Origin of the sequence: Pseudomonas parakoreensis, from assembly GCF_021602155.1 — a bacterium.
In the GTDB taxonomy this organism is placed as follows: Bacteria; Pseudomonadota; Gammaproteobacteria; order Pseudomonadales; family Pseudomonadaceae; genus Aquipseudomonas; species Aquipseudomonas parakoreensis.
The window spans coordinates 1-57,671 of record NZ_BQHY01000022.1 but is presented as its reverse complement, the minus strand read 5'-3'; the positions used below and the strand labels follow the sequence as shown (position 1 = coordinate 57,671).

45 protein-coding genes (1 of these 45 running past the window's edge) are annotated in these 57,671 nt (G+C 60.3%); 21 read left to right on the top strand and 24 right to left on the bottom strand.

Going from position 1 to position 57,671, the window contains the following annotated elements:
* Window positions 1-923: the 3' portion of an aspartyl/asparaginyl beta-hydroxylase domain-containing protein gene (locus L6D63_RS25205; RefSeq protein ID WP_047292347.1), read on the top strand. It extends 16 nt beyond the left edge of the window; 923 of the gene's 939 nt are visible here — the last part of the coding sequence; the start codon falls outside the window, past its left edge; the stop codon is at window positions 921-923.
* Window positions 924-1,183: 260 nt separating this feature from the next.
* Here L6D63_RS25205 and L6D63_RS25200 read toward each other — a convergent pair whose 3' ends face one another.
* Window positions 1,184-1,708, bottom strand: a complete 525-nt coding sequence (locus tag L6D63_RS25200) for a hypothetical protein (protein WP_306453279.1) — start codon at window positions 1,706-1,708, stop codon at window positions 1,184-1,186.
* Between the two features lie 472 nt (window positions 1,709-2,180).
* On the opposite strand from L6D63_RS25200, the gene L6D63_RS25195 reads away from it, so the two are divergent.
* A complete protein-coding gene (locus tag L6D63_RS25195; protein WP_131669962.1) occupies window positions 2,181-3,044 on the top strand; it encodes a DMT family transporter in 864 nt (287 codons plus the stop codon).
* Window positions 3,045-3,157: 113 nt separating this feature from the next.
* On the opposite strand, the gene L6D63_RS25190 is transcribed toward L6D63_RS25195, so the two are convergent.
* Window positions 3,158-4,051: a DMT family transporter gene (locus L6D63_RS25190; RefSeq protein ID WP_047292355.1), complete on the bottom strand. Its 894-nt coding sequence runs from the start codon at window positions 4,049-4,051 to the stop codon at window positions 3,158-3,160.
* A gap of 219 nt (window positions 4,052-4,270) precedes the next feature.
* Here L6D63_RS25190 and aceK point away from each other — a divergent pair, with 219 nt between their 5' ends.
* From aceK to L6D63_RS25165, 5 genes are all read left to right on the top strand, one after another.
* On the top strand, window positions 4,271-5,992 hold the full coding sequence (aceK, locus tag L6D63_RS25185) for a bifunctional isocitrate dehydrogenase kinase/phosphatase (RefSeq protein WP_047292357.1): 1,722 nt from the start codon (window positions 4,271-4,273) through the stop codon (window positions 5,990-5,992).
* A 169-nt stretch (window positions 5,993-6,161) separates the two neighbouring features.
* On the top strand, window positions 6,162-10,073 hold the full coding sequence (gene hrpA, locus L6D63_RS25180; RefSeq protein ID WP_095667231.1) for an ATP-dependent RNA helicase HrpA: 3,912 nt from the start codon (window positions 6,162-6,164) through the stop codon (window positions 10,071-10,073).
* A 322-nt stretch (window positions 10,074-10,395) separates the two neighbouring features.
* Window positions 10,396-11,517, top strand: coding sequence for a beta-ketoacyl-ACP synthase III (locus L6D63_RS25175; protein ID WP_047292361.1), 1,122 nt, complete (start codon window positions 10,396-10,398; stop codon window positions 11,515-11,517).
* Window positions 11,518-11,623: 106 nt separating this feature from the next.
* Complete coding sequence (locus L6D63_RS25170) at window positions 11,624-12,238, top strand: RNA polymerase sigma factor (RefSeq protein WP_003222662.1); 615 nt, start codon at window positions 11,624-11,626, stop codon at window positions 12,236-12,238.
* The gene (locus L6D63_RS25165; protein ID WP_047292363.1) at window positions 12,232-12,465 is read left to right on the top strand and encodes an anti-sigma factor family protein; all 234 of its coding nucleotides are present in this window, start codon (window positions 12,232-12,234) and stop codon (window positions 12,463-12,465) included. The genes L6D63_RS25170 and L6D63_RS25165 overlap by 7 nt, the downstream gene beginning before the upstream one ends.
* 179 nt (window positions 12,466-12,644) lie before the next feature.
* Here the strand turns inward: L6D63_RS25165 and L6D63_RS25160 are convergent, their stop codons facing one another.
* Window positions 12,645-13,967, bottom strand: a complete 1,323-nt coding sequence (locus tag L6D63_RS25160; protein WP_007966005.1) for a putative porin — start codon at window positions 13,965-13,967, stop codon at window positions 12,645-12,647.
* A gap of 278 nt (window positions 13,968-14,245) precedes the next feature.
* Between L6D63_RS25160 and L6D63_RS25155 the strand changes: the two genes are divergently transcribed.
* On the top strand, window positions 14,246-15,370 hold the full coding sequence (locus L6D63_RS25155) for a GNAT family N-acetyltransferase (RefSeq protein ID WP_131669963.1): 1,125 nt from the start codon (window positions 14,246-14,248) through the stop codon (window positions 15,368-15,370).
* 98 nt (window positions 15,371-15,468) lie between these two features.
* Here the strand turns inward: L6D63_RS25155 and aqpZ are convergent, their stop codons facing one another.
* From aqpZ to L6D63_RS25130, 5 genes are all read right to left on the bottom strand, one after another.
* Complete coding sequence (gene aqpZ, locus L6D63_RS25150) at window positions 15,469-16,164, bottom strand: aquaporin Z (RefSeq protein ID WP_047292367.1); 696 nt, start codon at window positions 16,162-16,164, stop codon at window positions 15,469-15,471.
* 350 nt (window positions 16,165-16,514) lie between these two features.
* Window positions 16,515-18,347 carry an ABC transporter ATP-binding protein gene (locus tag L6D63_RS25145; protein WP_047292369.1) on the bottom strand — a complete coding sequence of 611 codons (1,833 nt, stop codon included), beginning with the start codon at window positions 18,345-18,347 and terminating at the stop codon, window positions 16,515-16,517.
* An 88-nt stretch (window positions 18,348-18,435) separates the two neighbouring features.
* Window positions 18,436-18,999, bottom strand: coding sequence for a peptidylprolyl isomerase (locus L6D63_RS25140; protein ID WP_047292371.1), 564 nt, complete (start codon window positions 18,997-18,999; stop codon window positions 18,436-18,438).
* A gap of 3 nt (window positions 19,000-19,002) precedes the next feature.
* The gene (locus L6D63_RS25135; RefSeq protein ID WP_131669964.1) at window positions 19,003-19,806 is read right to left on the bottom strand and encodes an alpha/beta fold hydrolase; all 804 of its coding nucleotides are present in this window, start codon (window positions 19,804-19,806) and stop codon (window positions 19,003-19,005) included.
* 14 nt (window positions 19,807-19,820) lie between these two features.
* Entirely contained in the window at window positions 19,821-20,744 is a 924-nt protein-coding gene (locus L6D63_RS25130) for a PA3225 family LysR-type transcriptional regulator (protein WP_041070257.1), read from the bottom strand.
* Between the two features lie 49 nt (window positions 20,745-20,793).
* Between L6D63_RS25130 and L6D63_RS25125 the strand changes: the two genes are divergently transcribed.
* The 3 genes from L6D63_RS25125 (at window position 20,794) to L6D63_RS25115 (ending at window position 23,119) form a co-directional block, all read left to right on the top strand.
* Window positions 20,794-21,108, top strand: a complete 315-nt coding sequence (locus tag L6D63_RS25125; protein ID WP_047292375.1) for a hypothetical protein — start codon at window positions 20,794-20,796, stop codon at window positions 21,106-21,108.
* 228 nt (window positions 21,109-21,336) lie between these two features.
* On the top strand, window positions 21,337-21,936 hold the full coding sequence (locus tag L6D63_RS25120; RefSeq protein WP_047292378.1) for an FMN-dependent NADH-azoreductase: 600 nt from the start codon (window positions 21,337-21,339) through the stop codon (window positions 21,934-21,936).
* Window positions 21,937-22,261: 325 nt separating this feature from the next.
* A complete protein-coding gene (locus L6D63_RS25115; protein ID WP_095667226.1) occupies window positions 22,262-23,119 on the top strand; it encodes a carboxylate/amino acid/amine transporter in 858 nt (285 codons plus the stop codon).
* Window positions 23,120-23,210: 91 nt separating this feature from the next.
* On the opposite strand, the gene L6D63_RS25110 is transcribed toward L6D63_RS25115, so the two are convergent.
* Complete coding sequence (locus L6D63_RS25110) at window positions 23,211-24,509, bottom strand: mechanosensitive ion channel family protein (protein ID WP_131669965.1); 1,299 nt, start codon at window positions 24,507-24,509, stop codon at window positions 23,211-23,213.
* A gap of 191 nt (window positions 24,510-24,700) precedes the next feature.
* Here L6D63_RS25110 and L6D63_RS25105 point away from each other — a divergent pair, with 191 nt between their 5' ends.
* The gene (locus L6D63_RS25105) at window positions 24,701-26,041 is read left to right on the top strand and encodes a DEAD/DEAH box helicase (RefSeq protein WP_041070247.1); all 1,341 of its coding nucleotides are present in this window, start codon (window positions 24,701-24,703) and stop codon (window positions 26,039-26,041) included.
* Between the two features lie 63 nt (window positions 26,042-26,104).
* On the opposite strand, the gene L6D63_RS25100 is transcribed toward L6D63_RS25105, so the two are convergent.
* The 3 genes from L6D63_RS25100 to L6D63_RS25090 all read right to left on the bottom strand — a co-directional run bounded on the left by L6D63_RS25100 (window position 26,105) and on the right by L6D63_RS25090 (window position 27,839).
* Window positions 26,105-26,704, bottom strand: a complete 600-nt coding sequence (locus L6D63_RS25100) for a hypothetical protein (protein WP_095667224.1) — start codon at window positions 26,702-26,704, stop codon at window positions 26,105-26,107.
* Between the two features lie 12 nt (window positions 26,705-26,716).
* Entirely contained in the window at window positions 26,717-27,301 is a 585-nt protein-coding gene (locus L6D63_RS25095; RefSeq protein ID WP_047292384.1) for a C39 family peptidase, read from the bottom strand.
* Window positions 27,302-27,563: 262 nt separating this feature from the next.
* The gene (locus tag L6D63_RS25090; protein WP_095667223.1) at window positions 27,564-27,839 is read right to left on the bottom strand and encodes a hypothetical protein; all 276 of its coding nucleotides are present in this window, start codon (window positions 27,837-27,839) and stop codon (window positions 27,564-27,566) included.
* A 184-nt stretch (window positions 27,840-28,023) separates the two neighbouring features.
* Here L6D63_RS25090 and L6D63_RS25085 point away from each other — a divergent pair, with 184 nt between their 5' ends.
* Window positions 28,024-28,416, top strand: coding sequence for a hypothetical protein (locus L6D63_RS25085; RefSeq protein WP_047292388.1), 393 nt, complete (start codon window positions 28,024-28,026; stop codon window positions 28,414-28,416).
* Between the two features lie 78 nt (window positions 28,417-28,494).
* On the opposite strand, the gene L6D63_RS25080 is transcribed toward L6D63_RS25085, so the two are convergent.
* From L6D63_RS25080 to L6D63_RS25070, 3 genes are all read right to left on the bottom strand, one after another.
* Entirely contained in the window at window positions 28,495-29,364 is an 870-nt protein-coding gene (locus L6D63_RS25080; protein ID WP_131669966.1) for a DUF6279 family lipoprotein, read from the bottom strand.
* Window positions 29,365-29,434: 70 nt separating this feature from the next.
* A complete protein-coding gene (locus L6D63_RS25075; protein ID WP_047292392.1) occupies window positions 29,435-30,154 on the bottom strand; it encodes a TorF family putative porin in 720 nt (239 codons plus the stop codon).
* Window positions 30,155-30,360: 206 nt separating this feature from the next.
* Window positions 30,361-30,549, bottom strand: coding sequence for a hypothetical protein (locus L6D63_RS25070; RefSeq protein ID WP_016985943.1), 189 nt, complete (start codon window positions 30,547-30,549; stop codon window positions 30,361-30,363).
* Window positions 30,550-30,899: 350 nt separating this feature from the next.
* On the opposite strand from L6D63_RS25070, the gene L6D63_RS25065 reads away from it, so the two are divergent.
* From L6D63_RS25065 to L6D63_RS25055, 3 genes are all read left to right on the top strand, one after another.
* On the top strand, window positions 30,900-31,736 hold the full coding sequence (locus L6D63_RS25065) for a CvfB family protein (protein WP_041070234.1): 837 nt from the start codon (window positions 30,900-30,902) through the stop codon (window positions 31,734-31,736).
* A gap of 102 nt (window positions 31,737-31,838) precedes the next feature.
* Window positions 31,839-32,243 (top strand): DUF2177 family protein, encoded by a 405-nt coding sequence (locus tag L6D63_RS25060; RefSeq protein ID WP_095667221.1) that lies wholly within the window; start codon window positions 31,839-31,841, stop codon window positions 32,241-32,243.
* A gap of 267 nt (window positions 32,244-32,510) precedes the next feature.
* Entirely contained in the window at window positions 32,511-33,443 is a 933-nt protein-coding gene (locus tag L6D63_RS25055) for a DMT family transporter (protein ID WP_095667220.1), read from the top strand.
* On the opposite strand, the gene L6D63_RS25050 is transcribed toward L6D63_RS25055, so the two are convergent.
* A complete protein-coding gene (locus tag L6D63_RS25050; RefSeq protein WP_131669967.1) occupies window positions 33,388-34,569 on the bottom strand; it encodes an MFS transporter in 1,182 nt (393 codons plus the stop codon). The genes L6D63_RS25055 and L6D63_RS25050 overlap by 56 nt on opposite strands.
* 104 nt (window positions 34,570-34,673) lie before the next feature.
* Between L6D63_RS25050 and ptrR the strand changes: the two genes are divergently transcribed.
* Window positions 34,674-35,567, top strand: a complete 894-nt coding sequence (ptrR, locus tag L6D63_RS25045) for a putrescine utilization regulator PtrR (protein ID WP_131669968.1) — start codon at window positions 34,674-34,676, stop codon at window positions 35,565-35,567.
* A gap of 142 nt (window positions 35,568-35,709) precedes the next feature.
* The gene (locus tag L6D63_RS28650; RefSeq protein WP_003184145.1) at window positions 35,710-35,838 is read left to right on the top strand and encodes a PA1414 family protein; all 129 of its coding nucleotides are present in this window, start codon (window positions 35,710-35,712) and stop codon (window positions 35,836-35,838) included.
* A gap of 107 nt (window positions 35,839-35,945) precedes the next feature.
* Here the strand turns inward: L6D63_RS28650 and L6D63_RS25040 are convergent, their stop codons facing one another.
* The 5 genes from L6D63_RS25040 to speB form a co-directional block, all read right to left on the bottom strand.
* Window positions 35,946-36,671 (bottom strand): MBL fold metallo-hydrolase, encoded by a 726-nt coding sequence (locus tag L6D63_RS25040; RefSeq protein ID WP_131669969.1) that lies wholly within the window; start codon window positions 36,669-36,671, stop codon window positions 35,946-35,948.
* A 349-nt stretch (window positions 36,672-37,020) separates the two neighbouring features.
* Complete coding sequence (locus L6D63_RS25035; protein WP_041070225.1) at window positions 37,021-38,400, bottom strand: sodium:solute symporter family protein; 1,380 nt, start codon at window positions 38,398-38,400, stop codon at window positions 37,021-37,023.
* A gap of 162 nt (window positions 38,401-38,562) precedes the next feature.
* A complete protein-coding gene (locus L6D63_RS25030) occupies window positions 38,563-40,065 on the bottom strand; it encodes a purine-cytosine permease family protein (RefSeq protein ID WP_095667217.1) in 1,503 nt (500 codons plus the stop codon).
* Window positions 40,066-40,120: 55 nt separating this feature from the next.
* A complete protein-coding gene (locus L6D63_RS25025; protein ID WP_027614575.1) occupies window positions 40,121-40,543 on the bottom strand; it encodes a YybH family protein in 423 nt (140 codons plus the stop codon).
* 10 nt (window positions 40,544-40,553) lie between these two features.
* The gene (gene speB, locus L6D63_RS25020; protein WP_003222717.1) at window positions 40,554-41,504 is read right to left on the bottom strand and encodes an agmatinase; all 951 of its coding nucleotides are present in this window, start codon (window positions 41,502-41,504) and stop codon (window positions 40,554-40,556) included.
* 323 nt (window positions 41,505-41,827) lie between these two features.
* On the opposite strand from speB, the gene L6D63_RS25015 reads away from it, so the two are divergent.
* Entirely contained in the window at window positions 41,828-42,721 is an 894-nt protein-coding gene (locus tag L6D63_RS25015; RefSeq protein ID WP_007956593.1) for a LysR family transcriptional regulator, read from the top strand.
* Between the two features lie 5 nt (window positions 42,722-42,726).
* Window positions 42,727-43,323: a tRNA-uridine aminocarboxypropyltransferase gene (locus tag L6D63_RS25010; RefSeq protein WP_131669971.1), complete on the top strand. Its 597-nt coding sequence runs from the start codon at window positions 42,727-42,729 to the stop codon at window positions 43,321-43,323.
* 144 nt (window positions 43,324-43,467) lie between these two features.
* On the opposite strand, the gene L6D63_RS25005 is transcribed toward L6D63_RS25010, so the two are convergent.
* The 3 genes from L6D63_RS25005 to L6D63_RS24995 form a co-directional block, all read right to left on the bottom strand.
* On the bottom strand, window positions 43,468-44,829 hold the full coding sequence (locus L6D63_RS25005) for an HlyD family type I secretion periplasmic adaptor subunit (RefSeq protein WP_095667215.1): 1,362 nt from the start codon (window positions 44,827-44,829) through the stop codon (window positions 43,468-43,470).
* A 197-nt stretch (window positions 44,830-45,026) separates the two neighbouring features.
* Complete coding sequence (locus L6D63_RS25000) at window positions 45,027-47,189, bottom strand: type I secretion system permease/ATPase (RefSeq protein ID WP_095667214.1); 2,163 nt, start codon at window positions 47,187-47,189, stop codon at window positions 45,027-45,029.
* A gap of 140 nt (window positions 47,190-47,329) precedes the next feature.
* A complete protein-coding gene (locus L6D63_RS24995; protein ID WP_047292413.1) occupies window positions 47,330-48,688 on the bottom strand; it encodes a TolC family outer membrane protein in 1,359 nt (452 codons plus the stop codon).
* Between the two features lie 531 nt (window positions 48,689-49,219).
* On the opposite strand from L6D63_RS24995, the gene L6D63_RS24990 reads away from it, so the two are divergent.
* The coding region (locus tag L6D63_RS24990) for a retention module-containing protein (RefSeq protein WP_236170450.1) at window positions 49,220-57,671 on the top strand (8,452 nt) is incomplete at its 3' end.

Genomic DNA, 57,671 nt, shown 5'->3' with positions numbered 1-57,671 from the left:
CCGCCAAGGTGTTGGTGTTGCTGCTGTTTGTGGGCAGCATCCTCTATGTGCATTTGCGCGGCAAGGCGCGTCTGCCGGTCCTGCGTCAGTTCGTCAACCACTCGGCGCTGTTCGCTCCGTACAATGCGCTGATGTACCTGTTCTCCGGCGTTCCGTCCAAACCGTATCTGGATCGCAGCAAGTTTCCGGAACTGGATGTGTTGCGCGATAACTGGGAAACCATTCGCGACGAAGCCATGCACCTGTTCGACGAGGGCTATATCCGCGCCGCGGAGAAGAACAACGACGCTGGTTTCGGCTCGTTCTTCAAGAAGGGCTGGAAGCGTTTCTACCTCAAGTGGTACGACAAACCGCTGCCGTCGGCCGAAACCCTGTGCCCGAAAACCGTGGCGTTGGTCAGTGCGATCCCTAATGTCAAAGGTGCGATGTTCGCGCTGTTGCCCGGTGGCAGTCACCTGAACCCGCACCGTGACCCGTTTGCCGGCTCGCTGCGTTATCACCTGGGCCTGTCGACGCCGAACTCCGACGATTGCCGGATCTTCGTCGACGGTCAGGTGTACGCCTGGCGCGACGGGGAAGACGTGATGTTCGACGAGACTTACGTGCACTGGGTCAAAAACGAAACCGAGCAGACTCGCGTCATCCTGTTCTGCGACGTCGAACGCCCATTGAGCAACCGTCTGATGACCCGCATCAACCGCGCCATCAGCGCCTGGCTGGGACGCGCCACCGCCCCGCAGAACCTTGATGACGAACGTGTCGGCGGCATTAACCAGGCTTATGCCTGGAGCAAGAGCTTCAGCGACAAGTTCAGTGGCGTGGTCAAACAGTGGAAACGCCGCAACCCCAAGGCTTACCGCATCCTGCGTCCGGTTCTGGCGGTGTTGGTGCTGACGTTGCTGGGGTATTGGCTGTTTGGTTGAGGCTGGATGTTGAAATAAAAAAACCGCTCCTGGTGAGCGGTTTTTTGTCTGCTGATAAATCTAAAGTCGGCCAGCGGCGAGTACATTCGGCTCTTCGCTTTCAGTACCCTTTATCAGTAACTGCAGCAGACGCCTCTGACTCGCAGTGAGCGTTATCTCATCGGATTTTTTGCCGAGAGGGGGTATCTCGTTTCTGGAGGACGGCTTCTTTGTTGATTTGCTCATTTCTCCTCCTGAGTTGATCGATAATTGAACAGTTTTCACGATACTAGGTTCTCCAGGGTTTTGACAAGGCGGCCACCAGCGTCGAAGCCGAAGCCAAGCTCTTGATAGTGTGAAATCGCGCCCTTCAAAGGTTCTTGGATCTCGAGAACCTTGCTGCCTATGAGTTGGGCGTATTGTTCAATCACAATCATCGCCAGTGCCCCGATACGTCTTTTTAACGGATGGGATTCGTAGGGGCGTCCCTCCAGACGCACAATTCGTATTCTGTTTTTGCTGGCATTTGGATTTGCGAAACACAGCCCGCACAGTTCCTCTTCAAACCAGATAGCGATGTCCAGAGATAAAGGCTCTCGACCTTTCCACTCAATGACCTCATTCCAGCAAAAGTGCTGGTCTCTCCAGAGAGTTGATGCCTGAAGTGCTTGTTGGTTGATAGGTTCGAAACGTACTTTCGACAAATCGATGGCAGTCGGACCATGGCGTTCCAACTGAAGCTGTAGTTGAAGGGTAACGATAGCAGCCTGCTTCCGCGCCTCTGACCGATAGACCTGATACCGCAAATATGTCCGTTCCCTTGGCATGTGATCCCGAGCATTCCCTGTCTCCCCATCAATGGGCCTATCCCTTGCTCATCAGCCTATTCACCTCGCCGCCAACTGTCCCTGCTGGCCCTTTGGCCAAATCATTGCAATCCATGTCCCGCGCTGGTTATAGTCGGCGCTCGTGAATCAGCTGATTCACATTTCAAATCCTTCAAAAAAGATCAGTCCCAATGCCTGCATCCCTCATCAACGCGGTAGTCGATTCAGCGGCCAACGCTGGCGTCGTGCCGTGCGGGAATCAGCAGCCCGGGCAGATCAGTCATTACCCTCCACCTGTCAGTAGCACGCCGGTGTGCGCCGTCGTATCACCGCCGGGCGTTGGCGTTTCGGGCTGATCGGCATTCTTTGCTGACCCCTGCGCCCCCCAGAAACACCTACTGAATTTCAGCCTCGGCTGAGTTGGCTATTTGCCTGACTACAGGTGGTATTCATGTTTGTCCTTTCGAAACAATCCGCGTTTGCGGCGATGTCCACGAGCCTGTTCGTTCTGCTGTGGAGCAGTGGTGCGATCTTCTCCAAATGGGGCCTGGCCCATGCCTCGCCCTTTGCCTTTCTGCTGATTCGCTTTGTGATCGCCCTGTGCGGGCTGCTGCTGTTGACGCCGCTGCTCAAGTTGAAGCTGCCCAAGGGTGGCAAACCGATGCTGTTCGCGATTGCAACGGGCCTGGTGTTGTTGGGCGCGTATCAGATTTTTTATCTGTTGGCGCTCAACACCAAAGTCACGCCGGGGGTGATGGCGACCATCATGGGCGTACAGCCGATCCTCACTGTGGTGTTGATGGAGCGGCAGCGCTCGGCGAGCCGGATGTTCGGTCTGGCGCTGGGCCTGGCCGGGCTGATCATGGTGGTTTACCAGGGGCTCGGTCTGGCGGGGATGTCCTGGGCCGGGATGCTGTTCGGCCTGCTTGCACTGGCGAGCATGACTCTGGGTTCGATCATGCAGAAACGCATCACCGACAATCCCCTCGGCACGCTGCCAGTGCAATACCTGGCCGGACTGTTGTTGTGCGGGATATTTGTGCCGTTTCAACCGTTCCACTTTGAGCACAGCGCCGGTTTCATCGTGCCGGTGTTGTGGATGGGACTGGTGGTGTCGGTGCTGGCGACGCTTTTGCTGTACCGCCTGATCGCTCGGGGCAATCTGGTGAACGTCACCAGTCTGTTCTATCTGGTGCCAGCGGTGACGGCGCTGATGGACTATCTGATTTTCGGCAATCGTCTGGCGGCGCTGAGTGTGCTGGGGATGCTGTTGATCATTGTCGGTCTGGCGTTTGTGTTCCGTAAAACCGGCTGATCCGTAAACTGATGGCGGCTGTTCGGCCGCCTTCGCGAGCAGGCTCGCTCCCACAGGGGAATGCATTCCAAATGTGGGCTTGCTCGCGAAGACTGACTTATCGACGCCGCCAATCAGCGGGCGGTTGCTACCGCCGGCTTCAACACCAACCACAACGCCAGCGCAATCAACACCCCGCCGTACAAGTGAGCCATCGACAGCGGCTCATCCAGCAGTAACGCACCCCACAACACGCCGAACGCCGGGATCATGAAGGTGACGGTCATCGATTTGACCGGGCCGATGGAACTGAGCAAGCGGAAATAGATGATGTAGGCGAACGCGGTGCAACCCAGCCCCAGGCCCAGCAGCGATAGCCATACACTCCAGCCGCCCCAGCTTGCCGGTGGTGCGGTGATCACGCTGTAGCCGAACAGCGGCAAGAGAAACAGCGAAGCGCCGAGCATGCTGCCCACGGCTGAGAGACGACTGTCGAGCCCACCGCTGTGATCCAGCCAGCGTCGCGTGAGAAATCCGGCGAAACCGTAGCAGGTGGTGGCAAGCAGGCAGGCGAGGGCGCCCATGAGCAATGGCAGATCGAAAGCCACCGGCCCTGCACGCGTCAGCACACCGACACCGAACAAGCCGAGAAACACCCCGGTCAGTTTCGCGACAGTGAGTTTTTCACTGAAAAACAGCCCGCCAATCAACACGCCCATCAACGGCGTGGTGGCGTTGAAGATTGCCGAGTAACCGGCCGGCAACACTTGCGCCGCCACCGAATACAGCGTCGCCGGAATCCCCGAGTTGATCACCCCCAGCAACATCACCGTTTTCAGTTTGCCTTTGAAGTCCCAGCTGATGCGCATCAACCCGAGAATCACCAGCAGCCCGACGGCCGCTATCGACACCCGAAAGAACGCGGTCGGAATGGTGCCAATCACCGGCGCAATAATGCGCATGAACAGGAAACTCGCGCCCCAGATGGCTGCCAGCGACAGCATGCGGAAAATATCGACAGCGCTCACGATGGCACTCCTTCCTTGATCGGGACGAGAGTGTTGCCGAGCGTCCCGGCGATGGCAACCGCTAATCGGGCATTTAATTCGCTGCAGCGGGTTGCCTGGTGAAAAATGCCAGCGATGCGCGCTGGCGTTCCGGTTTTGGCAGAAATTGCACTTCACCTGCACCCGGTTCCGTGGCTAAGCTCAGGCACAGATTTCCACTTGTACGCCGAGGTCTCTTCTATGCCGCAGCAATGGCCAGCCACCGACATCGCCCGCATGATCCTCGATGGCTTTGACGATTACCGCGAGCACTTCCGGCGGATTACCGATGGCGCGCGCGAGCGCTTCGAGCAGGCGCGCTGGCAGGAAACGCAGACCGCCTCGGCGGCGCGGATCAATCTCTACGAGGAAAAGGTCGGCGAAACCATCGCCCGCCTGCGCGAGCATTTCGACGACGAGACGTTGATGAATGTCGGCAGCTGGCCGTTGGTGAAAAGTGCCTACATCAGCGTGATCGACCTGCGCTTCGACGATGAGCTGTCCGAGACCTGGTACAACTCGATCTTCTGCGGGCTGTTCAGCCACGACCTGATCAGCGACGGCTGCATGTTCATCCATACCACGCGCCCGAGCCTGCGCCGCGCCCGGGCTGCGCAAACCCGCACCTACAAGCCGCAAGGTCAGCTGTCGTCGATGCTTGCGAGCATCTTTGCCGACTACCGTTTCAGCGAGGATTACGCCGATCTGCCCGGCGATCTGCAGCGCCTCGAAGCGCAACTGCGCGAGAATTTGCCGGACTGGGTGTGCAAGGATCCGGAGCTGAGCGTCGAGCTGTTTTCCTCGGTGCTGTACCGCAACAAAGGCGCGTATCTGGTCGGGCGCATCTACACCCCCAACGAGCAGTGGCCGCTGGTGATTCCGCTGCTGCACCGCGAAGGCCGCGGGATTCAGATCGACGCGCTGATCACCGACGAAGCCGATGTGTCGATCATCTTCTCTTTCACCCGTTCGTATTTCATGGTCGATGTGCCGGTGCCGGCGGAGTTCATCGGTTTCCTGCGGCGCATTCTGCCGGGCAAGCACATCGCTGAGCTGTACACCTCGATCGGCTTCTACAAACACGGCAAGTCCGAGTTCTACCGCGCGCTGATCAATCACCTGGCCAACACCGACGATCAATTCATCATGGCGCCGGGCGTGCGCGGCATGGTCATGAGCGTGTTCACCCTGCCGGGCTTCAACACCGTGTTCAAGATCATCAAGGACCGTTTCTCGCCGTCGAAAAACGTCGACCGGGCAACGGTCATCGAAAAATACCGATTGGTGAAAAGTGTCGACCGCGTCGGGCGCATGGCCGATACCCAGGAATTCGCCGACTTCCGTTTTCCACTGAGCAAGTTCGATCCGGCGTGCCTGGAAGAGCTGCTTGACGTCGCGCCGTCGACGGTCTCGGTCGAAGGCGACACGGTGTTGATCCGCCACTGCTGGACCGAGCGCCGCATGACCCCGCTCAACCTCTATCTGGACAACGCCAACGAAGCGCAGGTGCGCGAGGCACTGGAGGATTACGGCCTGGCGATCAAGCAACTGGCGGCGGCCAATATCTTTCCCGGTGACATGCTGCTGAAGAACTTCGGCGTTACCCGGCACGGGCGGGTGGTGTTCTACGACTATGACGAAATCTGCTTCCTGACCGAAGCCAACTTCCGCCACATCCCCGCGCCACGCACCCCCGAGGACGAAATGGCTTCCGAGCCGTGGTATTCGATCGGGCCGCTGGATGTGTTCCCGGAAGAGTTTCCGCCGTTCCTGTTCGCCGATGCCGGGCAGCGCAAACTGTTCGATCAACTGCACGGCGAGTTGTATAACGCCGATTACTGGAAGGGTTTGCAAGAGGCGATTCGCGCCGGGAAAGTCATCGACGTGTTCCCCTACCGCCGTAAAGGCCTCGACAACGAATAACTCCCCCCTGTAGGAGCTGCCGCAGGCTGCGATCTTTTGACTTTGATTTTTAAAAACAAGGTCAAAAGATCGCAGCCTGCGGCAGCTCCTACAGGGGAAGCAGGTCAATCGAGAGCAAATCTGCGACAATCCGCCCCCTGCACATATAGACGACCGAATTGCGTACCCGATGACCGACGAATCGCCCTCCATCGACAAACTGCTGAAAAACCTCGATCACGCCATGCTCGCCGACCGTCACCGGCTGCGGCGGCAGTTGCTCGAGCTGCGCAAGAAACCCGACGAGGCCAAGCTGGCCCAGTGGGTGACGCGCCTGCAGGCGTCCTGTGATCAAGTGCTGGCGCGCCGTGCCAGCCTGCCGGTGATTCGTTACGACGACAGCCTGCCGATTGCCGCCAAGCGCGATGAGATCAAGGCTGCGCTGGAGAAGCATCAGGTCCTGATCATCGCCGGCGAAACCGGTTCGGGTAAAACCACGCAGTTGCCGAAAATCTGCCTGGAAATCGGTCGCGGTCAGCATGGCTTGATCGGCCACACCCAGCCGCGCCGAATCGCGGCGCGCAGTGTGGCCAGTCGGGTCGCCGAAGAACTCGGTACGCCACTGGGCGCGCTGGTCGGTTATCAGGTGCGTTTCGAAGATCAGAGCGATGCCAACACCCTGATCAAACTGATGACCGACGGCATCCTGCTGGCGGAAACCCAGAATGACCGTTATCTGGAACGCTACGACACGATCATCGTCGACGAAGCTCACGAACGCAGCCTGAACATCGACTTCCTGCTCGGTTACCTGAAAACCCTGCTGCCGCGTCGTCCGGACCTGAAAGTCATCATCACTTCGGCGACCATCGATCTGGAGCGCTTCTCCAAGCATTTCGATGACGCGCCGATTGTCGAAGTGTCCGGCCGCACCTTCCCGGTTGAAACCTGGTATCGCCCGTTGACGCTCGAGCAGGACGAAGAGGGCAACCGCGTCGAAGACGACCTGACCGTCGATCAGGCGATCCTCGCCACCCTCGACGAGATCGCCGCCTACGAGCGCAGTGAACGCCGCAGTCCCGGCGATGTGCTGGTGTTCCTGCCCGGCGAGCGCGAGATTCGCGACGCCGCCGACATGCTGCGCAAGGCTCAGCTCAAACACACCGAAATCCTGCCGCTGTACGCGCGCCTGTCGCCGGCTGAACAGCAGCGGATTTTCCAGTCGCATCCGGGACGCCGCGTGGTGCTGGCGACCAACGTCGCCGAGACCTCGTTGACCGTGCCGGGCATCCGGTACGTGATCGACAGCGGCACCGCGCGCATCAGTCGCTACAGCTATCGCGCCAAGGTCCAACGCCTGCCGATCGAAGCGATTTCCCAGGCCAGTGCCAATCAGCGTAAAGGTCGTTGCGGCCGGGTCGAACCGGGGATTTGCGTGCGGCTGTACAGCGAGGAAGATTTCCTCGGTCGCCCGGAATTCACTGACCCGGAAATTCTGCGCACCAACCTTGCCGCCGTGATCTTGCAGATGCTGCACCTGCGCCTCGGTGAGATCACTGCGTTTCCGTTCATCGAGCCGCCGGACGGCAAGGCGATCAGCGACGGTTTCAACCTGCTGCAAGAACTCTCGGCGGTGGATCGCAACAGTCAGCTGACCCCGCTCGGGCGCCAGTTGGCGCGCCTGCCGGTGGACCCGCGCATGGGCCGCATGCTGCTCGAAGCGGCCAGGCTCGGCAGCTTGCAGGAAGTGCTGATCGTCGCCAGTGCGATGTCGATTCAAGACCCGCGCGAGCGTCCGCCGGAGCGTCAGCAAGCGGCGGATCAGGCCCACGCGCAGTGGAAGGACAGCGATTCGGACTTCGCCGGTCTGGTCAATCTGTGGCGTGGTTTTGAAGAACAGCGCCAAGCGCTGACCGCCAGCCCACTGCGTAACTGGTGCCGGAAGAATTTCCTCAATTACCTGCGCCTGCGCGAGTGGCGCGATTCCCATCGCCAGTTGAGCCTGATCTGTCGCGACATGCAACTGAGCCTCAACAAGGAACCGGCGGATTACCCGAAACTGCACAAAGCGGTGCTGGTCGGTTTGCTCAGCCAGATCGGTCAGAAAACCGAAGACGGCGATTACCTTGGCGCCCGTCAGCGGCGCTTCTGGATTCATCCGTCGTCGGGCATCGGCAAGAAACGCCCGCAGTGGCTGATGACCGCCGAACTGGTGGAAACCACCAAGCTTTACGCGCGCATGGTCGCCAAGATCGACGCCGACTGGATCGAGCCGCTGGCCGGGCACCTGATCAAGAAAAACCACTTCGAACCGCACTGGGAGAAGAAGCGCGGCCAGGTCGTGGCCTACGAGCAGATCACCCTGTTCGGGCTGATCGTGGTCGGTCGCCGCCCGGTGCATTACGGCCCGGTGGATCCGGTGGTGTCGCGTGAGCTGTTTATCCGCGAGGGTCTGGTGCGCGGCGAGATTCAGTCGAAAGCCAAGTGCCTGAGCGCCAACAAACAATTGCTTGAGCAGCTCGACGAACTGGAAGCCAAGGCCCGGCGCCGCGACATTCTCGCTGACGAAGAAACCCTGTATGCGTTCTACGATGCGCGGTTGCCGGCGGAGATTCACCAGACCGCGACCTTCGACAGTTGGTATCGGGTCAACAGCCAGAAGAACCCGCAGCTGTTGATCATGCGCGAAGAGGACGTGCTGGCCCGCGAGGCCAGCGAAGTCACCGCGCGCGACTACCCGGACACGTTGCACATCGGCGATCTGGAGCTGGCGCTCAGCTACCACTTCGAACCCAATCACCCGCGCGACGGCGTGACCCTGCGTGTGCCGGCACCGCTGCTGCCGATGCTGCCGCCGGAGCGTCTGGAATGGCTGGTGCCGGGGCTGATCGAGGCCAAGTGCATTGCGCTGGTGCGCAATCTGCCGAAAGCCCTGCGCAAAAACTTCGTGCCGGTGCCGGATTTCATCAAAGCGGCGTTGCAGCGCATGACCTTCGCTGAGGGCTCGTTGCCGCAATCGCTGGGTCGCGAACTGCTGCGCATGACCGGCGCCCGAGTCAGCGATGAGGCGTGGGCGGAAGCGGCGCAGCAGGTCGAAAGCCATCTGCGGATGAACCTGGAAATCGTCGACGGCCAAGGCAAGTTTCTTGGTGAGGGACGCGATCTGGCCGAGCTCACCGCGCGCTTCGCCGAAGCCAGTCAAGCGGCTTTGGCCGTGCCGCAAAGTGCGAAAAGTCAGCAACCGGTGGAGGCCAAGGTCTTCGCTCCGGTGGCGGAAAAGACTCAGCAGAAGATTGCCGGCCTGTCGATGACGGTCTATCCGGCACTGGTGGAAGAAGGCGGCACGGTCAAGGAAGGGCGGTTTTCGACCCCGGCCGAAGCCGAATTCCAGCATCGCCGCGCCTTGCAGCGGCTGCTGATGCAGCAACTGACGGAACCGGCGAAGTTCCTGCGCAGCAAACTCCCGGGCATCACCGAGCTGGGCCTGCTGTATCGTGAGTTGGGCCGAGTGGACGCGCTGGTGGAAGACATTCTGCTGGCCAGTCTCGACAGCTGCATTCTGGAGGGCGAAGACCCGTTGCCGCGTGACGGTGCCGGGCTGGCGGCATTGGCCGAACGCAAACGCGGCAGCTGGACCGAACACGCCGAGCGCGTGGCGCGGCTGACCCTGGAGATTCTCAAGCTGTGGCACGGCCTGCAAAAGCGCTTCAAGGGCAAGATCGATCTGGCTCAGGCGGTGGCGCTGAATGACATCAAGCAGCAAATCAGCCATCTGGTGTATCCGGGGTTCGTCCGGGAAACACCGATGCAATGGCTCAAGGAGTTGCCGCGCTATCTGAAGGCGGTCGAGCAGCGTTTCGAGAAACTCGGTGCGCAAGTACAGAAGGATCGCGTCTGGAGCGGTGAACTGGCCGGCCTCTGGGCGCAATACCAGGTCCGCGCGGCGAAACATGCCCAGGAAGGCAAACGCGATCCGCAGCTGGAGTTGTACCGCTGGTGGCTGGAGGAATACCGGGTGTCGCTGTTCGCCCAGCAGTTGGGAACGAAAGTGCCGATCTCGGACAAGCGGCTGAGCAAGCAATGGAGTCAGGTCGAGGCTTGATCCCCAACCCTGCATCACCCCTGTAGGAGCTGCCGCAGGCTGCGATCTTTTGATTTTGCTTTTTACAGGAACAGAATCAAAAGATCGCAGCCTTCGGCAGCTCCTACAGTGATTGGGTTTGGCATGAGAAAGGCGCCAAAAGCCAAGGTTTATGGCAAACTTCGCGACCATAAACGCCGGTTTCGTGACCCAGAGCCTTCGGTCGGGTCACGTGGCGGAATAAAGCGATGCCAGGTCAGCGTCCTGCGGACGGGAACAGACCCTTTGTGTGTTGGTACGTCGGTGCCAGCGCTTTCTGCCTGAACAGATTAGAGAAACGACCATGCATAACGTCGTCATCAGCGGCACCGGCCTGTACACCCCGGCCAACAGCATTTCCAACGAAGAGCTGGTGCAGTCTTTCAATACCTATGTCGCGCAATTCAACGCCGACAACGCCGATGCCATCGCCCGTGGTGAAGTCCAGGCGCTGACCGAATCCAGCGCCGCGTTCATCGAAAAGGCCTCCGGCATCAAGAGCCGCTTTGTCATGGACAAGGACGGCATTCTCGATCCGCAACGCATGGCCCCGCGTCTGCCGGAGCGTTCCAACGACGAATGGTCGGTCCTCTGCCAGATGGCCATCGGCGCCGCTGAACAGGCGCTGCAACGTGCCGGCAAGACCGCCGCCGACATCGACGGCGTGATCGTCGCCTGCTCCAATCTTCAGCGCGCCTACCCGGCCATCGCCATCGAAGTCCAGGAAGCACTGGGCATTCAGGGCTTCGGTTTCGACATGAACGTCGCCTGCTCCTCGGCGACCTTCGGCATTCAGGCGGCGGCCAACAGCGTGCAACTGGGTCAGGCCCGGGCGATCCTGATGGTCAACCCTGAAGTCTGCACCGGTCACCTGAACTTCCGCGACCGTGACAGCCACTTCATCTTCGGCGACGCGGCGACGGCAGTCATCATCGAACGCGCCGACCTGGCGACCTCCAAGTACCAGTTCGATGTGGTCAGCACCAAACTGCTGACCAAGTTCTCCAACAACATTCGCAACAACTTCGGCTTCCTCAACCGTGCGGCGGAGGAGGGCATCGGTGCCCGCGACAAGCTGTTCGTGCAGGAAGGCCGCAAGGTGTTCAAGGATGTCTGCCCGATGGTTGCCGAGCTGATCGGTGAGCATCTGGAAGAGAACAAACTCAACGTCGGCGACGTCAAGCGCTTCTGGCTGCACCAGGCCAACCTGAGCATGAACCACCTGATCGTGCGCAAGCTGCTGGGCCGTGAAGCCACTGAAGAAGAAGCCCCGGTGATTCTCGACACCTACGCCAACACCAGTTCGGCGGGCTCGGTCATTGCCTTCCATAAATATCAGGACGATCTGGCCGCCGGTTCGCTGGCCGTGCTGAGCTCGTTCGGCGCCGGTTACTCGATCGGCAGCGTGATTCTGCGCAAGCGCTGAGTGCGCCTGAAAAGATCGCAGCCTGCGGCAGCTCCTACACTGATCTCTGTAGGAGCTGCCGCAGGCTGCGATCTTTTGCTTTCGACCATCTGAAAACGAGGCGCGCATGGCCGCAACGGACGACACCCAACTGCTCGAACGCCTGTTGGCCGGTGAGCAAAAAGCTTTCAAGGAACTGGTCAGCACCTACCAGAGCGCCATGCGTGCTGTGGCTTACGCGATTGTCGGCCAGCGCCATGTCGAGGAAGTGGTGCAGGACGCCTGGCTTTCGGTGGTGCGCCACATCGGTAGCTTCGAGGGCCGTTCCAGTCTCAAGACCTGGCTGCTGACCATCACTGCCAACTCGGCCAAGAGCCGCTACAAACAAAATCGTCGCGAAGTCTTGATGGATGACCTGCCGTCACCCCACGGCACCATCGACGATGATCGCTTTTCTCCCGGTGACGGTCATTGGCTGGTGGCGCCGTTCGCCTGGCATCAGGACACGCCGGAAGCCTTGCTGACGGAAAGCGAATTGCGCGACTGCCTGGAGCACACCTTGCTCAGCCTGTCGGAACTGCAAAGCAGTGTTTTGCTGCTGCGCGAGCGTCAGGGCCTGGAGCTGGAGGAGATCTGTAATCTTCTGGAGATCTCGCTCTCCAATGTCCGTGTGCTGCTGCATCGTGCGCGGCTGAAAGTCTTCGCCACGGTGGAGCATTTTGAGGAGACCGGCGAATGCTGACCTGCAAGGAACAAGTAGCGCGCTCCAGCGATTATCTCGATGGCCAGTTGAGCTTTCGCGAGAGACTGTTGGTGCGCCATCACCTGATGTTCTGCCCCAACTGTCGGCGTTTCATTCGCCAGATGCGTTTGATGCAGGCCACATTGAAGGCGATGCCGGAGAAAACCGAGGCGGGTATTGACGCTTTGGCCGAACGCCTGGCCGAGCAACGCCGCAAAGAAAAATAGAGCCCCCTGTAGGAGCTGCCGGAGGCTGCGATCTTTTGATCCTCAAAAACAAGATCAAAAGATCGCAGCCTCCGGCAGCTCCTACAGTGTTCTTGCATCTTGCAGAAATAGCCCGACGCGGATGAAACGAACGGATGATGGGGATCGTCCCGCCCGCGTCAGGCTACAGGTGACGCTTTTTAGAACTTCGCTTCCGCATCCAGCTGCAGGGTGTTGGTGTCTGCGTCACGCTGGGTACGGCTGGAGAAGTCGGCCTTGGTCAGGAAGTAGGTGGCGCCGATGGCGAAGTTCTTGTCGATGTCGTAACCGACCTTGAACTTGTGGCCACGGGAACCGGTGGTGCCGTTGGCGAAGTCGGAGTCGGTGAATGCGCCGACCACGGCGTCACGCTGTACGTCACGATAGTTGTAGTCCAGGTTCAGGCCGAAGACTTTCGACTTGGCGCCGACCAGCCACGCAGTGTCGGCATCGGTCACCGCATCGTTGTTCTTCACGTACTGGCCGTAGAACGACAGCGGCATTGGCAAACCACCGATATCGATCTGGCTGAAGCCCTCGTACAGACGGAATTCGTTGTTGGCCGAGTTGCCGTTGACCGACAGTGCGCACGGTGTGGACGTCCCGGTGCAACGGCTGTCCTCGTCGTTCTGGTAGGCGTAGACGCTGCCGCCCAGGGTCAGTTTCAGGTTGTCGGTGATCGCGAAGCGGCTGCCCAACTGGCCAGCGGTCAGGCGCAGATCGTGGCGAAATTGCACGCCTTCGCCGTCGACGTTGTCCTTGAGAGTGTAGTTACCCAGGCTGCCGAACAGTTCGGCGCTGCTGCCCAGCGGGTATTTGTAGGTCACGGCCAGACCTTCCGGGTTGATGTCGCTGTCCCAGATCACATCGCCCATGCTGACCCAGGGTTGCAGCATCTTGCCGCCGATCACGTGCAGGTTCTTGATGGCGTCGGGGTGGTAGTCGATGTAACCCAGGTCGAGCCAGATCTGCTTCTTGTCGAAGTAGTTGTCCATGTCCTGGTTGGTCGAACGGGCATCGTCACCGCCGCCGGTGGCAATACGGATACCGGTGTCGACTTGCGGGTTGATCTCGGTGTAGGCGCCGAGGCGGGCACGGATACGCTGGCGATCCTTGTCGCGACCACCGTTGTTGGATTCACCGTCGATCTTGACGGTCTCCTGACGGATACGCACATCACCCTTGAACTGGGTCTTGGCGGCCCAGGCAAGCTTTTGGTCGAAGGAGCTCAGCTCATTGGTTTTCTTCGCGGTTGCCGCGATTTGCTCGTTGGTCTCTTGCTGCGCCTGCTGCGCGATTTGCTGAGCCTTCTGATCCTTGGCCAGTTCAGTTTGCAGTTCAATGTACTGCGCCTGGGAAATGGAACCGTTAGCCTTGAGCATGTCGAGCAGTTTGGCGTCGACTGCAGCACTGGCCGGAACGCTCATGGCCAGCAACAGGCCACCGCACAGGGCCGCCGCAGTTTTCGTGGAAGCAAGACGCATAGCAATCTCCGAAGATGAGAGGGATGGCTGAACCATCCTGGGCACACCGACGCGCACGTCGGAAAACAGTGTCCGGGTAGAACCCGGCGCTCTAAAAACAGGAGCGAGTATCGCGATGGTTTATGACAGAGCAGTGGCTAAGTGATGTCATGTCGATGACGATGCAAAGTCCTCGTGAACTATCGAGCCAGAGCACTGTCGCCCGAATGAGCGTGTGCAATGGAAGCTGATCAGCGATACTCGCGGGGCTTTGACGCCAAGATGTGGAGAGCCAGTTGATGCCGTTGCAACGTCTGCAAAACCTGTCAGAAATCGCCCCCGCGACCTGGGATGCGCTGGTGCCCGAGAACCAGCCGTTTCTGCGCCATGCGTTCCTCGGCGCACTGGAAGACAGTGGCAGCGTCGGCCCGCACACCGGCTGGCAACCCGAGCATCTGCTGCATGTTGAAGGCGATCGGTTGATCGCCGCGCTGCCCGGTTATCGCAAATGGCATTCCTACGGTGAGTACGTCTTTGATCACGGTTGGGCTGATGCCTGCGCTCGCGCCGGGATCGATTACTACCCCAAGCTGCTGACCGCGGTGCCGTTCAGTCCAGTCAGTGGCCCGCGCCTGCTGGCGGCGAATGTCGAGGACGGCTTCGAACTGCTCAAAAGCCTGCCGGGTTATCTGGAAATCGAAGAACTTTCCAGCGCCCACATCAATTTCACCGACCCGTTCACCGATGCCGCCATGGCCGAGCAACCGGGCTGGTTGCAACGCATCGGCTGTCAGTACCACTGGCAGAATCGCGGTTACCGGGACTTTCAGGACTTTCTCGACGTGCTCAGCTCGCGCAAGCGCAAGCAGATGCGCAAGGAACGCGAGCAAGTGGCGGGGCAGGGCTTCGAGTTCGAATGGCTGGAAGGGCGTGAGCTGGACGAGGCGCAATGGGATTTTGTCTACGCCTGCTATGCCAACACCTATGCCGTGCGCCGACAGGCGCCGTACCTGACGCGCGAGTTCTTCAGTCTGTTGGCTGCGCGGATGCCGCAGGCGATTCGGGTGGTCTTCGCCAGACAGGGTTCACGGCCGGTGGCGATGGCCTTCAGTCTGGTCGGGGGCGACAGCTTCTATGGACGCTATTGGGGATGTCTGGCCGAGTTTGACCGGCTGCATTTCGAGACGTGTTTCTATCAGGGCATGGATTACGCGATCGCCCACGGCTACCAGCGCTTTGATGCGGGTGCCCAGGGTGAACATAAACTGATTCGCGGCTTTGAACCGGTGATCACGCATTCGTGGCACTACTTGCGCCATCCCGGGTTGAAAGCGGCGGTGAAGGATTTTCTGAAACAGGAACGTGCCGGCATCCTCGCCTATGCCGAAGAAGCAAAAACTGCCTTGCCCTACCGTCAAACCTAGATCCCTGTAGGAGCTGCCGGAGGCTGCGATCTTTTGCTCTTTAAAAGTCAAAAGATCGCAGCCTTCGGCAGCTCCTACAAAGGGAGCTCAGGCATCCTTCAGGTTTCTTCTTTACCCAGCCAGCGATAGATTCCGCCGCCCACCACCGCGCCCAGCAGCGGCGCGACCCAGAACATCCACAACTGTGCGATCGCCCAGCCGCCGACCATCAGCGCCGGCCCGGTGCTGCGCGCCGGGTTGACCGAGGTGTTGGTGACCGGGATCGAGATCAGGTGAATCAACGTCAGACCCAGGCCGATGGCGATCGGTGCAAGGCCCGCCGGAGCGCGTTTGTCGGTAGCGCCGAGGATGATGATCACGAACATGGCGGTCATCACCAACTCGGTGACAAAGCCTGCGGCCATCGAGTATTTGCCCGGTGAGTGTTCGCCATACCCGTTGGAGGCCAGACCTGCGGCAATATCGAAACCCTCCTTGCCGCTGGCAATGTGCGCAATCAGCGCCGCGGCGAGAATCGCGCCGAGCACCTGCGCGATGATATAGGCGGGCAACTCTTTGGCCGGAAACCGGCCGCCAACGAACAGACCGACCGAGACGGCCGGGTTGAGATGACATCCGCTGATGTGGCCAATGGCGAACGCCATGGTCAGCACCGTCAGACCAAACGCCAGGGCCACCCCCAGCACTCCAATGCCCAAGGGCGAAGACGCAGCGAGCACTGCACTGCCGCATCCACCCAGAACCAGCCAGAACGTACCCAACAACTCAGTAACTGAACGTTTGAACAGAGACATGAGAGAGTCCTTGATAGGCGTGCTATCGAGACTGTATCGAGTTGTGCTTCCTTGCAGATTTACGACAGGTTCCGTGCTGGAACCTTGGCTGAGTACAGCAGGCTTTGGATGGATTGCCAGCAGACATGAAAAAACCGCCAGAGCCCATGGTTGGCGGGCTGGGGCGGTTTTTTGGCGGACAAACATTGCGTGGCGAGGGAGCTTGCTCCCGCTGGACAGCGAAGCTGTCCCAAAACTATCTGCACCGGTAGTGTCAGACTCGCACAGTTGGCGGGCTTTGCGCCTGCTGCGCAGTCGAGCGGGAGCAAGCTCCCTCGCCAAAAAAGTTCACAAAGTCAGATTTTTTGTGATCAATCGATGCCGACAAATCCTCCGGTCTGGTGCGCCCACAACCGCGCATACAACCCGCGATGGGCGAGCAATTCGGCGTGGGTGCCGCTCTCGGCGATCTTGCCGTTTTCCAGCACCACCAGCCGATCCATGCGAGCGATGGTCGAGAGGCGGTGAGCGATGGCGATCACGGTTTTGCCTTGCATCAGGGTTTCGAGGCTTTCCTGGATTGCTGCTTCGACTTCCGAATCCAGTGCCGAGGTTGCTTCGTCCATGATCAGGATCGGCGCGTCCTTGAGCAGCACCCGGGCAATCGCGATGCGCTGGCGCTGGCCGCCGGACAGCTTCACCCCGCGCTCGCCGACGTGCGCATCGAAACCGGTGCGGCCCTCGGCGTCCGACAGCAACGGAATGAACTCGTCGGCGCGAGCCTTGTGCACCGCATCCCAGAGTTCGGCGTCGGTGGCGTCAGGCTTGCCGTACAGCAAGTTGTCGCGGATCGAGCGGTGCAGCAGGGAGGTGTCCTGCGTGATCATGCCGATCCGTGCGCGCAGGCTTTCCTGGCCGACTTCGGCGATGTTCTGCCCATCGATCAGGATCCGTCCACCCTCGACGTCGTACAGGCGCAGCAGCAGGTTGACCAACGTCGATTTGCCGGCGCCGGACGGCCCGATCAAACCGATTTTCTCGCCGGGTTTGATGGTCAGGTTGAGGTCGCCGATGATGCCTTTCTTCTTTCCGTAGTGAAAATCCACATGCTCGAAACGCACTTCGCCACGGGCCACCGCCAGTGGTTTGGCCTGTTCGCGATCAGTCACGCTGACCGGTTGTGAGATGGTCTGCAGACCGTCCTGCACCATGCCGATGTTTTCGAAGATGCCGGTGACCACCCACATGATCCAGCCGGACATGTTGACGATGCGAATCACCAGACCCGTAGCCAGCGCGATAGCGCCGACCGTGATCAACGACTGCGTCCACAGCCACAGCGCCAGCGCGGTGGTGCCGACGATCAGCAGACCGTTCATGGCGGTGATTGCCACGTCCATGCTGGTCACCACGCGGCCGGCCATCTGCGCCTTGACCGTCTGTTCCTCGATGGCTTCCCTGGCGTAATGCTGTTCGAAATTGGTGTGGGCAAACAGCTTCAGCGTGGCGATGTTGGTGTAGCCGTCGACGATCCGCCCCATCAGTTTCGAGCGCGCATCGGAGGCCTCCACCGAGCGGTCCTTGACCCGTGGCACGAAGTAATACAGGGCGCCGATGTAGGCGGCGATCCAGGTCAGCAACGGGATCATCAGGCGCCAGTCGGCTTCGGCGAACAGCACCAGCGAACTGATCGCGTAGATCACCACATGCCACAGCGCGTCGACCGCTTGCACGGCGGAGTCACGGAGCGAGTTGCCGGTCTGCATGATGCGTTGGGCGATGCGCCCGGCGAAGTCGTTCTGGAAGAAATTCAGGCTCTGTTTGAGCACATAGCTGTGATTCTGCCAGCGGATCATGCTGGTCATCCCCGGGCTCAGGGTCTGGTGCACCAGCAGGTCGTGCAGGCCGAAAAAGATCGGCCGCAGTACCAGCGCCACCACCACCATCCACGTCAGTTCGAGGGCGTGGTCGCTGAAGAAATTCGGGTTGGGCGTGCCTTGGGCCAAGTCGATGATGCGGCTCAGGTAACTGAACAGCGCCACTTCGATCAACGCAGCAAACAGACCGACCACCAACAGAGCGGCAAAGCTCGGCCAGACCTGTTTCAGGTAATAGGTATAGAAGGGCAGCACGCGATTGGGCGGAGCCGCCGTCGGAGCATCGCGGAATATGTCGATCAGTTGTTCGAAACGGCGATAGAGCATCAGATAACCGCCCGGAGGCCGGGCTCTCCTTTTATCGGTGTGAGCGGCGTGGCGTCAGGCCTGCGCCGCTCGAAACGCCCTGTACAGCTTAGTCGATGACTTTGGCCGACTTGATGATCACAGGGTCGGAAGGCACGTTCTGCATGCCCTGTTTGGTGGTGGTTTGCGAGTTGACGATGATGTCGACCACGTCCATGCCTTTGACCACTTTGGCGAATACCGCGTAACCGGCGTCACGGCCCGGATCGAGGAAGGCGTTGTCGGCCACGTTGATGAAGAACTGGCTGGTGGCCGAATCAGGGTTGGAGGTGCGTGCCATCGACAGCGTGCCGCGAACGTTATGCAGACCGTTGCTGGCTTCGTTCTTGATCGGCGCCTTGGTTTCTTTCTGCTGCATCTGTGGCGTGAAACCGCCGCCCTGGGCCATGAAGCCCGGGATCACGCGGTGGAAAATGGTGTTGGTGTAAAAGCCGCTGTTGACGTAATCCAGAAAGTTTTTGGTACTGATCGGCGCCTTGACCGGGTCCAGTTCGATTTCGATCTGGCCGTTGGTGGTGTCCAGCAGCACGTGCGGCGCTTTTGCCGGCGTGGCAGCCATCAGGTTGGCAGCGAACAGCACAGTGCCGGCGGCGAGGGCGAGTTTTTTCAGCATGGGTCAGTGATCCTGAGATTGAATGTCGGCTGCGGCGAGAAACTCCAGCAGCGTTTGATTGAAACGTTCGGGTTGATCGAGCGGGGTGGCGTGGCGCGAATCGGCGATGACCACCAGCCGCGCATCGGGCAGCAGTTTTACATAGGTTTCTTTCAGCGCCACCGGTGTGTAGTCACGGTCGGCAGTGACGATGAGGGTTGGACAGGTCACCCGGGAAAGTCGTTCCTGAACGCCCCAGCCAACAATCGCATCGAAGCTGGCGAGATAAGCACGTTTGTCGTTTTTTGCCCAGCGCTCGGCCATTTTCTGCCGCAAATCAGCCTGTTCCGGTTTTGGAAAAAGTTTGCCGCCCAGCGACTTGCCGATGGTTGCCAGGCTCAGCACACGCATCAGGCTCCAGCGTTTGAACCACTGCCAGTAATCGTCGCGGCTGCGGAGTTTAACTTCGGGGGCGCTGTTGACGATGGTCAGGCTTTTGAGCAGGTGAGGGTGATCGACACCGAACTGGAAACCGATCATCCCGCCCATCGACAGCCCGACGTAATGCACCGGACCGAGGTTCAGGTGCTCGATCAACGCCAGCAGGTCAGCGCTGAAACCGGCGATGCTGTAGCGCTCGCGGGGTTTGTCCGAGCGACCGTGACCGCGTATATCCGGGACGATCACCCGGTAATGCGCCGACAGCGCCGGAATCTGCATTTCCCAGTCCAGGGTGCTCGAGCCGAGCCCGTGAACCAGCAGCAACGGCGTACCGTGGCCATATGCCTCGTAGTGCAGGTTGCAACCTTCGTGCTCGAAATACGCCATCGGTGAACTCCGTGTCAGGCTTGTTCGGGGGCGGCGAACGGTGCGTCCAGCGGCAAGGTGTCGAAGGTGCGCAGCAGTTCGATGAGGATTTGTGTCGCCGGGCCCAGCGGTTTGTCCTTGTTCGAGTAGAGATAGAAACTCGGGTTGCGGCTGCCGCCCTGAACCAACGGTAGCAGCTTGAGCGTGCCTTCCTTCAATTCACGTTCGATCATGTGTCGGGGCAACCAGGCGAAACCCAGGCCGCTGCTGACGAACGTTGCGGCAGTGGCAAGGCTGCCGACCGTCCAGCGCTGTTCGGCACCCAGCCAGCCGACGTCGCGTGGCTGCTGGCGCCCGGAGTCGCGAATCACCACTTGCATCTGGGTTTCCAGATCCTGGAAGCTCAGTTCGCGATTGAGCCGATGCAAGGCGTGGTCCGGGTGGGCGACGGCAACAAACTCGACATCGCTCAATTCCGCACCGAGATAGCCGGGAATGCTCAGACCGGTGATCGCCAGATCGGCCACGCCTTCCAGCAGCACTTCTTCGACCCCCGACAACACCTCCTCGCGCAGGCGCACGCGGCAGCCACGACTTTGCGGCATGAACGCGGTCAGCGCCCGGACGATGCGTGCGCTCGGGTAGGCCGCATCGACCACCAGCCGCACCTCGGCCTCCCAACCTTGCTCCATGTGGTGGGCGAGGTCTTCCAGTTGGCTGGCCTGTTTCACCAGTTGCCGCGAGCGGCGCAACAATACGCCACCGGCTTCGGTGAGTACCGCCTTACGCCCGTCAATGCGCAGCAAGGGCACGCCGAGCTGGTCCTGCATGCGGGCGACGGTGTAACTCACCGACGATTGCGAACGGTGCAGTGCCTCGGCGGCTTGGGCGAAGCCGCCGTGATCGACCACGGCCTGCAATGTTCGCCATTGATCAAGGGTCACGCGGGGCGCTTTCATCAATAGCTCCTCTTGTCCTAAGCTGGCCATCCCTCATGGAGACTGGCGAATGAAAAAATTCTGTTGTGTGTTGCTGGCGCTGCTGCCGCTGCCAGCGTTTGCTTACCCGATCGATGTGCAGAAAAATCTCAATGGCTTGAAGATCGACTACGAAACCTATGACACCGACAAGGACATCGGCTCCATAAAAGTGGTCAACTTCGGTGATGTCGATGCCGTCTGCAAAGCCGTTTTCAACAATGGCCCGGAAGCGCCACGTACGCGCAACATCGAAGTCCCGGCCCGCAAGCATACGAACGCCACGGCCAAGTTCTCTCGCGAGATCATCAGGCTGCGCATCGATTTGAGCTGCAGCCCGAAATAACACCGAGCCCTGTGGGAGCGAGCCTGCTCGCGAAGGCGTAGTGTCAGTCGACACCTTCTCAGGCTGACCCGCCGCCTTCGCGAGCAAGCTCGCTCCCACAGGGTACAAACTGCATCTAAACGAATTATTCGATGCTTTGCAGCAATTATTTGCGCTTTTTCATCGATACAACCCTGTTTAACCTTCACTCCATCGACCTACAACATTCTCGGATGGAGACTACACACCATGTCCCGCGTTCTGATCATCGAAAGCAGCGCCCGCCAGCAAGACTCGGTTTCCCGTCAACTGACCCAGACCTTCATCAGCCAGTGGAAGTCCGCGCACCCCAACGATCAGATCACCGTGCGTGACCTCGCCGTGAACCCGGTACCCCACCTGGACGCCAATCTGCTGGGCGGCTGGATGAAGTCTGCCGAGCAGCGCAACGCCGACGAACAATCGTCGCTGGACCGCTCCAACGAATTGACCGAGGAGTTGCTGGCCGCCGACGTATTGGTGATGGCAGCGCCGATGTACAACTTCGCGATCCCGAGCACTCTGAAAGCCTGGCTCGACCACGTGCTGCGTGCCGGTGTGACCTTCAAGTACACCGAAACCGGCCCGCAAGGCCTGCTCAGCGGCAAACGTGCCTACGTACTTACCGCTCGCGGCGGGATCTACGCCGGCGGCCCGGCCGACCATCAGGAACCGTACCTGCGCCAAGTCATGGGCTTCATCGGCATCCACGACGTGACCTTCATTCACGCCGAAGGCATGAATCTGGGCGGCGACTTCCAGGAGAAGGGCTTGAATCAGGCCAACGCCAAACTGTCCCAAGTCGCTTGATGGGTTAATCGCCAGATAATCGCCGCTTGTTTAAGTGACCTGGCGCAACTCCTTCAAGGCTCTACGCGCATCGAACCTCCCTTTGCACTTGTTGCTCCTGAGTGCTGTAGCCCGATTGAACGCTTTAGCGAGATCGGGCTTTTTTTTGTCTGGGATTTCTCTGATTCACTGCTCTCCCTGTAGGAGCTGCCGCAGGCTGCGATCTTTTGATGTTGTTTTTTACAATCAAAAGATCGCAGCCTGCGGCAGCTCCTACAGGGGATTTTGTGTTGGTTGCGGAATGTAAAACCGGCTATCGTCGCCGCCATTCGAAACAGAGGCGACCATGGGCTATCTACTTTTTGTCACGCTGATCCAGGCGTTTTCCTTCAGTCTGATCGGCGAGTACCTCGCCGGGCATGTCGACAGCTACTTCGCGGTGCTGGTGCGCGTGGTGCTGGCCGGGCTGGTGTTCATTCCGTTGACCCGCTGGCGTTCGGTGGAACCGGCGTTCATGCGCGGCATGCTGCTGATCGGCGCGTTGCAGTTCGGCATCACCTATGTCTGCCTGTACCTGAGCTTCCGCGTGCTGACGGTGCCGGAGGTGCTGCTGTTCACCATCCTCACACCGTTGCATGTGACGTTGATCGAAGATGCGTTGAACCGCCGCTTCAATCCATGGGCGCTGGTCGCTGCATTGGTAGCGGTGGGCGGTGCGGCAGTGATTCGTTTTGATCGGATCAACCCGGATTTCTTCATGGGTTTCCTGTTGCTGCAACTGGCCAACTTCACCTACGCCGCCGGCCAGGTGCTGTACAAGCATCTGGTGGCGAAACACCCGAGCGACCTGCCGCATTACCGGCGTTTCGGCTTCTTCTACCTCGGGGCTCTGGCGGTGGTGTTGCCGGCGTTTCTGCTGTTCGGTAAAGCCAACTTCCTGCCCGAAGCGCCGCTGCAATGGGGCGTGCTGGTGTTCCTCGGCCTGGTCTCCACCGCGCTGGGCATGTACTGGTGGAACAAGGGCGCGTGCATGGTCAACGGTGGCACGCTGGCGGTGATGAACAACCTGCATGTGCCGGTGGGGCTGCTGCTGAATCTGCTGATCTGGAATCAGCATGAGGAACTGGGAAGGCTTTTGCTTGGCGGGAGTGTCATTCTGGCGGCCGTATGGATCAGCCGGTTGGGTATCCGCCGCACCGCATGACCCGGTGTAGGAGCTGCCGAAGGCTGCGATCTTTTAATCTTTAAAATCAAAAGATCGCAGCCTGCGGCAGCTCCTACACGGTAATTGTGGGTTACATGAGGTGTTTTTGTGGTTCCGCAATGTGCGCCGAACCCAGCACCGCCGGCAACAACCCCGAACGCAAATCCCCGCCGCTCGGCTGCTGATACAGACTCAAGCCAAACTCTGGCAGCACCGCCAGCAGATAATCGAAAATATCCCCCTGAATCCGCTCGTAATCGGCCCACACCGTGGTAGTCGTGAAGCAGTAGATTTCCAGCGGAATGCCCTGCGCCGTGGTCTGCATCTGGCGCACCATGCAGGTCATGTTCGGCTGGATCTCGGGATGGCTTTTCAGATACGCCAGCGCATAAGCGCGGAAGGTACCGATGTTGGTCATGCGCCGACGGTTGGCCGCCATCGCCGCTACATTACCCTGCGCCTCGTTCCACGCTTTGAGTTCGGCTTTCTTGCGGCCCATGTAGGCGGTCAGCAGGTGCACCTGAGAGAGCTTTTCTTCTTCATCGTCGCGGATGAAGCGCACGCCGCTGGCGTCGATGAACAGGCTGCGCTTGATCCGTCGTCCACCGGACTGTTGCATGCCGCGCCAGTTGCGGAACGATTCGGACATCAGGCGCCAGGTCGGGATCGAGACGATGGTCTTGTCGAAGTTCTGCACCTTGACCGTGTGCAAGGTGATGTCGACCACGTCGCCATCGGCGCCGACTTGCGGCATTTCGATCCAGTCGCCGACCCGCAGCATGTCGTTGCTGGTCAGCTGTACGCTGGCGACGAACGACAGCAGGGTGTCCTTGTAGACCAACAGAATCACCGCCGACATCGCACCCAAACCGGACAGCAGCAACAACGGCGAACGGTCGATCAGGGTGGCGACGATGATGATCGCGCCAAACACGTACAAGACCATTTTCGCCAGTTGCACGTAGCCCTTGATCGAGCGGGTGCGCGCGTGTTCGGTGCGCGCGTAGATGTCCAGCAACGCATTGAGCAGGGCACTGACCGACAGCAGCAGGAACAGGATGGTGAAGGACAGCGCCACGTTGCCGAGGAAGGTCATCGCGGTTTTGCTCAGTTCCGGCACCAGGTGCAGACCGAACTGGATCACCAGCGATGGCGTCATCTGCGCCAGACGCTGAAACACCTTGTTGTGGCGAAAGTCGTTGATCCAGTGCAGCGCCGGCTGGCGCCCGAGCATGCGGCTGGCGTGCAGGATCAGATAGCGTGCCACTCGTCCGAGGATCAGCGCGATCACCAATAGCAACATCAGCGCCAGGCCGGATTGCAGGAACGGGTGCTGTTCGAGGGCACCCCAGAGGTCTTGGGCGTTGAGCCAGAGCTGTTTGAAATCCATGTGAGCAACGATTCTTCTGTAAGGCGCGATGGGCGATTAGAGCATTTAAGACGCTGTGTATTACCGTTGGAGACAAATCGAGCAACAAAAAAGCCACTGATTACGCCCGTTTGTATAAAGAAACTCGGCCTGAGCGCTCGAAACCGGTAACCTATGCAGCTGTTTTTTTGCATATCTTCGAGGTAGCACCCGTGTTTTCCCAATTCGCCCTGCACGAACGCCTGCTCAAAGCCGTGGCCGAACTGAAATTTGTCGAGCCAACGCCTGTGCAAGCAGCGGCCATTCCGCTGGCGCTCCAGGGGCGTGACCTGCGGGTGACGGCGCAAACCGGTAGTGGCAAGACCGCCGCTTTTGTCCTGCCGATCCTCAACCGCCTGATCGGCCCGGCGAAGATTCGCGTCAGCATCAAGACCCTGATCCTGCTGCCGACCCGCGAGCTGGCCCAGCAGACTCTGAAAGAAGTTGAACGCTTCTCGCAGTTCACCTTCATCAAGTCCGGCCTGATCACTGGCGGTGAAGACTTCAAGGTGCAAGCGGCGATGCTGCGCAAGGTGCCGGACATCCTGATCGGTACCCCGGGCCGGATGATCGAGCAACTTAACGCCGGCAACCTGGATTTGAAAGAAGTCGAAGTGCTGGTGCTCGACGAAGCCGACCGCATGCTCGACATGGGTTTTGCCGAAGATGTGCAGCGTCTGGTCGACGAATGCCCGAACCGACAGCAGACCATGCTGTTCTCCGCCACCACCGGCGGTTCCGGCCTGCGCGAGATGATCGCCAAGGTGCTGAACAACCCTGAGCACCTGCAGCTCAACGCGGTCAGCCAGCTGAACTCGACCACCCGTCAGCAGATCATCACCGCCGACCACAACCAGCACAAAGAGCAGATTGTGAACTGGCTGCTGGCCAACGAGACCTATCAGAAGGCCATCGTCTTCACCAACACCCGCGCCATGGCCGACCGCATCTACGGCCGCCTCGTGGCTCAGGAATACAAGGCGTTCGTGCTGCACGGCGAGAAAGACCAGAAGGATCGTAAACTGGCGATCGATCGCCTGAAGCAAGGTGGCGTGAAGATTCTGGTTGCCACCGACGTCGCGGCCCGTGGTCTGGACGTGGATGGCCTGGATCTGGTGATCAACTTCGACATGCCACGCAGCGGCGACGAATACGTGCACCGCATCGGTCGTACCGGCCGTGCCGGCAACGACGGTCTGGCGATCTCGCTGATCTGCCATGGCGACTGGAACCTGATGTCGAGCATCGAGCGCTACCTGAAGCAGAGCTTCGAGCGCCGCACCATCAAGGAAGTCAAAGGCACCTACGGCGGGCCGAAAAAGGTCAAGGCCTCGGGCAAAGCTGTCGGCGTGAAGAAGAAAAAGACCGACGCCAAGGGCGACAAGAAGAAAACCGCCGCCAAGACCCCGACCAAGCGCAAGAGCGCCAATCGGCCGAAGCCGGATTCGCTGGTGAGCAGCGATGGCATGGCCCCGCTCAAGCGCCGCAAGCCGGCCGAGCCTGCGGCTGAATAAGTCGCCACAAATGGCCAATAAAAAACCCGGACAGTGTCCGGGTTTTTTTATGCGCGGGGTTTGTCAGTTCCCCAACTGTCCGCTGCTGTCCGCGTCAAAGCGCTGTTTGGCGCGATCTGCCGCCGGTTTGAGCAGCGCGAGCAGCGCGGCTTCGCTGTACAGCCGCGAGTCGCCCAGCTCTTTTGGCGTCGGCTCAATCGGGATCAGCACATCCTCACCGTCCGCATGCAGCCAGATCGCCACGACGTGCAGCGCCGAGACAAACAGCACGCGCAGTTCAACGGTTTTGCCCTGCAATTGCGGCGCCTGTTCCGCCAGTTTCAACGCGCCCACGGTGTCGGCGGCCCGGGTGCCGTGGTTCAGCGAAGCGAACTCGACATGGCCACGCACCTCGGCCAGTTGCGCATCGGCAATGCTGACGCCGTCGGCAAACACCAGGTAATGCCAGTCGCCGATACGTGCGTCTTTCAGACCCTTGCCTTGGCTCAAGTCGTCGAGTGTCAGCGAGTAGCCGCGATAGGCTTCGCTGAGGCTGACTTTGGCCGGTGTAGCGGCGGCGAACTGGCGATTAATGCCGAAACCCTGTGTTTGCAGCGCGGCTTGCAGCACCGGACGCAAAGTCTGTACGCCGTTGGAAGGCGCCTTTGGATAAGTCAGTTGCATGATGTCGCCCTCCTAGTTTTTCGCGGTGAAGTAAGTGTGAGTCCAGTTGCCGCCGCCGTTGTACGAACCCGGGAATGAGTTCAGCGCGCGGGTCGAATAACCGTAGATCGAGTCGGCGACCAGCACGTAGTTGCCGTTGGTGCCGTAGATCGCCAGGAAGTGCGCACCGCCACCGTACCAGGCACAGCGCAGGCCGACCGGGCGGCCCATGTTGATCTGGTTCTGAATGGCCGACATCTGCAGCGAACCCTGATTCATCCCGTTATAGCTGCGGGTGGTTTGCAGGGCTGAATCCAGATAGCCGTAGACGTTGCACGGTCCTGGCTGGCTGCAGCAATTGCGATCCAGTTGGGTACTGGCGACGCCGCATTGGGTCCAGTTTCCAGTGCCGTAATAGTTGCCGACCGAAGCGGAAACAGCGGCCCAGCACCAGTTGGTCTGAGTCTGTTTCTGCATGCTGAAGTTGAGGCTGGCAGCGGCCAGTGCAGCGGTTTGCGCAGTGGCTTGAACCTCTACCAGTTGCGGGTCGAGCAGGCGGCCGACAAGGCACCTTGGCAGGCTCTCGCCGGTGAATGATGTGGCTTGAGTGGTTAACATTTTTTCAGTCCTCCATGAATGAAAACAAGCGTCCAGCTTGTGGTGGTGTTGCGGTATTGCCGAGCGATCGGTGGTTAACGGGTTTCATCTGCGATGAACGGTGCCGATCTCCTTGCTCGATGTAACCTTAGCCTGCCTATGCATATGTGCAAGTATATAAATGCATTAATGCATTTTTAGGGTCAAAAGATCGCAGCCTGCGGCAGCTCCTACAGGGTTCGGTGTAGGAGCTGCCGCAGGCTGCGATCTTTTGATCTTGCTTTTAGCTGTCGGCTTTTTTCTCAGCCGAGTCCAGTTCCTTCAAGCGCTGATCAATCAACTGGCACTTGTCCGGCAAATCTGCACTGGCCGTGCCCAAGTCCATCTTCTGCAACTCGGCGTTGATCTCCTTTGCCTTGGCCGGATTCTGTTCGGTGAGCCTGGTCACTTCCTTGGCCAGTTGTTCGCGTTTGGCGGTGGCCTCTTCTGGTGTGCAGGCCCAGACCGGCAGGGCGCAGGCGAGGGTGACGGCGAGGGTGAGCTTGAGCAGGGTTTTCATGGGGGCAGGCCTCCGTTCCGGTTAAGGCGGGTTATTGGGTGGAGGCCTGGATGCGACGAAAAGTTCAGAGTTGTGGCAAACAGCATGTCGGTCGCCGCGGAAAATGCGGGTGAACGGCTGCGATGCGTCCGGGTCACAACCTATGACAGCGCCCCCAATCACGCGCACCGGAGGTTGAATCAGGATGACGACTTATAACTGGGATTTGATTGAACGCCTGCTGCATGAAGTGCAGAACAGTGCAGGCGAAAGTTTCGCGCCGCGTAAATACGCAGAGGATTATGCGGCGCAGAAAGCCAGTGCAGGCGAGCCGATAGAGAATCTGGATCACCTGAAAACGGTGGCCTGCGATTACGAAGGCTTGTTGCTTGATCGTGGATTTATTGAACCGCGTCCGGATCACGCAGGCAGTACCGGTAACAATTTCATTCTGACGCCACGCGGATCAAGCCTGCTGAGCCTGATCGACAGCAGCATTCCCGGCAATGATCATCCTCGGCAAGTACTGGATGAGCAGGAGGATGCGCTGGATGAGGCGACGTTTGATGAGGTGGCTTCTAAAGCGCAAATTGCCTGAAAACAAAAGATCGCAGCCTCCGGCAGCTCCTACACATAACCCTGTAGGAGATGCCGGAGGCTGCGATCTTTTGATCTTCTATTCCTGCTTTACTGCCTTCAGACACTTCAAATCATTGAAGTCCTTACGCACACCCTCGATTTTCTTGAGCAACCGCTGACGCTGCTGCGGCGTACTCTCGGCCATCAGATCCACCGCCAGCGAACGCGCCTGCGCTTCGGTGTTGGCGTAGGCTTTTTGGTAATCCGCTGTCCATAAACGCTCGCGGTTGACCAGAAGTGTCTCGATTCGCTGTGGGAATTCCGGACTTTTGCGCTGGGCAACGGCGTTACTGAACTGCTGCTGCCAGTGGGCGCGGTTGGCGATCCATTGAGTGTTCTGATCGCCCAGGGCAGTCGACCAGGCCATTACCCGTTGTTCCTGAGTCACGCTCAATGGACCCAGCCAATCAGTCAGGCGTTTGTCCATGCGTGCGCCGCGTTCGGCAATCTGTTGCGCCAGCGGCGGTTTGACGTATTCCTTCTCACGTTTGCGCAGATCCTTGGCGAACGCGTCGTTCATTTCCGCCACTTGTTTGTCGTCCAGCCCTTGCAGTAACTCGATGGCCGACGGTGTGATCTGGCGTGCGGTTTCGGCGATGGCCTGTTTGGCCTCTGCGGTTCGCGCTTGCAGTGCCGCGTCGGTCACCTGATTGGTTTCAACCATGTTCTGCAAACGGTCCAGCCAATCGAGGTAGCCCGGCAATTGCGTGGTGCAGTGCCAGTTCAGGTGCTCCTTGAGCCGTTCGTTGAACCAGTCCTTCTGCTCGCCGTTCATGTCCAGGTAGTCGCCAAGCGTCCATGGAATGATCACGTCGAGATTGCGGTAGGCCAGGCCGACGCGGCTGCAGGCGCCGAGGGCGAGGGTGAAGAACAGCAGGGTGGCGAGGTGTTTGAACCAGCGAGACATGGGCGAATCCTTGCGAGGCCTGACGTCTGATTCTCATGTGAACGCAGGATGCTCCCGGCAGTTCAGCCGATCAATAGAATGCGCGCTCTGCCTTGAGCGTCACCAGTCCGTCGCACTGACTGTTGTGCCCGGAATACGCCGAGCAATCGCTGCCACTGAGGTTGGAATTGCTGTAGATCAGGTCGAGATCGACGCCCATGAATGGCCGGGAAAATTTCACTGACCAATCGGTAAAACTGCTGACATAACCACCGTCCACTGACACCGGCGTGTTCAATTGATGGGTGGTGTATTTCATGCTGATCCCGATGCCGAACGGCTGATTGCCACCCAGATCGGCGAACAGCGTGTTGTTCTGTTTGTCCGGGTCGTTGCTGACGGCTATACCGAAACGGCTGCCGAGCAGGGTCAGGCCGCCGAACAGCTCCTGGCTGTCGAGGGTATCGACCTTGGGATAGCTGTAGTGGATCATCCCGACTTCGTAGCCGAGGGTCTGATCGAAAGGTTGTTTAAAGCCGATGTAGGAGTCGATTTCGAGGTTCTTGCCCGGGGTCAGGCCCATGCTCGGTGCGTACTGGCCGACATACAGGCCGCTGTCGTGGCTGAGATCGAGGCCGCCGTGGAACGAGCCGACTGCCGCCGGCTTGACCAGGCCTTGGGCCATGCTGCGACTGGGCGTGGTGCCGAGTTTGAGGTCGAAGTCGCCAAGCTCGCGCTGGAAAATCTGCGCGTGCACCGACGAGCAGGCCAGTAGGCCCACAAGCAATAAACAGGAATTTGATTTGAGCATGCGTCACTCCATGAACAGCGAGGGCAGGGCTGAGCCTGCTGAAACGCTTGATCCAGACGCGTGCAAGGATACCGGCGAATGCTCGGCAATGATGGCCGTTCGTCGATTTTCAAAAGATTGATTAAACAGAAGTGAGGGTGTTGCGCGGGTGCCTGTCCAGACGCTTCGAAGCTCAAAGCGTCTCAGGACGGGTGTATTACCGGGTGTTACTTCTTGCCCAGGCTGATCTGCTTGGACGGGCCGAACGTCTGGCCGCTGACGCCTTTGGCAATTTGCTGGATTTCACCGCCGGACTTGAGAAACGCCGCGATCTGATCGTTGATCGATTCGCTGGTTTCAACGGCTGGAGCTGGCTTTGCTTTGCTGGTGGATGCTTTTACACGCATGGCGGCCATTAACCTGTAGAAAAGTAACTCGGCCAGGCATCGTACAGGAATAACTTGACAATTGCTTGATAAATATCCCCTGGAATAACTGAGTGTGCGGGTGGATTATTCTCGCTTAATTATTCGAAATATCCGCCTAAGCCACTGTTTTAAATAACAACATTTATTGCTCATTACGCAAAAGGTAAGCCGTGAAACGCTGCGTCAGGTGCCGCACTGGCCTGACGAATGGCGAGTCGCTTGCGCCAAACCCGGGAAAATCAAGGCGCCCCGCGAATTTTCTTCTCCCGGCTGGTCGCTCGGCGAACGAGACCGGCAAAACCGGGTAGAATGCCGCCACGCAATGAGGGTTTTGGAAAATGGCTTTAGTCGGGCGTTACAACAGTTTGCAAGTGGTTAAACACACTAACTTCGGTTTATATCTGGACGGCGGTGCCGACGGCGAAATTCTTTTGCCCAACCGTTATATTCCTAAAGATATTCCCAGCGAAGATGAAGACTGGCTCAACGTATTTATTTATCTGGACAGCGAAGACAAACTTCTCGCTACCACTGAAAAACCAAAAGTTCAGGTCGGTGAATTTGCCAGCCTGAAAGTGGTTGAAGTCAACAGCATTGGCGTGTTTCTCGATTGGGGCTTGCCGAAGGATCTGTTGCTGCCGTATTCCGAAGAAAAGCGGCAGATGACCGCTGGCGAGTACTGCGTGGTGCACGTGTACCTCGATAAACACACGCGCCGCATCACCGCGACCGCACGTCTGGATCGCTACCTCGACAAGACCCCGGCCAACTACAGCGCCGGGCAGGAAGTTGATCTGCTGGTGGCTGAAGCCACCGACATGGGCTTCAAGGCGATCATCAACAACAAGCATTGGGGCTTGATCCACAAGAATGAAATCTTCAAGTTCATGCGCTCCGGCATGCGCGAGAAGGGTTTCATCAAGGAAGTGCGCGCCGACGGCAAGATCAGCCTCAGCCTGCAACCGGTAGGTCAGGAAGCGGCCAGCAGCCTGAGTTCGAAGATCCTCGCCAAGTTGCGCGAAAACAATGGCACGCTGGCCGTCAGCGACAAGAGCGATCCGGCGCTGATCAGCAGTCTGTTCGGCGTCAGCAAGGGTAACTTCAAGAAGGCCATCGGTTCGCTGTACAAGGAAGGCAAGATCGTCATTCATGCCGATCGCATTGAACTAACCTGAGTGACCGCCGGCCCCATGTAGGAGCTGCCGCAGGCTACGATCTTTCGATCTTCAAAGGCAAAAGATCGCAGCCTGCGGCAGCTCCTACATGAGGGTTTGCAGATGAAGAAAGCGCTGATTGCTTACCTCGCCACACTGGTGGCGTTTCTATTGCTCGACGGTATCTGGCTCGGCGTGCTGATGGCGCCAACCTACCGCGAGCTGCTCGGTTCGCTGATGCTCGAAAAACCGCTGCTGGTTCCGGCAGCGGTTTTTTATTGCCTGTACGTTGTTGGTTGCGTGCAATTTGTGGTGTTGCCGGCGCTGAGCTGGCAACGGGCGGCAAAGATGGGCGCGCTGCTGGGGCTGGTGGCGTACGGCACGTATGACCTGACTAACTGGGCGACATTGCGCGGGTGGTCGGTGCAGGTGAGTTTGATGGATTGGGCTTGGGGGACGTTTGCCACGGCTGTTGCCTGCTCGGTTGGATTTTTGGTGACGAAACGACTACTGAGTTCAGCTCCCTGATCTGCGTTGATCAAACTGACGTCATCGCTGGCAAGCCAGACTCCCACAGCGTTTTGTGGCGAACAAAGAATCAGTGAGCAACCCGGTCATTGTGGGAGCTGGCTTGCCAGCGAATGGCGGCGCAGCCGACAGCCATTCACCGCTGACGTTACTGACTCAGACAAAGTCTTTTTCAGACGGCTTTTTCTGCCCGAGTGATTGATAATCCCCGGCACAGATTTTCGACCAGTGGACGGCTGCCATGTTGTGTGTGTTTGAGGTGTTGCGGTGAGTGTCGAGCGGCGCAATGCCGACGGGTTTGCCTTGCAGGTGATGATCGGCCTCTGCCTGATCTGGGGCGTGCAGCAAGTGATGATCAAGTGGGCCGCGCCCGACATCGCGCCGGTGATGCAGGCGGCCGGGCGCTCGGGGATTTCTGCGCTGCTAGTGGGCTTGCTGCTGTGCTGGAAGGGCGGCTGGGATCAGGTGAGCAACACCTGGCGTGGGGGACTGCTGGCCGGTGCGTTGTTCGGTCTGGAGTTCTTCTTCATCGCCGAAGGCCTGCAACTGACCACCGCCGCGCACATGTCGGTGTTCCTTTACACCGCGCCGATTTTCACCGCGCTGGGCGTGCATTTCCTGCTGGCGAGCGAGCGCCTGCGGCCGCTGCAATGGCTGGGAATTCTGCTCGCGTTCGTCGGTATCGCCATCGCCTTCGCCGGCGGCGTGTCGTGGGACAACCTCGACCGGCGCATGCTGCTGGGCGATGCGTTCGGTGTCATTGCCGGCGCCTGCTGGGGCGCGACCACCGTGGTGGTGCGTGCGTCCCGGCTGTCGGAAGCACCGGTGACGTTGACTCTGTTCTATCAACTGATCGTCGGCTTCGTCGGCCTGCTGTTGATCGCACTGTTCAGCGGCCAGATCAGCCACGTCAGTCTGACCAGCGTGGCGGTGGCCAGCGTGCTGTTCCAGGGCCTGGTGGTGTCGTTCTTCAGTTACCTGACCTGGTTCTGGCTGCTGCGGCGCTATCTGGCGGCCAATCTGGCGGTGTTTTCGTTCATGACGCCGCTGTTCGGCGTCACCTTCGGCGTGCTGCTGCTCGGTGAAGAATTGAGCGTGAACTTCGTCATCGGCGCGGTGCTGGTGTTGCTTGGCATCACCTTTGTCAGCGCTGAGCAGTGGGTGCGTCGGCGTTTGCGCCAAGCCCTCGGCCAGCGCTGACTGACTGCAAGGCCAGCCCGCCGGCAATCAGCAAACCGCTGCCGGCGATCACCAGCGCCGGTTGCAGACCACCGCTGAAATGGCTGCTGAGCGCCGCCAGCAACGGCCCGCTGAGCTGGCCAACGGCGAAGCATGCGGTCAGCAGTCCGGCGTTGCGCTGAGTTGTGTGCGGCGCCAGTTCCCGCGAGCGTTGCATCACCAGTTGCATGCAAGCGAGGAACGGCATGCCGCACAACACCACCCCCAGCGCCAGGCCATAACCGCTGCCCAACAGACAGGCAAAGACCCCGAGCGCTTGCAACCACAGGGTGGCGGTCAGCCAGTGCCGTGTGGTGTTCGGGTCGTGGCGTCGCAGGCTCACCAGCAACACGCCAATCGCCGCGCCAAGGCCGAAGCACGGCCAGAACAGATCGGCCTGCCATTGCCCGTGAAACTGCGCGTTGGCCATTTGTGAAAGGAATGTGGCCGGGATGATGTAACCCACGCCATATAACGCATACACCGCCGCCAGTCGCGGGATACCGCGATTCGAATGGTTGACGTTGAGGGTGGCGACCGGCGTGTGCACGCCCGGTTGCGGCAGGATCCGCACGATCCCCAGCAACATCACCAGCGCCACGGCGGCATAGATCAGCCACAAGGTGGCAGATGTCTGGTTCAGCAGATGTGAGAACAGTGCCAGCAACCCGGTCAGAAAAATTCCCAGTCCGGGGCCGGCAAATACCAGCGCCCCCAGCCGTGGCCGACCTGCCGCCGCTGCCAAGGGCTGACTCAGCGCCGTGATCATCACCAGCACCCAGGCACTCGCCACTCCGGTGCCGAAGCGCAGCAGCAAATGCGCCCAGAAGCCGTTGGCCCAGAACGATGCCAGGGTCAGCAGCACACACAGCCACAAACCGCCATGTAACCGGCGCTGCACTTGCTGCGAACGGTGGGCGAACATCGCGTCCACCGCGCCCAGCAGGTAACCGAGGTAGTTGGCCGCAGCAATCAGACCGGCGGCCGTCAGGTCGACCTGACCTTCGCTGAGCAGGTGCGGCAGTTGCGGGGTGAGGGCGAAACGCCCGATGCCCATGGCCATCATCAGGGCGACGAAACAGGCGGATAAGCGAATCAGTGGCGACATGGTCGGGATTCCTTCAGAGGAGCAATGACCGTCAGGCTAGAACCGATTGACTTTCTTTAAAATTGAATAATAGTTAGCAACTTGTTCTGTTGTGGAGAATGAGCGTGGAATTCAGCCAATTGCGGATCTTTCAGGCGGTGGCCGAGGAGGGTTCGATCACCCGCGCCGCCGAGCGTCTGCACCGAGTGCCGTCCAATCTGTCGACCCGGCTCAAACAGCTGGAAGAGCAATTGGGTGTCGAACTGTTCGTCCGTGAGCGTCAGCGTTTGCAGTTGTCCCCTGCAGGAAAAGTCCTGCTGGACTACACCGGCAAGCTGTTTGCCCTGCGCGATCAGGCCAGTGCGGCAGTGATGGGCGGGCAACCGGCCGGGGATTTTGTCCTCGGCACGCTGTACAGCACCGCGGCAATCCATTTACCGGCGTTGCTCGCGCGCTATCACAAGCAATACCCGGCGGTGAATCTGCAGGTGCAGTCCGGGCCCAGTGGCGAATTGCTTGAGGGTCTGGTCTCCGGACGACTCGATGCGGCGCTGGTGGACGGCCCGCCGCAACTGGCTGGGATCGACGGAGTGCCGCTGTGCGACGAGCGTCTGGTGCTGATCAGCGAGGCCGATCACCCGCCGATCCACAGCGCCAAGGACGTCGAGGGCAGGGCGGTGTTCACCTTCCGCCATGGCTGCGCCTACCGCGCCCGGCTGGAAGCGTGGTTCGTCCATTATCAGGCGGCAATGGGCCGGGCGATGGAGATCGAGTCCTATCAAGGCATGCTTGCCTGCGTGATTGCCGGCAGCGGGGTGGCTTTGATGTCGGAGTCGATGCTCGCCAGTCTGCCGGGGCGTGAAAGCGTCGCGGTGCACCCGTTGGTCGAGCCGTTCGCCAGTGCGACAACGTGGCTCATGTGGCGCAAGGGCATGGTCGGGGCCAACCTCAATGCCTGGATTGAACAGCAGCAAGCGCTCTATCCCGTGGCATCGAGTGAAACCCGGCAGACGGCGTGAACCAACCCATCGTAATTCTGTTCAATTCAGTAACAGATCATTGCGGATTTGGCCGAGCATTGCGTAGGACTTCGGACTATTATCAGTGCGAAGCGGCCTCAGAATTCCGGCCGCTCAGCACTACCCTGAAGGGGGCATGACGATGAAAGAGAAAATTCAGAACTGGCTGCACGATTTGGGTGTTGCCCTCGGCTTGATCGAACCGCCTCTGCAACCCGTACCGATCCGCACCGATGACGAACAGCGCCGGCGTCAGCCTCGCCGGCGGTAGTGCTCAAATAAAAGATCAAAAGATCGCAGCCTTCGGCAGCTCCTACACGGGAATGTGTTTCCTGTAGGAGCTGCCGAAGGCTGCGATCTTTTGCTTTTGTGGTGAACTCAAGCGTGCCCGCGCAGCCATGCGTCAATCATCGAACGCAAATGCCCACCGGAAAAACTGCCGAAATGCCCGCCATGCACGGTGTGGATCGGCAGCGCCTGCAAGCGCCGCAGGCTGGCGGCGTAATCCTGCAGATTGGAGTGGTAGGCGTCTTCGATCAGCGGCCCGTCGTAGATGATGTCGCCGCTGAACAAGGTTTCGGTCGCCGCTTCATACAGGCTGATGCCGCCCGGTGAATGCCCCGGCGTGTGCAGCACCTGCAAGGTGCGATTGCCCAGATCCAGCACATCGCCATCCTCGACAAACCCGGTGGCCGGCGCGGCCTTCACCCGGTATTCGGCGTAGCACAGCGGACAGTCCGGATGTGCTTCGAACATGTCGTCGCCGACAAAGGCCCGGCTCAAATCGTTCTCGCCGTCCGGCGCGGCGAGGATGTCGGCCTCGGCGCGATGCACCAGGCGCTCGGCGAATTCGTGATGCCCGGCGATGTGGTCGAAGTGGCAGTGGCTGGCGACGGCCACCAGCGGCCGTTCAGTCAGCCAGGGCAACTGTTCGCGCAGGCTGACCAGTCCCGAACCGCTGTCGAGCAGCAGATCCCTGTCGCGGCCCTGGATGTGCCAGAGGTTGCAGCGGTAGAACGGGCGAATATACGGCTCGTGAATCAGGCGAATGCCATCGCTCAAATTCAGAACTTCGAACCACTGATCGCGCGAAACGATCTTCATAAACCATTTCTCCAGACGTAAAAAAACGGGTGTGGCAAGTGGGCGTGTCCTCCCTTATTTCCTGCACCGCGCCGGATCTGATGTCGTGCAGGGCAAGGCGCGAGGAGCGTAGTTTGGTTTTTCCAAATAAGCTCCGAGCAACGCAGCCCTGCACGACATCAGCTCCGGCCCTCCGGGTTGTGCCTAAAAGCGAGCCAGGCTGCGTTGCAGTCCTTGGCAAGGAAACAACCCTTACCTACGGACTGCGTCTTGCCTGGCTCGCTTTTAGGCGCAACGCGGTGCAGGAAATAAGGGAGGACACGCCCGTGCCACACCCGTCGAAGAAAGCATCAAGTCGTTACATCAAAGCTTAGATCGCGCTCGCCACCGTCGCCGGGCGAGGGGAGACCAGGCTGACCACCACAAAACTCACCAGGCCCACAGCCAGGCTGTAGTAGATCGGCGTGTTCGCATCCAGACCGTCCTTGAACATGAACAGCAGCGCGGTGGCGAAACCCAGGCCCATGCTGGCGATGGCGCCGGCGGTGGTCGCACGTTTCCAGAAGATCGCGCCGATCAGCGGAATCAGCATGCCGCCGACCAACAGGTTATAGGCCAGGGTCAGGGCGCTGATCACGTCATTCACCACCAGCGCAATACCCAGCACCACGACACCGGTCAGCAACGTGAACAGGCGGTTGACGCCTAAGCTCGACTGTTTGCCGCCGCGCAATTTCGGCAGCAGGTCTTCGGTCAGGGTGGTAGCCGCGGCGAGCAGGCCGGCGCTGGCGGTGGACATCATCGCCGCCAGAGCAGCAGCGATCACCAGACCACGGATGCCGTCCGGCAGCGACAGTTTGACGATGGCGGCGAAGGCGTTGTTGACGTTGTCCAGATCCGGGATCAGCACGTGTGCAGCCATGCCGATCAGCGCGCAGGCCAGCCCGTAGAGGATGCAGTAGATACCGGCGATGCTGCCGGCGTACTGCGCGACTTTGGCGGTCTTGACGGTGAACACCCGTTGCCAGATGTCCTGACCGATCAGGATGCCGAAGAAGTAGATCATGAAGTAGGTGATGATCGTGTCCCAGCCGATGGTGGTGAAGTTGAACGCCGCTGCCGGCAGCTTCAGCACCAGTTCGTCCCAGCCGCCGACGCGATACAGGCAGATCGGCAACAGGATGAACATCAGGCCCACGGTCTTGATGATGAACTGGACGATGTCGGTGAGGGTCAGCGACCACATGCCGCCGATGGCCGAGTAGATCACCACCACGCCACCGCCGAGCAATACCGAGATCCAGAAGGGCAGGCCGAACAGCACTTGCAGCACGGTGCCGATCGCCAGGATCGAGGTCACGCCGATCATCAGTGCGTAGGCCAGCATGATCGCCGCGCTCGCCGAGCGGGCCATCGGGTTGTAGCGTTTTTCCAGGACCTGGGTAACGGTGTAGATCTTCAGTTTCAGCAACGGTTTGGCGAGGAACAGGTTCAGCGCAACGATGCCGCAACCCAGCGCGGCGCACAGCCAGAAGCCGGAAATGCCATGCACATAGCCCAGACGCACGGTGCCGACGGTGGACGCACCACCGAGCACGGTCGCGGCCATGGTGCCCATGTACAGGCTCGGGCCCAGGTTACGCCCGGCAACCAGAAAGTCCTCGTTGGTCTTGGCCTTGCGCATACCGTAGTAGCCGAGCAACAGCATGCCGGCGGCGTAGATGAGGACGACGAATAAATCCAAAGCCATGATGGCGTGTCTCCGATTGTCTTTTTTATGGTGAAACAAATTTGGTTCGGGTTGCTGCTCACTGTGGGAGCGAGCCTGCTCGCGAAGGCGTCGGCACATTCAATAAAGAAGTGACTGACAGATTGCTTTCGCGAGCAGGCTCGCTCCCACAGGGGATTTGCGTCAGGCGGCCTGACGCAGTTGAGGTTTCGCTACCACTTGACTGCGCGCATCCTGCGGTCCAAACACCTCGCGCGGTTCCGGGAACAGGCTCAGCAACGTCAGATACACCACCGACGCCAGACCCAGCGTTACCGGCAGGCTGATGTCGATGCCGCCGGCCAGCTCGCCCAGCGGGCCGACGAACTGCCCCGGCAGATTGACGAAGCACAGGCCGACCGCCGCGCTCGGGATCCATGCACCCAGGCCACGCCAGTTCCAGCCGTGATTGAACCAGTAGCGTCCGCCTTGCTCGCCACGGGTGAACACCTGCAGGTCATCCGGGCAGTAGAAGCCGCGACGCACCAGCAGGCCGATGATCATGATCACCATCCACGGGGTGGTGCAGGTGATGATCAGCACGGCGAAGGTCGACACGCTCTGCACCAGGTTCGCCGCAAAGCGCCCGATGAAGATGAAGGCAATCGACAGCACGCCGATCAGCAGCGTCGCCTTGACCCGCGACAGCACCCGTGGAAATACGCTGGACATGTCCAGCCCGGTGCCATACAGCGAGGTGGTGCCGGTGGACATGCCGCCGATCACCGCAATCAGGCACACCGGCAGGAAGAACCAGCTCGGCGATACCGCCAGCAGGCCGCCCACGTAGTTGTTCGCCGCGATGTAGTCCGGCGCCTTGATCGCGACGATGGTCGCGGTGCTCAGGCCGAACATGAACGGGATGAACGTGGCGATCTGCGACAGCACCACGGCGGCCATGATTCGCTGCTTGGAGGTGTCACGCGGGATGTAGCGCGACCAGTCGCCGAGGAACGCACCGAACGAGATCGGGTTACTCATCGCCACCAGCGCCGCGCCGATGAACGCCGCCCAGAAGCCCGGTTGACCGAGGTTCACCGTGCCGGCGTAGTTGACGTCGAAAGGACCGGCGAAGGCGAAGATGCCCAGCAGGAACAACAGGCTGGCGCTCCACACCGCGATCTTGTTCACCCACAGCAGAAAGCGGAAGCCGTAGATGCACACGGTCAGCACCAGAATCGCGAACAGACCGTAGGCCAGGCCCAGGGTCAGGTCGGTTTCCGGCAGACCGATCAGGCGTTTCGCCCCGCCGATCAACGCATCCCCCGAACTCCACACCGAGAGCGAGAAAAACGCGATGGCGGTCAACAGCGACAGGAACGAGCCGACGATCCGCCCGTGCACGCCGAAGTGCGCGCCGGAGGACACGGCATTGTTGGTGCCGTTGAGCGGGCCGAACAGGCCCATCGGTGCGAGGATCAGCGAGCCGAGCAGCACGCCCAGCACGATTGCCCAGACGCCGGCCTGAAACGACAGGCCGAACAGTACCGGGAAACTGCCGAGCACGGCGGTGGCAAAGGTATTGGAACCACCGAAGATCATCCGGAACAAGTCCGTCGGGCCTGCGGTGCGTTCGTGGTCCGGGATCTGTTCGACCCCGTGGGTTTCAATTTGCGTAAGGCTTTGGTCGTTGTTGTTGTTATTCATGATCTGCTCCGATCATAAAGGCGCGCTCATCGTGCGTGAGCGTCACCTGTCTTGGCTAAGGGGATGGCAGCCCTTCCGGCATTGCGGACAAATGTTCGTGGCAGGCCAGCCAATGGCCTTGTTGTTCTAGGCTCGACGCTTGTTTCTTGAAAACAATCGTCTCGCGCTCCTGGCTGAAGTGTTGCTCCCCTTGCATGCGCAGCTCGGTGGCCACGTCATGGATAAACACCGCCACGTCACCTTGCAGGCTGACGAAAGCGTTGCTTGAAGTGCACGACAGCACTTCAAAGCCATCCTCGGCGCGCCAGCTGTCCCACAACGCCTGATAGGCATCGCGCGACAGCAGCGGCTGTTCGAGGGTGTAAAACACGAAACTTGCATCGGCGCTGAACGCGCCGAAGTAAGCTTCGCGATCGTTACGCGCGAAGGCGGACACCAGATCGGCCGCCGCTTTCAACACCTGATCACGTTCGTTCATGGCCGAACCCTCAGCGGTGGACCACGCCAGGCAGTACGCAGAGCATTTCGTACAGCAGGTTGGCGGCCAGCAGCGAGGTGTTGCCGGTGGTGTCGTAAGCCGGCGAGACTTCTACCAGATCACAGCCGATCAGGTCGAGGCCCTGACAGCCGCGCACGATTTCAATCGCCTGAATGGTCGTCAGACCACCGATTTCCGGGGTGCCGGTGCCTGGTGCCCAGGCCGGGTCGATACCGTCGATGTCGAAGCTCAGGTACACCGGGCCGCCGCCGACTTTCTCGCGCACTTCGGCCATCAGCGGCGCCAGCGATTTGTGCCAGCACTCTTCGGCCTGCACCACGCGGAAACCCTGATCGCGGCTCCAGTTGAAGTCGTCAGCGGTGTAGCCCTGCGCGCGCAGACCAATCTGCACCACGCGGTCGCAGTCCAGCAGACCTTCTTCGACAGCGCGACGGAAGGTCGTGCCGTGGGCAATCTTCTCGCCGAACATGTGATCGTTGACGTCAGCATGGGCATCGATGTGCACCAGACCGACCTTACCGTGCTTTTTATGGATGGCGCGCAGGATCGGCAGGGTGATGGTGTGGTCGCCACCCAGGGTCATCGGGATCACGTTGTGCTCGAGGATGTTGTCGTAGGCTTCTTCGATGATGCGCACGGCGTCGAGCAGGTTGAAGGTGTTGATCGCCACGTCACCGATGTCGGCGACCGACAGCGAGTCGAACGGCGCGGCGCCGGTGGCCATGTTGTACGGACGGATCATCACCGATTCGGTGCGGATGTCGCGCGGCCCGAAGCGGGTGCCGGGGCGCAGCGAAGTACCGATGTCCAGTGGCACGCCAACGAAGGCAGCGTCCAGGCCGGCAGCGGTCGGTACATGGGGGAGTCGGAGCATGGTGGCGATGCCGCCGAAGCGCGGCATTTCGTTGCCGCCCAGTGGTTGGTGAAGAATCTTGTCCACGGGTAGGGCCTCATCGTCTTTGTTTTATTTATATCGGCGCACTGTCGAGCACAGGTTCGGACGCCGTTGTGGGGCCGATTCTGCGAAATGTAGTGCGGCGGAAGAATCGCTACGGGCAAAAACTTAGTTCAGATTTTTCTAAACTAATGGCGATGCCCGAGCTAGACTTCTCCCGCCGCCGAATCACCCTGTAGGAGCTGCCGAAGGCTGCGATCTTTTGATTTTCGGCGCCTTCGAGGCTGCCAGAAATCAAGATCAAAAGATCGCAGCCTGCGGCAGCTCCTACAGGGATCGGCGAGTTCAAATGGTTTTTGGAGTACCTGATGGCCAACGCTTTACCCGACCTGAAACTATTGCGCATCTTCGTCAGCGTGGTCCGGCATCAAGGTTTTGCCAACGCGCAGCAGGAACTCAACCTGTCGACCTCGGCGATCAGCACCTACATGAGCCAGCTCGAAGCCGCGCTTGGTCTGGTGTTGTGTCATCGCGGGCGGGGCGGGTTCAGCCTGACCAGCAAGGGTGAGCTGTTCCATCAGGAAACCCTGCGCCTGCTGGCCGAACTTGAAGGTTTCGAGCAATACGCTGCTGCGCTCAAGGGCGAACTGCGCGGTACGCTCAATCTCGGGGTGATCGACTCCACCGTCAGCGACAAGGCCTTGCCGTTCGCCGAAGCCATCGGCGCTTATAGCCAGGAGCACCCGGCGGTGCATTTGCACTTGTCGGTGATGAGCCCCTACGAACTGCAACTCGGTGTGCAGGACAACCGCCTCGATCTGGCCATCGGCGCGTTTTCCACGCGCATGAGCGGCCTGGTGTACATGCCGCTGTACCGCGAGCAGCACTGGCTGTACTGCAGCAGCCGCCATCCGTTGTTCAACGAGCGGCGGATTCCCGAACAGGTCATCACCCAGCAACGCATGGTCGGCCGTGGTTATTGGAGTCAGGCGGAACTGGCGCGCCACGGTTTCAAACACAGCGCGGCGACTGTGGAAAGTATGGAGGCACAGCTGATTCTGGTGCTGTCCGGCGCCTACATCGGTTACCTGCCGGAACACTACGCTCAGGCCTGGGCCGACAAAGGAGACTTGCGCGTGTTGCTGCCGGCGACCTTCGGTTATCAGGCGCCGTTTTCGATGATCATGCGCCGGGGCCGCAGCCGCGAACCGCTGATCCAGACCTTCCGTGATTTGCTCAAAGCACAGCTCAATCAGGCCTGAAGAACATGTCCAGACCCCAATGCCCGCGCTGCCTGCGCCCACAAACTCACTGCCTGTGCTCGCTGATCCCACGCCTCGACAGCCGCACCCGCATTCTGCTGTTGCAGCATCCGAGCGAGGTCAATCACGCGCTCAACACGGCGCGACTGGCGGCACTGGGGTTGACCAATGCCGAGCTGATTGTCGGCGAGGTGTTCGAGGACTTGCCCGCGCTGTTGAACCGGCCGGGGTATCAGGCACGATTGCTGTTTCCCGCCGACGATGCGCAACCGCTGCAGGCTTACCGTGAGTCCGAAGAACCGTTGTTGCTGGTGGTGCCGGACGGCACCTGGCGCAAGGCGCGCAAGATGCTTCATCTCGATCCGTTGCTGGCGGCGTTGCCGCGGGTGACGCTGGCGGCGGGCGGGGTATCGCGCTACCGGTTGCGCAAAGCGCCGGGGCCGGGGGCGTTGTCGACGATTGAGGCGATCGTGCAGGCGCTGGAAACCCTCGAAGCGCCGACGACGTTTGCGCCGTTGCTCAAGCCGTTCGAAGCGTTGATCGAGGGGCAGATTGCGGCGATGGGGGAGGAGGTTTTTCAGCGCAATCATGGCGACAGATAGTTGATGTCTGGGCTGGCCCCATCGCTGGCAAGCCAGCTCCCACAGTGTCCGTGTCGAACACAAAGTCTGTGAGCACCTCAGAACCTGTGGGAGCTGGCTTGCCAGCGATGAGGCCAGTCAATTCACCACCAGATCCAGAAGCTTCTACCGCTCGCGCATCGCCTCAGTCCGGGCTTTGAGCACCGGTTTCAGCAGGTAATCCAGCACACTTTTCTCCCCGGTAATAATGTCTACCGTCGCCACCATCCCCGGGATGATCAGCAGCGGTTTCACATCGCCGCCCAAGTGGTTTTTATCGGTGCGCACCTGAATCAGGTAGAAGCTGTTGCCCTTGTCATCGGTAATCGTGTCGGCGCCGATCAGCTCCAGTTTTGCGCTCAGCCCGCCGTAGATCGTGTAGTCATAGGCACTGAACTTGACCATGGCTTTCTGGCCCGGATGCAGGAACGCGACGTCTTGCGGACGCACCTTGGCTTCGATCAGCAGGTTGTCCTCCAGCGGCACGATTTCGACCATGTCGCTGCCCGGCTGCACCACGCCACCGATGGTGTTGACCTTGAGCTGCTTGATGACCCCATGCACCGGCGAGGTCACGGTGGTGCGGCTGACGCGGTCGTCGATGGCGATGCTCGAGGCGGTGATTTTCGACAGGTCGGTGCGTTTCTGATTGAGGTCTTTGGCCGCGTCGGAGCGGAAGGTCTGTTCCGATTCGTCGATCTTGCTCTTGATCTCGTTGATTGCCGATTCCGCCCGTGGGATCGCCAACGTTGTCGCGTTCAACGAGCCGCGAATCTCCACCGCGCTGCGTTTGAGTCGCAGGATTTCCACTGGCGATACGGCGCCGGTGCCGACCAGGGGCGACGACATGTTCATCTCTTGTTGCAACAGCGCCAGGCTGGAACTGTACTGACCTTGCTTGGAACGAAACTCCGCCAGTTCCTGGGTTTTCTGCCGCAGCTGTTCAGTGAGGGTGCGTTGTTCGCTGGCCAGTCGACGCTGGCGCTGGTCGTACAACGCACGTTCGTCTTCGGCCACTTGTGGCGCCTTGCTGACGACTTCGTCCGAGAGTTTCATCGGCCGCCCTTCGGCTTCAGCCGACAAACGTTCGACCTGCGCCATCAACGCATAACGGTCGGCCTCGCTCTCGCCCTTGTTCGACAGAAACCGCGTGTCATCCAGGCGCAGCAACTTGTCGCCCTTGTTCACCATTTGCCCTTCACGTACGAAAATCTCGGTGACGATCCCGCCCTCAAGGTTCTGGATCACCTGGACCTTGCTCGACGGAATCGCCTTGCCTTCGCCCATGGTCACTTCTTCAAGCACCGCGAACTTGGCCCAGACCAGCGCGCTGATCAACAGCGCTGCCGCCAGCCATACGGTGATCCGCGACCAGCGCGGCGAATCCTGTAATGAAGCACCAGCGGTTTCCGGCATGAACTCGGCTTCGGCGCTTTTGCCGAAACTGTCGAAGTAACCGCGTGATTTGCTACCTGAAGATGCAGACATGGGGCGATACCCCTCAGTTAATAAAACATCAAACCGCACTACCCATGTGTCGCCCGTAACACTTACTTGTGGTGAGGGGATTCATCCCCGATAGGGTGCGAAGCGCCCTCAGAGCCTTTGGGGCCGCTGCGCAGCCCATCGGGGATAAATCCCCTCGCCACAGGTTTTGTGAGAGCCATAAAATTATGTGCGCGCATCTAGACCGCCGCTGAACCGACGCGGCCCTTGCGCAGTGCATCGATGACCGCTTCTTTCGGGCCGTCGGCGACGACCCGGCCGTTGTCCAGGACCAGCAACCGGTCCACCAGGCTCAGCATCGAGGTGCGGTGGGTGACCAGCAGCAGGGTCTTGCCTTGCACCCAGCCGTGCAGCTTCTGGCGCAGCAGGTCTTCGCTGCTGTTGTCCATGGCGCTGGTGGGTTCGTCGAGCAGCATGATCGGCGGGTCGAGCAGCAGCGCCCGGGCCAGCAACACTGCCTGGCGCTGGCCACCGGAGAGCAGTTGTCCGCGCTCGCCCACCGGCCGGTCGAAACCTTGCGGATGCTGCCGCGCCAGTTCGGTAACGCCGGTCAGTTCAGCGACTTCGAGCATGCGCGAGTCGCTGATGTAGCGGGCGCCGAGGGTCAGGTTGTCGCGCAGGCTGCCGGCCAGCAGCGGCAGGTCATGGGCGACGTAACCGATCTGCTGGCGCAGGTCGGCGACATCCAGTTGCCGCAGGTCGAGGCCGTCGAGCAGCAACTGGCCTTCCTCGGGTTCATAGAAGCCCATCAACAGCCGCGCCAATGTGCTTTTGCCCGAGCCGCTGCGACCGATGATGCCGATCCGCTCGCCGGGTTTCATGCTGAAGCTGACGTTGCCCAGCGCCGGTGCATTCTGACCGTTGTAGTGAAAGGTCACGCCACTGACGTCCAGCGCACCTTGTAGCTGTGTGCGTTCCAGTGGCCGCTGCTTGCCGTCACGCTCCTGCGGCAGACCCATCAGCGCGTCGGTGCTTTTCATGGTCAGTTGCGCTTGCTGATAGCGGGTGATCAGCCCGGCGATCTGTCCCAGTGGCGCGAGCACACGGCTGCCGAGCATGTAGCTGGCCACCAGCGCACCGACGCTGAGGTTGCCGGCGATGATGCTGTAGACCCCGGCAACAATCGTCGCCATCCCCGAGAACTGTTGGATGAACAGTGTGCCGTTGGTCGCCAGCGCCGAGAGGTTGCGCGCATGGCTGTCGAGGCGGGTGAGGGCGCCGTGGGTGCTTTCCCATTTGTGCTGGCGCTCGCTTTCGGCGCTGCAGGCCTTGAGGGTTTCCAGGCCGCCGAGGGTTTCGATCAGCAGCGCCTGCCGCTCGGCACCCAGGCTCAGGCTCTTTTGCACGGTGTCGCGCAGACGCACCTGAATTGCCAGGGCAAAAATGATCGTGATTGGAAACGCCAGCAGCGGAATCACCACCAGCCAGCCGCCGAGCAGGCCGATCACCACCAGCATCAACACCACAAAGGGCAGATCAATCAGGCTGGTCAGGGTCACGGCGGTGAGGAATTCGCGCAGGCCCTGAAAGTCATGAATGCTCTGGGCGAAACCGCCGATGGTCGCCGGCCGCGCTTTCATCGACATGCCGGTGATGCGCTCGAATAACGTCGCGGAAAGGATCACATCGGTTTTCTTGCCGGCGGTATCGAGCAGATGCGCGCGCACCACCCGCAGCACCAGTTCGAAACCGGTGCCGATCAGCAGGCCGATCGCCAACACCCACAAGGTCGAGGTGGCCTGATTCGGCACCACGCGGTCGTAGGTCTGCATGACGAACAGCGGCACCATCAGGCCCAGCAAATTGATCAGGAAACTGGCGAGAATTGCATCGCTGTACAGCCATTTCGACAGCTTCAGCGTGTCGCGAAACCAGGCATGCACCCGTGGCACCAGCGGTGAACGCAAGTCTTCGAGTTCGTGGCGCGGACGGGCGAACAAGGCCTGGCCGCTGTAGTGTTCGGCGAGTTCTTCGCGCTCGACCCATTGCTCGCCGCCATCGGCTTCGCTGGGCAGGATCAGCGCCTTGCCGTCATCGCCAAAACGCCGCAGGACGGCGGTGCGCCCATCCTTGAGCAGCAACAGGATCGGCAGATTCAGTGCAGAAATATCCTTCAGTTCACGCCGCAACAGGCGCGCCTGCAAACCGGCCCGGGCGGCTGCACGGGGCAGCAGGTCAAGGCTCAGGCGTTGCTTGTCCAGGGGCAGCCCGGCACTCAGGCTGGCGCGACTGACCGTCGCGCCGTGGAGCTTGCAGAGGATCAACAGACCGTCGAGTAACGGGTCATCGAAGCTCAGCCGCGGATCGATTCCGGTGTGTCCGCCTTCGGCCATGCTGGTCATATTGATCGCCCCTGTTGAACGGACTCGGCTATCGACACATCTCCCCTGTAGGAGCTGCCGCAGGCTGCGATCGTTTGATTTTGCTGTTGCAGATCAAGATCAAAAGATCGCAGCCTTCGGCAGCTCCTACAGGGGTTACTTCATTTCAGCTCAGGCAGGCGCGCTTCGTTTTTGACTTCGGTCGCCGCAATCGCATCCGCCGGCAGCACCACCCGTTGCTTGCTCAGCAACTGGCCCATGTTCGCCAACACGCGGTACATCGAATATTCCTCGGTGTAGCGGATTTCGGTGTAGCGGCGGTTGGCGTTGTAGAGCTCGTTTTCACTGTCGAGCAAGTCGAGCAGGGTGCGTTGGCCGAGGCCGAACTGATCCTGATACGCCGCGCGCACGCGTTTGGTGGTCTCGGCGTATTCACGGGCGGTCGGGGTCTGTTTGTTCGCGTTGACCATGGCGTTCCACGCCAGGTGAATGTTCTCGTTCAACTGGCGCAGGGCGTTGTTGCGGATGTCCATCGCCTGGTTGATCTGGTGCGCATCGGACGCCAGACGGGCCTTGTCGCTGCCGCCACGGAACAGGTTGTAGTTCATGATCACGCCCACGCGCCATTCGTTGTCGTGGCCCTCATCGCCTTGCACGTTGTTGTTCGCACCCACCGCCGCTTCGGCATCGAAACGAGGATAGAACGGCGACTTGGCAACTTCGTACTGGCTCTCGGCTGACTGCACGTCCGCCTGCGCGGATTTCAGGTACGGGTTGTTCTCGACCATGCTCTGCTGGGCTTCCGGCAGGCTGGTGGGGATTTCGCCGCGGGTCGACGGTGGCGCTTCGAGTTCATCGGGCATGCGTCCGACCACGGCGTAGAAGTTCGATTCGGCGTCGGCCAGATCGACTTCGGCGGTGTCGAGGTTGTTTTGCGCCAGCGCCTTACGGGCGACCGATTGATCGGAGTCGGCGGTACTGCCGATGCCGCGCTGGGTGCGCAGACCGATCTGATCATTCACGCGCAGGTGCGCTTGCAGGTTGTTCTTGGCCAGGGTCACCAATTCACGCCGCTTGAGCACTTCGAGGTAGACCTCGATGGTGCGCAGCGCCAGATCCTGGGCGGTGCCTTGCGCGTAGTAGGCGCGCGAGTTGGACACGCCCTTGGTGCGCTCGACTTCGTTGGCCGTGTTGAAGCCGTCGAAGATCATTTGCCGCAGGCGCAGTTCCGACTGGGTGTAATTGAGAATTTCGGTGTGGTGATTACCGAAAGCCCGGGTATTGGTGTTGTCGCTGTAACCACGGCCATACGCGGCATTCAAGTCGACGGACGGATAGAAGCCACCCTTGGCCACTTTCACTTGTTCATCGGCCGACAGTTTGGCGTCCACACGCGAGGCGAGATCCGGGTGGGTGGCAATGGTGCTCTGGATTGCCTCGGTCAGGTTCATGGCCTGGGCTTGAGAAGTGCAAGCCATGGCCAGCAAAACCGCGCTGCAGAGGGGGGTTAAAACGCGCATGGGGTGCATCTCCCTGGTCCTGATGGTGTGTTACTGTCGCCAAATATTTGACGATAATTTAAGGTGTAAGCGTTTCACTCTTGTAACAACAGAGCTAAGAACATCCTGAAGCGTAGCTAAGAAAAAATTTTCATAAGGCTTATGCCGAAAAAAACTTATGCGCTTGGCCAAAAACGGCACATTGTTCAGGACGAAAGCCTTTGTTTATGCGCTTCAGGGAGCACGGAAAGGCTTGAGGAAAGTTCCATTCACTTTGCGACATACGGCGAAGTAATGCTGAAGGGGAGGGACGCGTAGCGGCAGATGGTGACGGTTTTTTGTCACTGGGGTGATTCACCACCGTTACGTAGCGCTAGCGGGTTTGCGGCATCGATCAGGATTGCGCAGTGCTTGAAAGCACCGACCTTTCCTTGTTTGCGCTACCTGCGAAACGAACTGTCGAGGTGCGAGCGTCACCCCGGCAACCCGCTTGAGCCATGGGCGTGCTTCGCGAACCAGTGCCGACGGTGTTCGGCAGCGGAGGAGTTTCACATGGCAACGCTCATCGGGATCGTCACTAAAGTCATTGGTCAGGTGTTTGCTCAAGGCACCGACGGTACTCGCCGCGCTTTGGTCGAGGGCGACCGCTTGTTTGCCGGCGATCAAGTGATCACCGGCGCAGAAGGCGCTGTCGCCATTCATTTGCAAAATGGCCACGAACTGACTCTGGGTCGCGACAGCAGCATGACCCTGTCCGGGCAACTGCTGGCCAATCAGGCGGTGCACATTGATTCCCCTGAAGCGCTGACGCCGAGCGAAGCGCAACTGACCGATGTCGAGCAGATTCAGAAAGCCATCGCTGCCGGCGAAGACCCGACCAAAGCCGCTGAAGCCACCGCTGCGGGCCCGAATGCGCCGACTGGCGTGCCGGGCGAGGCGGGCGGTGGTCACAGCTTTGTGTTGCTGACTGAAGTCGGTGGACGAGTGGATCCGGTCATCGGCTTCCCGACCGCCGGTTTCAATGGCATTCCCGAGTTTCCCGAAGAGCGGCATAACGCGGTGATCGACAATGGCGACAACACGCCGATCGTGCCGCCGCCGGTCAACAATCTGGTGACCCTCAGTGGCCTCGCGGTGCCGGGGGGCGAGCTGACCCTCAACGAAGCCAACCTGCCCGACGGCTCCTCGGCCAACCCCGGCGCGCTGACTCAGAGCGGCAGCTTCACGGTGTCGGCGCCGGACGGCTTGAGCAGTCTGAACATTGGCGGCATCAGCGTGATCAGTGGCGGCGTGGCGGCGGGTTTCCCGCAGTCGATCACCACGCAACTGGGCAACACCCTGACCATCACCGGTTACAACGCTGCGACCGGGGTCGTCAGTTACAGCTACACCCTCAACGGCAATGACGCCCATCCGGCCGGTGACGGCGCCAACAGCCTCAGCGAACATTTCACCGTGACCGCCGGTGACAGCAATGGCGACAGCGCTACCGGCTCGCTCGACGTCAACATCATCGACGACGTACCCAGAGCGGTGAGCGACAGCAACGCCAATACCGCCTCGGAAACCCTGCTGACCCTGACCGGCAACGTGCTGAGCAACGACGTGCAAGGTGCCGATCGCGTGCCCACCGGGCCGGTGACTGCCGGCACCTTCACCGGCACTTTCGGTACGCTGGTGTTGAATGCCAATGGCACATACACCTACACCCTGAACACCGGCGACGCAGATTTCAAAGCGCTGCACGGTGGCGGCAACGGCACAGAGACGTTTACCTACACCATCACCGACTCGGACGGCGATACCAGTACGGCGAATCTGGTTTTGCAGATTCACAACAACGACGATCCGGTGCTGATCAATGGTTTGAACGCCGAGGGCGGCGAGCTGACGGTTTACGAGAAAAACCTCAGCACCGGCAGCGCACCGGACGCCAATGCACTGACTCAGAGCGGCACGTTCACCATCACCGCTATGGACGGCGTCACCACGCTGACTGTCGGTGGTATCGCCGTGGTCACCAACGGCGTGGCAGCCGGCTTCCCGCAATCGGTCACCACACCGCTCGGCAGCACGCTGACCGTCACTGGTTTCAACGCAGCTACCGGTGTAGTGAGTTACAGCTACACGCTGGATCACAACGATGCCCACCCAACCGCCAACGGCGCCAACAACCTGCCCGAGCAATTCGCCGTCACCGTCGTGGACGACAACGGTACGACTGCCAATGCAACCCTCGATGTGAACGTGATCGACGACCTGCCCAAAGCGCTCGATGACAGCAACACGGGCACGGCGTCGGAAACCACGCTCACGCTGACCGGCAACGTCCTCACCAACGACGTACAAGGCGCCGACCGCGTACCGACCGGCCCGGTCATTGCTGGTACCTTCACCGGCACTTACGGCACCCTGGAACTGCACACCGACGGCACTTACACCTACACGCTCAACCCAACCGATGCCGACTTCAAGAATCTGCACGGTGGCGGCAATGGCACCGAGAATTTCACCTACACCATCACTGACTCGGACGGCGACACCAGCACGGCGAATCTGGTGCTGCAGATCCACAACAACGACGATCCGGTGGTCATCAGCGGCCTGGATGTAAACGGCGGCGAGCTGACGGTTTACGAGAAAAACCTCAGCACCGGCAGCGCGCCGGACGCCAATGCACTGACTCAAAGCGGCACGTTCACGATTACCGCTTTGGACGGCGTCACCACCCTGACTGTGGGCGGTATTGCTGTGGTGACTAATGGTGTGGCTGCTGGCTTCCCGCAATCGGTGACGACACCGCTCGGCAGCACGTTGACCATCACCGGGTTCAACGCAACGACCGGTGTAGTGAGTTACAGCTACACGCTGGTCGATAACGAAGCACACCCAACCGCCAACGGCGCCAACAACCTGCCTGAGCAATTCGCCGTCACCGTCGTGGACGACAACGGTACGACTGCCAATGCAACCCTCGATGTGAACATCATCGATGACCTGCCAAAAGCGGTGAATGACAGCAACGCCAATACCGCTTCGGAAACCCTGCTGACCCTGACCGGCAACGTGCTTACCAACGACGTTCAAGGCGCTGACCGCGTACCGACCGGCCCCGTCACCGCCGGTACCTTCACCGGCACCTACGGCACCCTGGAACTGCACACCGACGGTACCTACACCTACACGCTCAACCCAACCGATGCCGACTTCAAAAACCTGCACGGCGGTGGCAATGGCACCGAGAATTTCACCTACACCATCACCGATTCTGACGGCGATACCAGCACCGCGAATCTGGTGTTACAGATCCACAACAACGACGATCCGGTGGTCATCAGCGGCCTGGACGTGAACGGCGGCGAACTGACGGTCTACGAGAAAAACCTCAGCGACGGCAGCGCGCCGGATTCCTCGGCACTGACCCAAAGCGGCACGTTCACCATCACCGCTCTGGATGGCGTCACCACGCTGACCGTCGGCGGCATTGCTGTGGTGACTAATGGTGTGGCTGCTGGCTTCCCGCAATCGGTGACTACACCGTTGGGCAGCACGTTGACCATCACCGGTTTCAACGCAGCAACCGGTGTCGTCAGCTACAGCTACACCCTCGATCACAACGATGCGCATCCAACCGGCAACGGTGCCAATACCTTGCCTGAGCAATTTGCCGTAACGGTGGTGGATGACAACGGCACCACCGCCAACGCGACCCTCGACGTCAATGTGGTCGACGATCTGCCTAAAGCCGTGGATGACAGCAACACCGGCACCGCCTCGGAAAGCCAGTTGATCCTGACCGGCAATGTCCTGACCAACGACGTCCAGGGCGCCGACCGCGTGCCGACCGGCCCAGTGACTGCCGGGACTTTTACCGGTACCTACGGCACGCTGGAACTGCACACTGACGGCACTTACACCTACACACTGAACACCAACGACGCCGACTTCAAAAACCTGCACGGTGGCGGCAACGGCACCGAAAATTTCTCCTACACCCTCACTGATTCCGACGGCGATACCAGCACCGCCAACCTCGTCCTGCAGATCCACAACAACGACGATCCGGTGATCCTCAACGGTCTCGACGTGAATGGTGGCGAACTCACGGTCTATGAGAAAAACCTCAGCGACGGCACCAGTCCCGATGCATCGGCGCTGACTCAGAGCGGTACCTTCACCGTGACCGCGCTCGACGGTCTGCAAACCCTGACCGTGGGCGGCATCAACGTCGTCACCGGTGGTGTGGCCGCAGGTTTCCCGCAATCAACCGTCACGCCGTTGGGCAGCACGCTGACCATCACCGGCTACAACCCGGCGACCGGCGTGGTCAGCTACAGCTACACCCTGGTCGATAACGAAACCCATCCGAACGGCAATGGCGCCAACAGCATCACCGAGAACTTCAACGTGGTGGCGACTGACACTGACGGCAGCACCGCCAGCGGCCAGATCAACGTCAACATCATTGATGATCTGCCGAGCGCGCACGCCGATTCCGCCTCGGTGGCGGAGGGCGGCACCGTCAGCGGCAACGTGCTCGACAATGACATCGGCGGCGCCGACGGCCCGGCGGTGACCGGCGCGGTGGTCGGTGTGCGCGCCGGCTCCGACACCTCGACCTCGGCCATTGGCGGCCTCAACAGCAACATCAATGGCACCTACGGTTACCTGACGCTGGACGCCAACGGCAACGCGGTCTATCACAGCAACCCCAATGCCGTGAACGGCCCCGGTGCGGTGGATGTGTTCACCTACACCGTGCGCGATTCCGATGGCGATGAAAGCACCACCACCATCACCATCGATGTCGCCAACAGCAAGCTGTATGCGACCAGCGACACCGACGTCACCGTCTACGAAAAAGCCCTCGACCTGACCAAGGACGGCGCCGATCTGGCCCCGGGTACGGTCACCGGCAGCGACCCGACCAATACGGGCGAAACCGCCTCCGGCACACTGGTCGGTTCGGTCACCGGTGCGGTCGGCGCCATCAGCTATGCGCTGGTCGGCAGTGCCACCGGCAACTACGGGCAGATCGTGCTCAACCCCAACGGCACTTACACCTACACCCTGACCTCGCCCGCGACCACCACACCGCATGCCGACGACGGGGCCAATACCCTGACTGAAACCTTCACCTATCAGGCCACCGATTCGCTGGGCAATGTGGTCACCAGCACCATCGTCGTCAGCATCGTCGATGACGTGCCCAAAGCCCTCAACGACAGCAACGCCACCAGTGCCTCGGAAACCCAGCTGACCCTGACCGGCAACGTGCTGACTAACGACGTGCAAGGCGCGGACGTGGTCGCCATCGGACCGAATGCCGGGCCGATCACTGCCGGTACGTTCACCGGGACTTACGGCACGCTGGTGCTCAATGCCAACGGCACTTACACCTACACGCTTAACCCGGCTGACGCCGCTTTCAAGGCGCTGCACGGCGGTGGAAACGGCACCGAGACATTCACCTACACGCTCACCGATGCCGACGGCGATACCAGCACCGCCAACCTGGTGCTGAACATCCACAACAACGACGATCCGGTGGTGCTCAACGGCCTCGACGTCAATGGCGGCGAACTCACCGTCTACGAGAAAAACCTCAGTGACGGCACCAGCCCTGAAACCCCGGCGCTGACACAGAGCGGTACGTTCACCGTCACGGCCCTGGATGGCCTGCAAACCCTCACTGTCGGTGGCATTGCCGTCGTGACCAACGGGGTCGCCGCAGGCTTCCCGCAATCGGTGGTGTCGCCGCTGGGCAGTACGTTCACCGTCACCGGTTACAACCCGGCGACCGGCGTGGTCAGTTACAGCTACACCCTGGTGGATAACGAAAATCACCCGACCGGCAACGGCGCCAACAGCCTCACCGAAAACTTCAACGTGGTCGCGACTGACACCGACGGCAGCACCGCCAGCGGCCAGATCAACGTCAACATCATCGATGACCTGCCGACCGCCAAGGCCGACACCGGCTCGGTGGTGGAGGGCGGTACGGTGAATGTCAGCGTGTTGGGCAATGATGTCACCGGTGCGGACGGCGCAGCGGCGGGTGGTGCTGTGGTTGGCGTGCGCGCCGGCGGCGACACTTCAAGCTCGGCGATCGGCGGCCTCAACAGCAACATCATCGGCACTTACGGCTACCTGACGCTGGACGCGGCGGGCAACGCCATTTACCACAGCAACCCGAACTCGGTCAGCCCACCGGGCGCCACCGACACGTTCACCTACACCATCCGCGACGGTGACGGCGACGAAAGCACCACCACCCTCACCATTAACGTCGCTGACAGCAAACTGGTGGCCTCGGTCGATCAGGACGTGACGGTCTATGAAAAAGCCCTCGACCTGACCAAGGACGGCCAGGACCTGGCCCCCGGCACGGTCACCGGCAGCGACCCGAGCAACACCGGCGAAACCGCCACCGGTACGCTGGTCGGTGCGGTCACCGGCGGCAGCGGGGCGCTCACCTACAGCCTGGTCGGCAGCGCCACCGGCACCTACGGGCAGATCCAGCTCAACGCCGACGGCACTTACACCTACACCCTGACCTCGGCACCGAAAACCACGCCAAACGCCAACGACGGCGCCAACACCCTGAGCGAAAGTTTCACCTACAAAGCCACCGATGCGCTGGGCAACAGCACCACCAGCACAATCGTGGTCAACATCGTCGATGACGTGCCCAAAGCCGTGGCGTCGGACCGCTCGGTGGCGGCGGTGGAGATCGATTCCAATCTGCTGATCGTCCTCGATATTTCCGGCAGCATGGTCGACCCGTCCGGCGTGCCGGGCCTGTCGCGGCTGGACCTGGCGAAACAGGCGATCAGTGCCTTGCTCGACAAATATGACGACCTCGGCGACGTCAAGGTGCAACTCGTCACCTTCAGCAGCAGCGCCACCGACAGGACCTCGGTATGGGTTGACGTTGCGACCGCCAAATCGATTCTCGCCGGCCTCACGGCGGGCGGCGGCACCAACTACGATGCGGCGGTGGCGATGATGCAAACCGCTTTCAATACCTCCGGCAAACTCACCGGGGCGCAGAACGTCGGTTACTTCTTCTCCGACGGCAAACCGACCACCGGCCAGGAAATCGGCACCGCCGACGAGACCGCGCTGAAAAACTTCCTCGATGCCAACAACATCAAGAACTATGCGATCGGCCTGGGCAGCGGCGTGAGCAACGCCAACCTCGATCCGCTGGCCTATGACGGCATCAGCCACACCAACACCAACGCGGTGGTGGTCACCGATCTCAATCAGCTCAACTCGGTGCTGTCGGGCACTGTCGAAGGCGCGCCGGTCACTGGCTCGCTGCTAGGCGAGGGCGGTACGTTCGGCGCCGATGGCGGCTTCATCAAGTCCATCGTGGTCGACGGCACCACCTACACCTATGACCCGCGCGCCAACAGCGGTCAGGGTTCGCTGACCGCAAGCGGCGGCACCAACCACGGCACGTTCAACACCGTGAACAACACGATCAGCATTGCTACCAACAACAGCGGCACGCTGGTGATCAACCTCGATACCGGCGACTACAGCTACACCTCGCAGAAAACCACGACCACGGTGATCACCGAGAACATCGGTTTCACCCTCAGCGACAATGACGGCGACCTCGCCAGCTCGACGCTGACCGTGAAAGTGATCCCCAATTCGCCACCGGTGGCGGTGGACGACCACTTCATCACCAACGTGCTGTCGAGCAGCGTCACGGTGCCGGGCGAACTGTTGCTGGCCAACGACACCGACCCGGATGGCGACACGCTCAACGCCTCGCCAACCAGCTTCAACACCGGTTGGGTGGCCAAGGGCGCGGACTTCACCGGTACCGGCGCGATCACGTTCAACGGCACCAGCAACACGGCGGCCAACCAGAACCTGGCCGACGTGCGTAACGCGTTCGCGGCGAACACCGCCGCGATGACCGCGGTGCTGGTGGTCAGTGGTTACCTCGGTGCGGTGACCAACGCCAATGCCAACGATGAAGACCTGATCACCGTCAAACTGAAGCAGGGCGAAACCCTCAACCTGGATCACAACCTCGCGGCTGGCCACGTCACCATGGAGTACTCGGTCAACGGCGGCGCGTTCGTCAGCATCGCCGACGGCGACACCATCACCGCCAACGCCGATGGTACCTACCAGATCCACGTGACCAACATCAGCAACACCAGCGGCGGCAACCCCAATGCAGCGGAAAACTATCAACTGACCATGACAGTCAATTACGCCGGCGCCCACGACGTGACGCCGGACTTCAACGGCACCTACACCGCCAACGACAACCATGGCGGCAGCGACACGGCCAGCGTCAGCATCACTTATCAGGATGGCCACACCCTCACCGGCACTGCCGGGGATGACATTCTGGTGGCGGGCAGCGGCAACAACCTCCTCAATGGCGGTGACGGCAACGACGTACTGACCGCCGGGTCCGGCAACAACGAGATGCACGGCGGTGCGGGCAACGACCTGCTCTACAGCGGCCCGGGCAACGACATTCTCGACGGCGGCACCGGCATCGACACAGTCAGCTATGCCCACGCCACCGCCGGGGTTACGGTCAACCTCGGCCTGCTCGGTGCGCAAAACACCATCGGCGCCGGCACTGACACGATCAGCAACATCGAAAACCTGGTCGGCTCGAACTTCAACGACACCCTGACCGGCGACAACAATAACAACGTGATCAACGGCGGGCTGGGCAACGACATCCTCAACGGTGGTGGTGGCGATGACCTGCTGATCGGCGGCATGGGCAACAACACCCTGACCGGTGGAGCGGGAGCGGACACTTTTCAGTACCTCAAGGGCAACACTGGCCACGACACCATCACCGACTTCACCCCCGGCACCGACAAGCTCGACCTGTCGCAACTGCTGCAAGGTGAAAACGGTACCACGGCGTCGCTGGACGACTACCTGCACTTCACCGTCACCGGCAGCGGCGCGTCGGTGCTTACCAGCATCGATGTCAGCGCCCTGGCTGGCG

What these genes read in the sequence shown, in the direction of transcription:
- L6D63_RS25195 (WP_131669962.1), top strand. Translation starts at nt 2,181, where the DNA reads ATGTTTGTCCTTTCGAAACAATCCGCGTTTGCGGCGATGTCCACGAGC.
- aceK (WP_047292357.1), top strand. Translation starts at nt 4,271, where the DNA reads ATGCCGCAGCAATGGCCAGCCACCGACATCGCCCGCATGATCCTCGAT.
- hrpA (WP_095667231.1), top strand. Translation starts at nt 6,162, where the DNA reads ATGACCGACGAATCGCCCTCCATCGACAAACTGCTGAAAAACCTCGAT.
- L6D63_RS25175 (WP_047292361.1), top strand. Translation starts at nt 10,396, where the DNA reads ATGCATAACGTCGTCATCAGCGGCACCGGCCTGTACACCCCGGCCAAC.
- L6D63_RS25170 (WP_003222662.1), top strand. Translation starts at nt 11,624, where the DNA reads ATGGCCGCAACGGACGACACCCAACTGCTCGAACGCCTGTTGGCCGGT.
- L6D63_RS25165 (WP_047292363.1), top strand. Translation starts at nt 12,232, where the DNA reads ATGCTGACCTGCAAGGAACAAGTAGCGCGCTCCAGCGATTATCTCGAT.
- L6D63_RS25160 (WP_007966005.1), bottom strand. Translation starts at nt 13,967, where the DNA reads ATGCGTCTTGCTTCCACGAAAACTGCGGCGGCCCTGTGCGGTGGCCTG.
- L6D63_RS25155 (WP_131669963.1), top strand. Translation starts at nt 14,246, where the DNA reads ATGCCGTTGCAACGTCTGCAAAACCTGTCAGAAATCGCCCCCGCGACC.
- aqpZ (WP_047292367.1), bottom strand. Translation starts at nt 16,164, where the DNA reads ATGTCTCTGTTCAAACGTTCAGTTACTGAGTTGTTGGGTACGTTCTGG.
- L6D63_RS25145 (WP_047292369.1), bottom strand. Translation starts at nt 18,347, where the DNA reads ATGCTCTATCGCCGTTTCGAACAACTGATCGACATATTCCGCGATGCT.
- L6D63_RS25140 (WP_047292371.1), bottom strand. Translation starts at nt 18,999, where the DNA reads ATGCTGAAAAAACTCGCCCTCGCCGCCGGCACTGTGCTGTTCGCTGCC.
- L6D63_RS25135 (WP_131669964.1), bottom strand. Translation starts at nt 19,806, where the DNA reads ATGGCGTATTTCGAGCACGAAGGTTGCAACCTGCACTACGAGGCATAT.
- L6D63_RS25130 (WP_041070257.1), bottom strand. Translation starts at nt 20,744, where the DNA reads ATGAAAGCGCCCCGCGTGACCCTTGATCAATGGCGAACATTGCAGGCC.
- L6D63_RS25125 (WP_047292375.1), top strand. Translation starts at nt 20,794, where the DNA reads ATGAAAAAATTCTGTTGTGTGTTGCTGGCGCTGCTGCCGCTGCCAGCG.
- L6D63_RS25120 (WP_047292378.1), top strand. Translation starts at nt 21,337, where the DNA reads ATGTCCCGCGTTCTGATCATCGAAAGCAGCGCCCGCCAGCAAGACTCG.
- L6D63_RS25115 (WP_095667226.1), top strand. Translation starts at nt 22,262, where the DNA reads ATGGGCTATCTACTTTTTGTCACGCTGATCCAGGCGTTTTCCTTCAGT.
- L6D63_RS25110 (WP_131669965.1), bottom strand. Translation starts at nt 24,509, where the DNA reads ATGGATTTCAAACAGCTCTGGCTCAACGCCCAAGACCTCTGGGGTGCC.
- L6D63_RS25100 (WP_095667224.1), bottom strand. Translation starts at nt 26,704, where the DNA reads ATGCAACTGACTTATCCAAAGGCGCCTTCCAACGGCGTACAGACTTTG.
- L6D63_RS25095 (WP_047292384.1), bottom strand. Translation starts at nt 27,301, where the DNA reads ATGTTAACCACTCAAGCCACATCATTCACCGGCGAGAGCCTGCCAAGG.
- L6D63_RS25090 (WP_095667223.1), bottom strand. Translation starts at nt 27,839, where the DNA reads ATGAAAACCCTGCTCAAGCTCACCCTCGCCGTCACCCTCGCCTGCGCC.
- L6D63_RS25085 (WP_047292388.1), top strand. Translation starts at nt 28,024, where the DNA reads ATGACGACTTATAACTGGGATTTGATTGAACGCCTGCTGCATGAAGTG.
- L6D63_RS25080 (WP_131669966.1), bottom strand. Translation starts at nt 29,364, where the DNA reads ATGTCTCGCTGGTTCAAACACCTCGCCACCCTGCTGTTCTTCACCCTC.
- L6D63_RS25075 (WP_047292392.1), bottom strand. Translation starts at nt 30,154, where the DNA reads ATGCTCAAATCAAATTCCTGTTTATTGCTTGTGGGCCTACTGGCCTGC.
- L6D63_RS25070 (WP_016985943.1), bottom strand. Translation starts at nt 30,549, where the DNA reads ATGGCCGCCATGCGTGTAAAAGCATCCACCAGCAAAGCAAAGCCAGCT.
- L6D63_RS25065 (WP_041070234.1), top strand. Translation starts at nt 30,900, where the DNA reads ATGGCTTTAGTCGGGCGTTACAACAGTTTGCAAGTGGTTAAACACACT.
- L6D63_RS25060 (WP_095667221.1), top strand. Translation starts at nt 31,839, where the DNA reads ATGAAGAAAGCGCTGATTGCTTACCTCGCCACACTGGTGGCGTTTCTA.
- L6D63_RS25050 (WP_131669967.1), bottom strand. Translation starts at nt 34,569, where the DNA reads ATGTCGCCACTGATTCGCTTATCCGCCTGTTTCGTCGCCCTGATGATG.
- L6D63_RS28650 (WP_003184145.1), top strand. Translation starts at nt 35,710, where the DNA reads ATGAAAGAGAAAATTCAGAACTGGCTGCACGATTTGGGTGTTGCCCTC.
- L6D63_RS25040 (WP_131669969.1), bottom strand. Translation starts at nt 36,671, where the DNA reads ATGAAGATCGTTTCGCGCGATCAGTGGTTCGAAGTTCTGAATTTGAGC.
- L6D63_RS25035 (WP_041070225.1), bottom strand. Translation starts at nt 38,400, where the DNA reads ATGGCTTTGGATTTATTCGTCGTCCTCATCTACGCCGCCGGCATGCTG.
- L6D63_RS25030 (WP_095667217.1), bottom strand. Translation starts at nt 40,065, where the DNA reads ATGAATAACAACAACAACGACCAAAGCCTTACGCAAATTGAAACCCAC.
- L6D63_RS25025 (WP_027614575.1), bottom strand. Translation starts at nt 40,543, where the DNA reads ATGAACGAACGTGATCAGGTGTTGAAAGCGGCGGCCGATCTGGTGTCC.
- L6D63_RS25015 (WP_007956593.1), top strand. Translation starts at nt 41,828, where the DNA reads ATGGCCAACGCTTTACCCGACCTGAAACTATTGCGCATCTTCGTCAGC.
- L6D63_RS25010 (WP_131669971.1), top strand. Translation starts at nt 42,727, where the DNA reads ATGTCCAGACCCCAATGCCCGCGCTGCCTGCGCCCACAAACTCACTGC.
- L6D63_RS25005 (WP_095667215.1), bottom strand. Translation starts at nt 44,829, where the DNA reads ATGTCTGCATCTTCAGGTAGCAAATCACGCGGTTACTTCGACAGTTTC.
- L6D63_RS25000 (WP_095667214.1), bottom strand. Translation starts at nt 47,189, where the DNA reads ATGACCAGCATGGCCGAAGGCGGACACACCGGAATCGATCCGCGGCTG.
- L6D63_RS24995 (WP_047292413.1), bottom strand. Translation starts at nt 48,688, where the DNA reads ATGCGCGTTTTAACCCCCCTCTGCAGCGCGGTTTTGCTGGCCATGGCT.